Annotated in this window: 59 protein-coding genes and 2 pseudogenes (1 of these 61 cut by a window edge); 22 read left to right on the plus strand and 39 right to left on the minus strand. The window is 40.2% G+C overall.

Translation table 11 applies throughout. The features are described 5' to 3' along the window. The 7 genes from BGP78_RS04525 to BGP78_RS04555 all read left to right on the plus strand — a co-directional run. Positions 1-1,212, plus strand: the 3' portion of a protein-coding gene (locus BGP78_RS04525; RefSeq protein WP_119860293.1) for a HAMP domain-containing sensor histidine kinase. It extends 165 nt beyond the left edge of the window; the window shows 1,212 of its 1,377 coding nt (coding positions 166-1,377); its start codon lies beyond the left edge, outside the window; it ends in the stop codon at positions 1,210-1,212. Positions 1,213-1,358: 146 nt separating this feature from the next. Continuing rightward, on the plus strand, positions 1,359-2,141 hold the full coding sequence (locus BGP78_RS04530) for a sporulation protein (RefSeq protein WP_119860294.1): 783 nt from the start codon (positions 1,359-1,361) through the stop codon (positions 2,139-2,141). Positions 2,142-2,242: 101 nt separating this feature from the next. Continuing rightward, a complete protein-coding gene (locus BGP78_RS04535; protein ID WP_119860295.1) occupies positions 2,243-2,686 on the plus strand; it encodes a hypothetical protein in 444 nt (147 codons plus the stop codon). A gap of 602 nt (positions 2,687-3,288) precedes the next feature. Further along, on the plus strand, positions 3,289-3,516 hold the full coding sequence (locus BGP78_RS04540) for a hypothetical protein (protein ID WP_138594858.1): 228 nt from the start codon (positions 3,289-3,291) through the stop codon (positions 3,514-3,516). A gap of 291 nt (positions 3,517-3,807) precedes the next feature. After that, positions 3,808-4,086, plus strand: a complete 279-nt coding sequence (locus BGP78_RS04545; protein ID WP_119860297.1) for a hypothetical protein — start codon at positions 3,808-3,810, stop codon at positions 4,084-4,086. A gap of 107 nt (positions 4,087-4,193) precedes the next feature. Then, positions 4,194-4,571, plus strand: a complete 378-nt coding sequence (locus BGP78_RS04550) for a hypothetical protein (protein ID WP_119860298.1) — start codon at positions 4,194-4,196, stop codon at positions 4,569-4,571. A gap of 59 nt (positions 4,572-4,630) precedes the next feature. Continuing rightward, positions 4,631-5,128 carry a hypothetical protein gene (locus BGP78_RS04555; protein ID WP_182912220.1) on the plus strand — a complete coding sequence of 166 codons (498 nt, stop codon included), beginning with the start codon at positions 4,631-4,633 and terminating at the stop codon, positions 5,126-5,128. Positions 5,129-5,217: 89 nt separating this feature from the next. Here BGP78_RS04555 and BGP78_RS04560 read toward each other — a convergent pair whose 3' ends face one another. From BGP78_RS04560 to BGP78_RS04595, 8 genes are all read right to left on the minus strand, one after another. Next, the gene (locus tag BGP78_RS04560; protein ID WP_119860300.1) at positions 5,218-6,261 is read right to left on the minus strand and encodes a nitronate monooxygenase family protein; all 1,044 of its coding nucleotides are present in this window, start codon (positions 6,259-6,261) and stop codon (positions 5,218-5,220) included. 233 nt (positions 6,262-6,494) lie between these two features. Further along, positions 6,495-7,193, minus strand: coding sequence for a TorF family putative porin (locus BGP78_RS04565; RefSeq protein WP_119860301.1), 699 nt, complete (start codon positions 7,191-7,193; stop codon positions 6,495-6,497). Positions 7,194-7,205: 12 nt separating this feature from the next. Beyond that, positions 7,206-8,423 (minus strand): BCCT family transporter, encoded by a 1,218-nt coding sequence (locus BGP78_RS04570; RefSeq protein ID WP_119860302.1) that lies wholly within the window; start codon positions 8,421-8,423, stop codon positions 7,206-7,208. A 182-nt stretch (positions 8,424-8,605) separates the two neighbouring features. Then, complete coding sequence (gene betA, locus BGP78_RS04575; RefSeq protein WP_119860303.1) at positions 8,606-10,273, minus strand: choline dehydrogenase; 1,668 nt, start codon at positions 10,271-10,273, stop codon at positions 8,606-8,608. 12 nt (positions 10,274-10,285) lie between these two features. Then, positions 10,286-11,761 carry a betaine-aldehyde dehydrogenase gene (gene betB / locus BGP78_RS04580; protein ID WP_119860304.1) on the minus strand — a complete coding sequence of 492 codons (1,476 nt, stop codon included), beginning with the start codon at positions 11,759-11,761 and terminating at the stop codon, positions 10,286-10,288. 1 nt (position 11,762) lies between these two features. Next, on the minus strand, positions 11,763-12,338 hold the full coding sequence (gene betI / locus BGP78_RS04585) for a transcriptional regulator BetI (protein WP_171041116.1): 576 nt from the start codon (positions 12,336-12,338) through the stop codon (positions 11,763-11,765). Positions 12,339-12,620: 282 nt separating this feature from the next. Further along, positions 12,621-12,800, minus strand: coding sequence for a DUF2256 domain-containing protein (locus tag BGP78_RS04590; RefSeq protein ID WP_119860306.1), 180 nt, complete (start codon positions 12,798-12,800; stop codon positions 12,621-12,623). Between the two features lie 86 nt (positions 12,801-12,886). Then, the gene (locus BGP78_RS04595) at positions 12,887-14,380 is read right to left on the minus strand and encodes a cryptochrome/deoxyribodipyrimidine photo-lyase family protein (RefSeq protein WP_259386158.1); all 1,494 of its coding nucleotides are present in this window, start codon (positions 14,378-14,380) and stop codon (positions 12,887-12,889) included. A 185-nt stretch (positions 14,381-14,565) separates the two neighbouring features. On the opposite strand from BGP78_RS04595, the gene BGP78_RS04600 reads away from it, so the two are divergent. Further along, positions 14,566-15,900 (plus strand): AarF/ABC1/UbiB kinase family protein, encoded by a 1,335-nt coding sequence (locus BGP78_RS04600; protein WP_119860307.1) that lies wholly within the window; start codon positions 14,566-14,568, stop codon positions 15,898-15,900. 26 nt (positions 15,901-15,926) lie between these two features. On the opposite strand, the gene BGP78_RS04605 is transcribed toward BGP78_RS04600, so the two are convergent. From BGP78_RS04605 to BGP78_RS04635, 7 genes are all read right to left on the minus strand, one after another. Next, positions 15,927-16,106, minus strand: coding sequence for a hypothetical protein (locus BGP78_RS04605; RefSeq protein ID WP_119860308.1), 180 nt, complete (start codon positions 16,104-16,106; stop codon positions 15,927-15,929). Positions 16,107-16,541: 435 nt separating this feature from the next. Next, positions 16,542-17,159 carry a LysE family translocator gene (locus BGP78_RS04610; RefSeq protein ID WP_119860309.1) on the minus strand — a complete coding sequence of 206 codons (618 nt, stop codon included), beginning with the start codon at positions 17,157-17,159 and terminating at the stop codon, positions 16,542-16,544. A 58-nt stretch (positions 17,160-17,217) separates the two neighbouring features. After that, a complete protein-coding gene (locus BGP78_RS04615) occupies positions 17,218-17,679 on the minus strand; it encodes an N-acetyltransferase (RefSeq protein ID WP_119860310.1) in 462 nt (153 codons plus the stop codon). Positions 17,680-18,064: 385 nt separating this feature from the next. Further along, positions 18,065-18,697 (minus strand): uracil phosphoribosyltransferase, encoded by a 633-nt coding sequence (upp, locus tag BGP78_RS04620; protein ID WP_119860311.1) that lies wholly within the window; start codon positions 18,695-18,697, stop codon positions 18,065-18,067. A gap of 160 nt (positions 18,698-18,857) precedes the next feature. Next, positions 18,858-19,406 carry an NAD(P)H nitroreductase gene (locus BGP78_RS04625; RefSeq protein ID WP_119860312.1) on the minus strand — a complete coding sequence of 183 codons (549 nt, stop codon included), beginning with the start codon at positions 19,404-19,406 and terminating at the stop codon, positions 18,858-18,860. 95 nt (positions 19,407-19,501) lie between these two features. Then, positions 19,502-20,194: a DoxX family protein gene (locus tag BGP78_RS04630; protein WP_119860313.1), complete on the minus strand. Its 693-nt coding sequence runs from the start codon at positions 20,192-20,194 to the stop codon at positions 19,502-19,504. 103 nt (positions 20,195-20,297) lie between these two features. Continuing rightward, positions 20,298-22,259 carry an FAD-dependent oxidoreductase gene (locus BGP78_RS04635; RefSeq protein WP_119860314.1) on the minus strand — a complete coding sequence of 654 codons (1,962 nt, stop codon included), beginning with the start codon at positions 22,257-22,259 and terminating at the stop codon, positions 20,298-20,300. A 264-nt stretch (positions 22,260-22,523) separates the two neighbouring features. On the opposite strand from BGP78_RS04635, the gene sppA reads away from it, so the two are divergent. Then, on the plus strand, positions 22,524-24,398 hold the full coding sequence (gene sppA, locus BGP78_RS04640; protein WP_119860315.1) for a signal peptide peptidase SppA: 1,875 nt from the start codon (positions 22,524-22,526) through the stop codon (positions 24,396-24,398). Between the two features lie 66 nt (positions 24,399-24,464). After that, complete coding sequence (gene ansA / locus BGP78_RS04645) at positions 24,465-25,475, plus strand: asparaginase (RefSeq protein ID WP_119860316.1); 1,011 nt, start codon at positions 24,465-24,467, stop codon at positions 25,473-25,475. Positions 25,476-25,545: 70 nt separating this feature from the next. On the opposite strand, the gene BGP78_RS04650 is transcribed toward ansA, so the two are convergent. The 3 genes and pseudogenes from BGP78_RS04650 to BGP78_RS04660 form a co-directional block, all read right to left on the minus strand. Next, entirely contained in the window at positions 25,546-25,854 is a 309-nt protein-coding gene (locus tag BGP78_RS04650) for a hypothetical protein (RefSeq protein ID WP_119860317.1), read from the minus strand. Positions 25,855-26,003: 149 nt separating this feature from the next. Next, entirely contained in the window at positions 26,004-26,900 is an 897-nt protein-coding gene (locus BGP78_RS04655; protein ID WP_119860318.1) for a PD40 domain-containing protein, read from the minus strand. A 326-nt stretch (positions 26,901-27,226) separates the two neighbouring features. After that, positions 27,227-27,545 (minus strand): annotated as a pseudogene (locus tag BGP78_RS04660) (GNAT family N-acetyltransferase); the annotation flags it as partial. Positions 27,546-27,673: 128 nt separating this feature from the next. On the opposite strand from BGP78_RS04660, the gene BGP78_RS04665 reads away from it, so the two are divergent. Further along, complete coding sequence (locus BGP78_RS04665; protein ID WP_119860319.1) at positions 27,674-28,072, plus strand: transposase; 399 nt, start codon at positions 27,674-27,676, stop codon at positions 28,070-28,072. Between the two features lie 291 nt (positions 28,073-28,363). Here BGP78_RS04665 and BGP78_RS04670 read toward each other — a convergent pair whose 3' ends face one another. Beyond that, entirely contained in the window at positions 28,364-28,819 is a 456-nt protein-coding gene (locus BGP78_RS04670) for a hypothetical protein (RefSeq protein WP_119860320.1), read from the minus strand. 428 nt (positions 28,820-29,247) lie between these two features. Here BGP78_RS04670 and BGP78_RS04675 point away from each other — a divergent pair, with 428 nt between their 5' ends. Continuing rightward, complete coding sequence (locus BGP78_RS04675) at positions 29,248-29,811, plus strand: DinB family protein (protein WP_119860321.1); 564 nt, start codon at positions 29,248-29,250, stop codon at positions 29,809-29,811. Between the two features lie 91 nt (positions 29,812-29,902). On the opposite strand, the gene BGP78_RS04680 is transcribed toward BGP78_RS04675, so the two are convergent. Beyond that, entirely contained in the window at positions 29,903-30,664 is a 762-nt protein-coding gene (locus BGP78_RS04680; RefSeq protein WP_259386162.1) for an ABC transporter substrate-binding protein, read from the minus strand. 305 nt (positions 30,665-30,969) lie between these two features. On the opposite strand from BGP78_RS04680, the gene BGP78_RS04685 reads away from it, so the two are divergent. Beyond that, complete coding sequence (locus tag BGP78_RS04685; protein ID WP_119860322.1) at positions 30,970-31,575, plus strand: hypothetical protein; 606 nt, start codon at positions 30,970-30,972, stop codon at positions 31,573-31,575. A gap of 96 nt (positions 31,576-31,671) precedes the next feature. Here the strand turns inward: BGP78_RS04685 and BGP78_RS04690 are convergent, their stop codons facing one another. Continuing rightward, entirely contained in the window at positions 31,672-31,887 is a 216-nt protein-coding gene (locus BGP78_RS04690) for a TIGR02450 family Trp-rich protein (RefSeq protein ID WP_119860323.1), read from the minus strand. 150 nt (positions 31,888-32,037) lie between these two features. On the opposite strand from BGP78_RS04690, the gene BGP78_RS04695 reads away from it, so the two are divergent. Continuing rightward, on the plus strand, positions 32,038-32,409 hold the full coding sequence (locus BGP78_RS04695; protein ID WP_119860324.1) for a DoxX-like family protein: 372 nt from the start codon (positions 32,038-32,040) through the stop codon (positions 32,407-32,409). A gap of 41 nt (positions 32,410-32,450) precedes the next feature. Here the strand turns inward: BGP78_RS04695 and BGP78_RS04700 are convergent, their stop codons facing one another. Continuing rightward, positions 32,451-33,626, minus strand: a complete 1,176-nt coding sequence (locus BGP78_RS04700) for a quinone-dependent dihydroorotate dehydrogenase (protein WP_119860325.1) — start codon at positions 33,624-33,626, stop codon at positions 32,451-32,453. Positions 33,627-33,755: 129 nt separating this feature from the next. Between BGP78_RS04700 and BGP78_RS04705 the strand changes: the two genes are divergently transcribed. Both BGP78_RS04705 and BGP78_RS04710 read left to right on the plus strand, forming a co-directional pair. Continuing rightward, on the plus strand, positions 33,756-34,406 hold the full coding sequence (locus tag BGP78_RS04705) for a hypothetical protein (RefSeq protein ID WP_119860326.1): 651 nt from the start codon (positions 33,756-33,758) through the stop codon (positions 34,404-34,406). A gap of 104 nt (positions 34,407-34,510) precedes the next feature. Further along, on the plus strand, positions 34,511-34,903 hold the full coding sequence (locus BGP78_RS04710) for a hypothetical protein (RefSeq protein WP_119860327.1): 393 nt from the start codon (positions 34,511-34,513) through the stop codon (positions 34,901-34,903). Between the two features lie 7 nt (positions 34,904-34,910). On the opposite strand, the gene BGP78_RS04715 is transcribed toward BGP78_RS04710, so the two are convergent. The 11 genes and pseudogenes from BGP78_RS04715 to BGP78_RS04765 form a co-directional block, all read right to left on the minus strand. Next, complete coding sequence (locus BGP78_RS04715; protein WP_119860328.1) at positions 34,911-35,345, minus strand: helix-turn-helix domain-containing protein; 435 nt, start codon at positions 35,343-35,345, stop codon at positions 34,911-34,913. 458 nt (positions 35,346-35,803) lie between these two features. Beyond that, positions 35,804-35,998 (minus strand): hypothetical protein, encoded by a 195-nt coding sequence (locus tag BGP78_RS04720; RefSeq protein ID WP_119860329.1) that lies wholly within the window; start codon positions 35,996-35,998, stop codon positions 35,804-35,806. Positions 35,999-36,699: 701 nt separating this feature from the next. Further along, positions 36,700-36,951 carry a hypothetical protein gene (locus BGP78_RS04725; protein ID WP_119860330.1) on the minus strand — a complete coding sequence of 84 codons (252 nt, stop codon included), beginning with the start codon at positions 36,949-36,951 and terminating at the stop codon, positions 36,700-36,702. Positions 36,952-36,989: 38 nt separating this feature from the next. Next, positions 36,990-37,205 (minus strand): hypothetical protein, encoded by a 216-nt coding sequence (locus tag BGP78_RS04730; RefSeq protein WP_119860331.1) that lies wholly within the window; start codon positions 37,203-37,205, stop codon positions 36,990-36,992. A 514-nt stretch (positions 37,206-37,719) separates the two neighbouring features. Next, positions 37,720-37,818: pseudogene (locus BGP78_RS23040) on the minus strand (transposase); the annotation flags it as partial. A gap of 180 nt (positions 37,819-37,998) precedes the next feature. Further along, positions 37,999-38,538: a hypothetical protein gene (locus tag BGP78_RS04740; protein ID WP_119860332.1), complete on the minus strand. Its 540-nt coding sequence runs from the start codon at positions 38,536-38,538 to the stop codon at positions 37,999-38,001. 561 nt (positions 38,539-39,099) lie between these two features. Beyond that, on the minus strand, positions 39,100-40,074 hold the full coding sequence (locus BGP78_RS04745) for a PD40 domain-containing protein (protein WP_119860333.1): 975 nt from the start codon (positions 40,072-40,074) through the stop codon (positions 39,100-39,102). A gap of 365 nt (positions 40,075-40,439) precedes the next feature. Then, the gene (locus BGP78_RS04750) at positions 40,440-41,060 is read right to left on the minus strand and encodes a LysE family translocator (RefSeq protein ID WP_119860334.1); all 621 of its coding nucleotides are present in this window, start codon (positions 41,058-41,060) and stop codon (positions 40,440-40,442) included. A 214-nt stretch (positions 41,061-41,274) separates the two neighbouring features. Continuing rightward, a protein-coding gene (locus BGP78_RS04755; protein ID WP_404936035.1) for an IS3 family transposase occupies positions 41,275-42,806 on the minus strand; the annotation gives its coding sequence in 2 pieces (ribosomal slippage) (positions 41,275-42,350 and positions 42,350-42,806; 1,533 coding nt in all). A gap of 103 nt (positions 42,807-42,909) precedes the next feature. Further along, on the minus strand, positions 42,910-43,179 hold the full coding sequence (locus BGP78_RS04760; protein ID WP_119860335.1) for a transposase: 270 nt from the start codon (positions 43,177-43,179) through the stop codon (positions 42,910-42,912). A gap of 81 nt (positions 43,180-43,260) precedes the next feature. Continuing rightward, positions 43,261-44,169, minus strand: coding sequence for an IS5 family transposase (locus BGP78_RS04765; RefSeq protein ID WP_119860336.1), 909 nt, complete (start codon positions 44,167-44,169; stop codon positions 43,261-43,263). Between the two features lie 333 nt (positions 44,170-44,502). Here BGP78_RS04765 and BGP78_RS04770 point away from each other — a divergent pair, with 333 nt between their 5' ends. Beyond that, entirely contained in the window at positions 44,503-45,186 is a 684-nt protein-coding gene (locus BGP78_RS04770) for a hypothetical protein (protein ID WP_119860337.1), read from the plus strand. 1,000 nt (positions 45,187-46,186) lie between these two features. On the opposite strand, the gene BGP78_RS04775 is transcribed toward BGP78_RS04770, so the two are convergent. From BGP78_RS04775 to BGP78_RS04785, 3 genes are all read right to left on the minus strand, one after another. Next, a complete protein-coding gene (locus BGP78_RS04775) occupies positions 46,187-46,816 on the minus strand; it encodes a hypothetical protein (RefSeq protein ID WP_119860338.1) in 630 nt (209 codons plus the stop codon). A gap of 518 nt (positions 46,817-47,334) precedes the next feature. Next, entirely contained in the window at positions 47,335-47,652 is a 318-nt protein-coding gene (locus tag BGP78_RS04780) for a hypothetical protein (RefSeq protein WP_119860425.1), read from the minus strand. A 174-nt stretch (positions 47,653-47,826) separates the two neighbouring features. Beyond that, positions 47,827-48,075 carry a hypothetical protein gene (locus BGP78_RS04785; protein ID WP_119860339.1) on the minus strand — a complete coding sequence of 83 codons (249 nt, stop codon included), beginning with the start codon at positions 48,073-48,075 and terminating at the stop codon, positions 47,827-47,829. Positions 48,076-48,628: 553 nt separating this feature from the next. Here BGP78_RS04785 and rsmF point away from each other — a divergent pair. Beyond that, entirely contained in the window at positions 48,629-50,071 is a 1,443-nt protein-coding gene (gene rsmF, locus BGP78_RS04790; protein WP_119860426.1) for a 16S rRNA (cytosine(1407)-C(5))-methyltransferase RsmF, read from the plus strand. Positions 50,072-50,339: 268 nt separating this feature from the next. On the opposite strand, the gene BGP78_RS04795 is transcribed toward rsmF, so the two are convergent. Genes BGP78_RS04795 through BGP78_RS04805 form a run of 3 tightly spaced genes read right to left on the minus strand, consistent with a single transcriptional unit; the run spans position 50,340 to position 53,788 of the window. After that, positions 50,340-51,842, minus strand: coding sequence for an aldehyde dehydrogenase (NADP(+)) (locus tag BGP78_RS04795; protein ID WP_119860340.1), 1,503 nt, complete (start codon positions 51,840-51,842; stop codon positions 50,340-50,342). Between the two features lie 25 nt (positions 51,843-51,867). Beyond that, the gene (locus tag BGP78_RS04800) at positions 51,868-52,869 is read right to left on the minus strand and encodes a 4-hydroxyproline epimerase (protein WP_119860341.1); all 1,002 of its coding nucleotides are present in this window, start codon (positions 52,867-52,869) and stop codon (positions 51,868-51,870) included. A 4-nt stretch (positions 52,870-52,873) separates the two neighbouring features. Beyond that, a complete protein-coding gene (locus BGP78_RS04805; RefSeq protein ID WP_119860342.1) occupies positions 52,874-53,788 on the minus strand; it encodes a dihydrodipicolinate synthase family protein in 915 nt (304 codons plus the stop codon). A gap of 253 nt (positions 53,789-54,041) precedes the next feature. On the opposite strand from BGP78_RS04805, the gene BGP78_RS04810 reads away from it, so the two are divergent. The 4 genes from BGP78_RS04810 to map all read left to right on the plus strand — a co-directional run bounded on the left by BGP78_RS04810 (position 54,042) and on the right by map (position 57,630). Continuing rightward, the gene (locus tag BGP78_RS04810; protein ID WP_119860343.1) at positions 54,042-55,283 is read left to right on the plus strand and encodes an FAD-binding oxidoreductase; all 1,242 of its coding nucleotides are present in this window, start codon (positions 54,042-54,044) and stop codon (positions 55,281-55,283) included. Positions 55,284-55,291: 8 nt separating this feature from the next. Beyond that, positions 55,292-56,512 carry a Xaa-Pro peptidase family protein gene (locus BGP78_RS04815; protein WP_119860344.1) on the plus strand — a complete coding sequence of 407 codons (1,221 nt, stop codon included), beginning with the start codon at positions 55,292-55,294 and terminating at the stop codon, positions 56,510-56,512. 115 nt (positions 56,513-56,627) lie between these two features. Beyond that, entirely contained in the window at positions 56,628-56,831 is a 204-nt protein-coding gene (locus BGP78_RS04820) for a ParD-like family protein (RefSeq protein WP_119860345.1), read from the plus strand. Then, positions 56,824-57,630, plus strand: coding sequence for a type I methionyl aminopeptidase (gene map, locus BGP78_RS04825; RefSeq protein WP_119860346.1), 807 nt, complete (start codon positions 56,824-56,826; stop codon positions 57,628-57,630). The genes BGP78_RS04820 and map overlap by 8 nt, the downstream gene beginning before the upstream one ends. The last annotated feature ends 41 nt before the right edge of the window (positions 57,631-57,671 follow it).

Genomic DNA, 57,671 nt, shown 5'->3' on the forward strand with positions numbered 1-57,671 from the left:
ACGAACCTAGCGTTTGACGGCCAATCACAGCTGACATACCAATCAACGCAAGTTGCTGAACGATGGGGATACGACGCACTGTATAATAACTTAGGGTTTCGCGTTATTGATTTGTCAACACAGCAAGAACTACTCAGATCGTTTGTCAATCCAAGTGTTGCAACTATTATTGATACCTTACCAACCTCTTTACCTGAAGGTTATTCACAAATCGCTGCGCGCAATAATACCCACACAGATTTATTCAGGATCATATTCATCGCTGATGAAAGGCGCCTTGCGCTCGATTTGGCCCGCAATGACTTACTAGGCGAACTAGCAAATGAAGCCGTTATGCCGGTGTTAAGCCAAGTAGCCGCCCTCACCATCGGTGCTGCATTTTTGGTCTTTGTCTGCGTGACTTTTATTTCAATTCGCGCCTTAGTACGCCCCGTTGAAAACGTCACTACACAACTGTTACAAATCAAACCTAATCAATTAGATAGACGACTTTCTACCACAGACGTTCCCGCAGAAATTCTGCCGTTAGTATTAGGCTTAAACGAGGCAATGGAACGCGTAGAGCAAGGGTTTGAAGAACAAAAACGTTTTGTCGCCAATGCCGCACATGAACTGCGAACTCCTCTGGCCATTTTATCTACTCGAGTAGAGCTGACTGAAATTCCGCCAGAGGTAGAGCCTGCGCTAATGGGCGACATTAAATATATGTCTCGGGTAATAGAACAATTACTTGATTTATCCCGCGCACAAAATCAGGTTGGCTTTACCCATAGTTTGGTTGATTTGAAAGACATAGGTAAAGATGTATGTATGCTGCTAGGTCCGCTTTCTGTAACTCATCAAAAAGAGCTGTCACTCGACGTCATTGATCCATCATGTGATGTACTCGGCGATAAGGGTGCATTGATCATTTTAACCAAAAACCTACTAGAAAATGCCTTAAAATATGCCGAGAAGCATGCCCACGTACAGCTTATCATTACTAAAAATGCCCTGAGCATAAAAGACTCGGGCCCCGGGATCAGTGAAGGTGACAGAGTAAAGCTATTTGAGCGATTCTGGCGAAAAGAACAATCCGCCTTGACCGGCAGTGGACTAGGCTTATCCATCGTCAGTGAAATTGCCAATGCCCACAATGCCGACATTGATGTGATATGTAACAATGATTTAGGCGGCGCTACCTTTACCATAACATTTAATGCCACACCATAAAGGACAGGCTAAGTTTTCAGCTTTAACTACGAAACAGTTGAATTATAGAGAATAGTGATTGACTGATAGAATTAGACTTTTATAATCTCGTCAGGACTAAGCCCCTCAGGTATGAAGGGTAATTTTGATAATATATAAGGATGCGTATGTCGTTTTTCAAAAAAGTATTGGGTACTGTGGGCATTGGTGCAGCAAAAGTTGATGCCATTTTAGAGTACAATCAAATAGCGCCAGGCGAAGAAATATCAGGCACAGTTAAAATTGTCGGTGGCAAAGTAGAGCAAGAAATCAACAAAATTGATTTGAATGTTGTTTGTAATTATACCGTTGAAAAAGAAAATGATGACGGTGAATCCGTTACCATCAACAAAAACTATACTCTAGCAAAATACCATATCAACGAAAGCTTCACGATTTCTCCCTCAGAAGAAAAATTGATCCCATTTGTATTTGACTTAGCGTTAGAAGCGCCAATTACCGTTGGCCAATCAAGAACATGGTTAACTACCAACCTAGACATTGATATGGCACTCGACAAATCTGATAAAGACTTTATTCACGTCACGCCAACTGAACTACAGCAAGCAGTGATAGATAGCTTAGAAGAGCTAGGGTTTAAACTGTATGAATCAGATTGTGAAGGCATTGAATCAGCCTCGTTCTCACGCTTACCATTCGTACAAGAATTAGAATTTAAAACCATTTCTGGCGATTTCCACGGTCGTTTTGATGAGGTTGAAGTCGTATTCTTTAACCGAGGTGAACAGCTCGAAGTCATTTTTGAAATTGACCGTAAGGCCAAAGGCTTAATGGGCTTCTTTGCGGAGGCACTTGATTTAGATGAGTCAAACGCACGACTGGTTGTTACTGAAGACGACATTGAAGACTTAGAAGATCAGATCTACACTATTTTGGAAGCTAATAGTTAAATCGGCTATTAGCCTAATACCAACTACATCGATTACAAGGCTGTAATGTAGTTGGTATAAAATACATATTCTATTGGTAATTAATGATTATAAGGAACGTAATGAAAAAACCATCTTTTTTAATATGTATAGCTTCGGCTATCGCCCTCACAGCTTGTGGTTCTGACAACCAGGTTGATACTAACCCACTATGCGACGATGACGACGTAATTGAACTCGTTGATGAAATTGTTAAAGACGAAGCCAAATCACAGCTGTTTGAAGTCATGCTGAAAAAAGCCGGAAAGTCAGGCGAAATAACTTATCAGCAAGCAGTCGACGTTGCAGGTCGTTCAGCTGAGCTTGATGGCGTAATTGCATTGGTCAACGAAACGATTGATCAGCAGCAGCTAATATACTCTAACATCTCTATGTCAGAACAAGACCTAGATCAACATAAAGTGTGGTGCAGTGCAGGTATGGGGGCAGAAGGCAAAAAACCAGCCATTATCAATTATACCGCGCTACACACTACTGAAGACGTTGAAGTTTACGTTACTTTTTAACCATAAACACATAATTAGAAGGTTAACGTAAACCAATAAATTTTATAGCCTAGCTTAATGCTAGGCTATAAATATTAATAAAAGACCTACAACTAGTGCTCACCGCATTAGTAACCCCTCGTAGCACAAAGTAATACCTAAAAAACACCTCACCATAAAATAAAATCGAAATAGGCTAACCACTTATTAAAAGTGACTATAGAGTCTAATAGCGTTATTTAATCGGCTTACTGCCACAGAGAAAAACATTTTAAAACATATAAAAACAGTAGGCCTACTGGTTAAAAAATTAGCATCTAGCAAGGCACTACAACCATAAATCAACAACAATTATTAAATTAAAAAATCCATATAACAATACCCATTTCACTCTAATACATATAATTTATAAATTACTCACTATGAGTTATATAGTCGACATAAATAAAATATATAAACCACATTCGCCTTCTAAAGGTACCAATAAATTAACCTAAAAACTGCATCAGTAAGCATTTAATACTCCCAACTATAAGTTCTGTATGAAAAACATTCAGTTACTATTTGGTAAAAAAAAAGCTAATGTCTTGTTGGCTATAAATACAACTTTAAAGGAAATAATTATGATAATAAAATCAATGCTCGCTGCCATGCTTCTAATTAGCGCACTTCCCACTTCAGCCGCCTCTAGTGTATGGCGCGTATACGAATTACCAATGTGGGTAGGATGTCATGCTGCGGAGTATCACTTCAAAAAAGAATTTCCGAATGCGACCAATTTAACGTGTGTCGTTGTATCTGGTTCGGGTTCTATGGGGAACTATGGGTTTAAAGTGACAGGCACTATCTAGTTCGCGCCACCACTAAAAAATATGACTTAACGCGAATGTCGCTGCTAACCAAGACATACTCAGCGTTAAGTCTTTTTGCACATACGATTTAAATACAAACTTAATATTTTAGAAAAGCCCTCTTACTTTTAGTCCAATTACCTAGTACTCAAACATCAAAAACATCACATAAATTAATTGAACGCTACTGTTACACAAAGAATTGTCGCTTAAGGAAAACCACAGCCTAACTGCCACGCTAATCGCTTTGCTTTATACTACAATTGAGTGTGTCTTTAAGTTCGGGTTTAGGTGTTTAGCGAGACAACATACGATTGTTGGGCATATTATCTCCCTACGGAAGCACCATTAGAGCAAATCAATATCAGTGTTAGCGATGACATAGCCGCATTATTTAAATTACTGTATGACCATGGAATTAATAGCCAACCAGAACAATGGCAACGAGTAATATTTAACATCAAACCAAGCGGGCTGTACAGTATTAACTTTGAAAAGACAACGATGATGACGTTGATGCATAATTTGATGCATATATGGTCAACGTCAGGAATGGTCGATTGTAATTAAGTTAGGTAAAACAGGAACAAACCAAGTTACAACAACAAAAAATAAATGTTAACATAAAGTAAGGCTTGCATCCTGTAAGCCTATCCATAACTTTTAAAGGAAATAAAATGTCAATTCAAATGTTAACAAAAGCGCTTTTAGCAACCTCGCTATTCTCGGCTCTGTCTTTTTCAGCAACTAGTTTAGCTGGCCACAAAGCCACCCATAATGTCATTGTAAATAACACTTCAATTTCAGGTTCATTTGGCAGTGCTAGAAACTCAGCAGACTCAGTACAATACATTGCATCACTCGACCGTGGAACCTATATGGTTGTTATGGCCAAGTCAGCGGCTGGCGTGAGCAAATCTTGTACCACAAAAAACCCAACACATTTTGAACAATTGCGTGCATTAGGATCTGATTCATTCTTATATGTCAGTGTGAGCGGCTCAACATGTACAAACGTTGATATTCAGAATAGCTCAAGCTTTGCACCAAAATAATGCGTCAACTCCCTCTTGTATACATTTCTCTAATAGCGTTGGTTATCTCTCAGGTCATTATGATGCTGTACTTGCCTACCCAAATTGAGAATGCGATAGCTAATAAGCTCAACTCTGAGCAACTATCCACTAACGAACGAAAAGAAAGATTTGAGGAAAATGTTAAAATAATAATTCATGATACACTTAGCAACAGAACGTTAAGCAATGCAGAGTGCGCTAATATAAGGCATGAAGCGCTGCTAGCGCAGTTAAGTAAACTCATTGAAAAAAATAACAAAGTATACACTGAGTATGATGCAACACCAGAAAATGATATAGCACAAGACATTCAAACAAGGTCAACGAACTTGGTATTTGCCCAAGCAAACGATGCGTTAGAGCAAAGTATAGGCTCAGGCATTCTAAACGAAAGTGACGCAACCGCTTTATATGCTTTTTTTGGTCAGTTAACCGATGAAGAAGAGTTTTATATTTACAACAAATACGTACAAGCAATAAATGATGGTACGTTAGTCAGTGAAACGCCTTTGGGTTTAAGGTTGCCAGACCTTTAGATTGAAAGTTCTATATCTCCAGGGAGGCAGTAAACGTCGGTATTATAGATGTTTACTGCTTTTTTTGCTTCAGGAAGTCTAACAACTCCTTATAAACCATACACTAGTTGTTTTGTGATAACGCTTGCAGACGCTTCGCTACAGCCTTGTGTATTTTGTCCACACCATAACGGGATAAAGTCATCACGCCCAAGCTTTTTACTATGACGACGTAGTTGAGACATTTCAATGGCGGTATGGGGAAAGCCTGGCGCTAATTCATTCATCAAACCAACTTCTTTCATTGCGCGATTAATAATGCCTCGCGCTGGCTTTCCAGAAAATATATTGGTAACCGCTGTCTCACTTCTTTCTCTATTTTTTATCGCATCACGATGTAAGTCTGATGTGGTTGCTTCTGTGCACAATAAATACGCCGTACCCACTTGAACAGCACTGGCACCTAATGCCAAAGCCGCTTTCACATCACTGTTATTGGCTATTCCACCCGCAGCAATAACCGGTACGGTAACAGCATCGATAATTTGTGCTAGCAATGTCGTCATTCTCTGCTGCGTAGATAAATCCATCGACAAAAACATCCCTCGATGACCACCGGCCTCTAACCCCTGTGCAATCACTCCGTCAGCGCCATTGGCCTCTAACCAAGCCGCTTCTCCAGCCGTCGTCGCAGATGAAATAACTTTACCGCCCCACCCTTTAATGCGCTGCATAAGATCTTTGCTGGGTAAGCCAAAATGGAAGCTAATAAGCTGGGGTTTAAAAGACTCAATTGCATCGGCAATATCATGGCTAAAAGGCATCCGACTTGCTTGTTTGTCATTGGAGTCAATTTCAGCCCCCAGCTCGGTAAAGTAAGGCTGTAATCGTTTTTGCCATTTGTTCTGGCGAGTAGGATCATAAGGCTCTGGCTTATGGCAAAAAAAGTTCAAGTTAAATGGCTTGTTACTTGCTGAGTCCACCGCTTTAATCTCATGCACAATTTGCTCAATGCTTAACATCCCACAAGGCACGGAGCCTACTCCACCAGCTTCACTCACCGCAATGGCAAGTTTACTATCTTGCACACCAGCCATCGGCGCTTGTATTAAAGGGTATTGCGTTCCAAGTAAGTTGAAGATGTGCTCTTTCATTATTGTATGTCCTTATTCAAACCCTAAATAGAAACCCTAAATACAACTTAATTCGCGTTAGTCGCAACGAAATCATGTGTTATGACATTGCAGCTGTTCTGCGTCATTATACAATGTCATTTAAACGGGTTACATAAAAAAGGCCAAGCATATACTTGGCCTTTTTCAGATATTTATTGCAGCTAAGTCACGCTAACCATATCTGACTTTATCGCAATAGAGCATCCTATTTTTTATAGCGAGAATGTACGCGCCAAAGAGAAAACAATACGTTCATCTGCACTGTCATAATCTAAACTGGTGTTTTCTGCTGCTATTTCTACGTTAAAGCCTTCGATGACCGTTTGATACGCTAAGCGGTAATGATAATAAGATTTATCGCCCACATCCCACATAAACTTATCGCCATCTAATGAATTTGAAACATCAAAACTTGCACGTAAGGTATGCCCTTCAGCTATTTCAACACTGTGCGCAACCATACCGATAACTTGCTTTGCCCCTGTGCCAAAATAATCCCAACTATACCAAACGTTAAATTCAGTGTGCCCTAGCTTGTTAGCAAAGCCAACCTTGGTATACGCTTCAAAGTAATTGCCATCACTTGAATTACTGTCACCATGATAGCTGTAATACGCTAGACCATAGTCCACACTCCAACGGTCATTCAGTGTGACATACTTACCCACATAAAAGTCCCATTCAAGATTCGTGTCATCAGCAAAGTCCACTGTTGAGGCCCAAGAGCCTGCATACACCCCATCATCAAAAGCATAATCTAAGCTGCCTTGCAGCGCAGGGTCGTTTTGCGTTTGACTCACACCATTAAAGGTATAATCTGATGCGCCAGTCACGGTTGTCGACCAATCGGCCATTGCATGGGTAGAAGCCAGCGTAAGCGCAGTAAAAATAATTTTTTTCGTTGTTGTCATAATGATGGTTCCTTAGCTAGCGGTTTCAATTTTACTATAGTCAATTGTGTTATCTTGTGGCGAACTCTCTATTCGTCTCACTGCATTAAACTTACCGTATCCTATGTATAGAGCACAGGATAAGAATAAACCAATGACAAGTGCTCCTACCCACTGGATTTGGATAAATTCAAGCTTAAATAACAGGGTTAATAATGATAAGGCGACAATATTAAAAATCATATAATTACGCATGCCTAAGCGCTTTACGGTCAGGTTTAAGTTGTCGGTATACAGGCGGATCAAAGAATCGAGCGAGTTGATCACAAACACCACGCCAACAAACACCATCGCAAAGTTTTTAATACCAGCAGTTGAAATTCCAGCTTCATGGTAGTGGTAAAGCACACCAAACCACAGTGCAATCGGGATTGATGGGAATATCAACATTGCACCAAGTACTTGATAGGTTTTTAACCCTCCCACAAAACGAGAAGTGAATTGACCAATCATAATACTCCAAGCGAACCACCAAAATAGGTAGAACTCATGATAGTCATTAAGCGGTAAAACAAACTGTTCAATATTGGTAAAATATTCCCCAATCAAACCGAGTTGACCGATAAAGTCAGCGACAGAACTATCATCAAATATGAATACTGCGCTCCACATGAATACAATCAAGGCAATAAACAACCACGTGGTCGCAACGCTTAAAAAGCGCACATACTTCAAACTTGTGCTTGAATATACCGCAAAGCATATCGCTGCAAAAACCAATAAATAAAATGCTGGAATAATCGTACCGCCATCTCCAAGCTCTGGTAAATACCAAGGCAAGTTAGACAATAAGAGGTAAGCAGTAAACGCACATGTGCCAATAATGATCACGTTGTTCAGTAGTTTCACCCAAGGTATTTCAAAAAATTTAACCTTAGGTTCTATTACGCAGAAATAAAAACAGGTAAGGAAGTAAAACCCCCAGATCAGAAAACCCCAATAGCCAAATTCAATGGCCAACGGATTTGCAAAAGCATACTCTGGGCTTGCTTTTATGTCTGCGTAACCCGCAAACTCAGTCAATGGAAACATAATTAACCCGACATCAAGGCCGGACGTAAATAAGATAGCAATAAAGGTAAATGTTTTAACCGGCGTTACACCTATACACTGCAAATTACCCCATTTATACAAAATTGTTACGATTGCTAAAAGGGTGAAAATGATACCTATACTAAGCCATAAGGTCATTGTCACCCTCCCAAAACAAGTAAAAGTAACTCATTGTTTCTCCGTTATTATTGTGCTTGCATTAATACTTTATTGTTGAACTAAATCACTTCAACATAGGTAACCTATTTACCCGTACGCCACTGCAAGTACCGCTTGGCTTATCTCGCCAAGCAGCTGGCAAATTCATTGAATGTTTGTAATTACAGCTCTGGGCTGCGTTGCACCTTCTCCCATTTTCCCCCAATAGTGACATTCGCATTAAGACTTGGTAATAGCGGGTTACCTAAAATATGATCTGCTGCTTTTTCTGCCACCATAATTGTCGGAGCGTTTAAATTACCATTAGGAATAGTCGGAAAGATCGACGAATCAACAACCCGTAAGCCATCAATGCCATGTACTTTTGTATGTGAGTCAACCACCGCCATATCATCTTCACCCATTTTGCATGAACATGAAGGATGATAAGCACTTTCCACAGCCTGGCGAACAAACGTGTCGATTTGTTCATCGGTTTGAATATGTTTACCCGGCTGAATTTCGCCATCACGGTAATCATCAAAAGCACTTTGCTCGATGATTTCTCTTGTCAGGCGCACACACGCTCTAAACCCTTCAATATCAGCTTGGTCTTGCAGGTAATTAAATTGAATCTTAGGTGCAACATCTGGATCACTTGAAGCAATGGTCACAGCCCCACGACTTTTAGGCTTATTGTGCCCAACGTGCACCTGAAAGCCATGTCCAGAAAAGGCACTTTTTCCGTCATAACGTATAGCAGCAGGCAAAAAGTGATATTGAATATCAGGCCATTCAACGCCGGCTTTTGAGCGAATAAACGCACATGATTCAAAGTGGTTCGTTGCACCTAAGCCACTTCTGTTTAGTAGCCACCGGGCACCAATCATGCCTTTTGAGAACAGCCCAAGCTTGCCGTTCAAAGTGATAGGCTGCTTACACTTGTATTGAAAATAAAACTCTAAATGATCCTGCAAATTTTGACCTACTCCCGGTAAGTCATGCTGTATTTCAATACCCGCTTTGCTCAGCACATTTTTATCACCAATGCCTGACAGTTGCAGTAAGTGCGGCGAACCAATTGGCCCAGCACTTAAAATAACCTCTTTTCTTGCAGTGGCAACCTCAAGTTTATTACCAACTTTATATTCAACCCCTGTGGCGCGTTTATTTTCAAGTATAACTCGCTGTGCCTTCGCACCGGTCACTATGGTCAGGTTCTTTCGTGATTTAATCGGATCTAGATACGCACGACTTGCGGAACAACGACGGCCATTTTTTACCGTCATGTGCATTGGGCCAAAGCCTTCTTGTTGTGCGCCATTATAATCATTTGCTTTCGCATAGCCGGCTTGTTGGCCTGCCTCTATAAACACGCGGTATAATGGGTTTTCCATTTTGTTACCGTTGTTTACGCCAAGCGGCCCTTGTACACCACGATGAGAATTTTCGCCCAAGTACCATGATTCCGCCTTTTTGAAGTAAGGCAAACATGCTTGATAATCCCACCCTTGTGCACCATGTTGTTGCCATTCATCAAAATCTTTTGCATGGCCACGCACATACACCATGCCGTTTATTGAAGAAGACCCACCAAGTACTTTTCCGCGTGGGCAGTGCATTTTTCGGTTATCGAGATAAGGCTCTTCTTCAGTATGAAACTGCCAAGCATACTTATCAGAATTCATTGGAATAGATAGCGCAGTGGGCATTTGGATAAAAATGCTCTTATCGCTACCACCTGTCTCAAGCAAGAGCACCTTATTTTGGCTATTCTCACTCAAACGGTTTGCAAGCACACAGCCAGCAGAACCCGCCCCGACAATGATATAATCAAATTGTTGTGTCATATATTGTCTCTCTTAGAATGGGCTATCAATTTTGTCCATACCTACATACACAGATTTAGTCTGAGTGTAATTATCAAGTGTTTCAACCCCATTCTCTCGACCGATCCCAGAGTGCTTATATCCACCTACAGGCATTTCTGCTGGTGAATTTCCATACGCATTGATCCAACAAATACCTGCTTTTAATTGGTGAATAACGCGGTGCGCGCGCTGAATATCTTTAGTAAATACGCCAGCGGCTAAGCCTAAATGGGTGTCATTGGCACGCGCTATTACCTGCGCTTCATCATCAAAGACTAAAATACTCATTACAGGGCCAAAGATCTCTTCTTTGACAATGGTCATCTCGTCAGTGCAATCTACAAACACAGTTGGCGCAACAAAGTAGCCATTCGGTGCAGACTCAGGTGACAAAGCCTCGCCACCAGTTAATAACGTTGCGCCTTGGTTCAATCCAGTTTGAATATAATCGAGTACGAGCTGTTGATGGTTTGCAGAAATGAGTGCCCCCAAATTAACCGTTGGATCTAGCGGATCACCTGCGATAATATTTTGCTCTGTTCGAGATTTTAACTCTTGGGTAAACTGCTCATACACATCACGTTGCACAAAGACTCGAGTACAATTGGTACACACTTCACCTTGGGTATAAAAATTACCTAGCATTGCCGCACTGACAGCTTCAGTGATATCAGCATCGTTAAAAACAAGTAATGGAGATTTGCCACCTAGTTCCATTGTGACGTCTTTGAGTGTACTTGCCGCACTGGCCATCACTTTTTTACCCGTCCCCACTTCACCTGTGAATGACACTTTTTCTATCTCAGGATGTGCCGTTAGCCACTGACCAACTTCAGCCGCACCTTGTACTACATTAAAAACACCTTCAGGTACTCCCGCCTCAATGAATATTTCAGCGAGCTTTAATGCACCTAACGGTGTTTCTTCTGATGGTTTAAACAATAAAGCATTACCCGCAGCAAGTGCTGGTCCTGATTTCCAACAGGCAATTTGTAGGGGGTAATTCCACGCGCCTATTCCAGCACAAACTCCCAAAGGCTCTTTGCGCGTATAGTAAAAATCATTACCAACCATCTGCTGCTGCCCAACTTGCGCTGGGGCAAGCCCTGCGAAATACTCAATTACATCGGCACCTGTTTGTACATCGACACACTCTGCTTCTTGCCATGGTTTGCCTGTATCTAATACTTCGATTTTAGCCAGCTCATCATTGCGCGTTCTAAGGAGTTCAACCGCTTTTAGCAATATACGACTGCGCTCAATGGGCGTCATAGCAGACCATACCGAAAATCCAGATTTTGCACTATTGATTGCAGCTTCTTGCACTGACTCATCAGCAACTTCAACTTGATAAATGACTTCGCCCGTTGCGGGGTTAGTCACGTCAAAACATTCACCAGATTGATTGGCAAGATAACGGCCATGAACAAAGTTTTGATAAATGGGGGGGGTTACAGAGGTGGCCATTTTAAGCTCCATATTGCTGAATGAGTGATTTAACGTATTGTTTTGCGAGTTGCTCGCTATGATTAAACTGATCTTTATTCGATTGACTAAGCACAGCCCGTAACCATAACCCATCGATCATCGCCGCACTCAATTGTGCAGCTTGTGTCGCATGTTCTTTCGGTAACAGTTGCTTAAAAGAGAAGGCTAAATTGCTCGTTAAACGCTTGCTATTTACATTTTGCAAACGGTGCAACTCTGCATCGTGCATCGACTGAGCCCAAAAGCTCAGCCAAGTTCGCGTGGTATCTGCGCGTTGTTGTACCAACGCAAAATTGGCTTCAATAATATACATCAGTCTTTGTTCAGGTAAGGTAGACTCATCAACTTGCGCTAACAAAGACTGCTTTAAGCTCGATAATAAGTGCCGAACTGTTGCTTCAATTAACCCTTGTTTTCCACCAAAATAATGACTAATGATCCCTGAGGACAATCCTGCTTTTTTACTAATACTATTTATCGTTGTTCCTTGTAAACCCAGCTCCCCGACTGACGCAATAGTTGCATCAATAAGTTGCTGACGGCGCACAGGCTCCATTCCAACTTTAGGCATATTTTTATTAATTGAACGTTCAATATAAAATAAATGTTAAACAACGCAGCTAACTTTTTCAAGTTTAACAGCCTATTAAAAGCTCAAAACCGATCAAAACAATACAATAAGCCATTGAGTTACATAAATTAAATACAACTTAAGTATTCTTACATTATTTTTGAACTTACTAGAAATGTACCAATAAATAATTTAATTAGTATGAATATCAAGCTAATTTGACGAATGAAATTTGCGGCTTATTGAAAGTGTATTAAGTGAACTAGGCTATTCTTTGGCAGTTTTTGCTTCATTAAAGCGTTTTTCCCTACGGCATCGAACAGAGCAATACCGTACCTCAGACCAGACGTTTTCCCACTTTTTTCTCCAACTAAAACTTAACCCACATGTCACGCAGATCTTACTCGGTAAATCTGCTTTTTTGACTCGCTTATTTCCACGTTGCATTGGGTGTCCTGTGTTAATATTACTTATGCATTTTATACAGCCTACGGTGCCTGACTCTCACATAAGACTCACACTTAGACTGCGCGTTATCTCGATTTAACTTGTACATGACGTGCCAGTATCCTCGCACCTTCTTTTCTAACTGCTCCACTTTTTTGCCACCGCCACAAAACATCACGCGCCACCCTACCGGTCTCAACAATATCAACAATCGGCTTTGGGTAATCCACGCCTAATTGCACTTGGTACATTGCTTGTTCCATCGGTGTTAATAACCAAGGGGTGTGTATCAATTCATTTGGTAACTCAGCAAGTTCAGGAACGTACTGACGAATAAAAATACCGTCTGGGTCTTTTTCTTGCGATTGTTTGACGGGGTTGTAAATTCGCAATGTATTAATGCCAGTCATACCCGCTTGCATTTGGAATTGCGCGTAATGGATCCCCGGTTCAAAATCTAGAAACAGCCTTGCTAAATGAGGCGCTCCCCAGCGCCAATCAAGTTGTAAATGATGGCACAGAAAACTCACTAACATCGCACGCATTCTAAAATTCACATACCCGGTTCTATGAAGTGCCCGCATACATGCATCGACTATAGGGTAGCCGGTATACCCTGTTTGCCACGCTTCAAAATGCTGCAATGCGATGTCATCATTTTTGTAAGTAAACGAACCATAAGCGCGATTCAGAGGCTGGTGTTCAATAGAGCATTCTGACTCGAACTTTTGTATAAAGTGACAATGCCAATGGAGCCTTGATGAGAGCGCTATAAGTGATTTTCGCCACCCTTTTTGATCCCAATGTGCCAAAAGCATTTGGTAAAACTCACGTAAACTGATGTTACCCCAAGCAAGGTAAGCAGACATCCTTGAGCACGCTAAACGGCTTAAGTCAGGGCTTGATAGGTGAAACGCATAAGACTGCCCTCGTTCTTGAAAGAAGCTGTTTAATACCCGCCATGCGTGCGCTGTACCACCGCTTTGAAAATGCGTGTCTGTTGCTCGCCACGCGAGCGGCGCATGAAATACAGGAAGCGGCTCTAATTCATCGGGTTGAGGTCTTAACCAAGGGATCCGCAACGTATCAATGGCAGAAATAGTGGCTCGCATGGTTTTTTGCCAGCTTTTGTCCCAGTCAAGTCGATTGGTTATACCACGACGTACCGCGCCTGTTTCAAACTCACACCAGGTAACCTGATTTTCTGTGCACCACTGCTTTATGAGCAAATCCCTGTCAAAAGTCGCCCTTAAACCCACTTCTTGATGACTCCAAATTGTAGTAACTTGCCAGCATTGGCTTAATTGTTCAAAACACTCCAATGCAGAACCGACCAACACCGTGACAGTTACATCCTCTAATTGGCTGTTCATGTCCTCAAGTGACTGATAAACAAAACGCCAGTGCCTGATGTCATAATGAGGGTCAGCTAACAGTTCAGGTTCGACAATATAAAGTAGTAAAACGGGTAAACTAGAGCACATTGCCTGCTGTAACGGGGCATGATCAGTCAGCCGTAGATCGCGCTTTAACCACACCACATTAATACTTTGCTTTTTTAATGGACTCGTATCATTCACGTGTAATACTCCCTACTTTTATCGCCATAGGGCATTTGCGATAAAACCTTCTATAAAGCGGACAATACGTTTTGCTATAAAATTTAGATTAGTTTTTATAGAGATAAACTAATGCAGACAGTGCGCTTTTTGATACATAATGTCGTATAACGAGTCAGATAAATAACACAAATAGAGTACCCATCATGCACAGTGACAAAGGAAAAAAAGTACCTGCCACTAAACTCGCTCGACTTTCAAAGTTAGGGCAACTAGTCACACAGGTCACCGGTAATGTTGCATTAGAGGGTATGAAGCAATTGTCACAGGGTGAAAAGCCAAAACTCTCCAACCTCATAATGCACCCAAATAACATCAAAAATGTAGCCGATAAACTCGCTCAAATGCGTGGTGCAGCCATGAAATTGGGACAACTCATTTCAATGGATGCAGGTGACTTAATACCCAAAGAGTTAAGCGCCCTACTGAGTCAACTACGCTCTAATGCTCGCCCTATGCCCAATAAGCAACTACTGCAAACATTAAAAGAAAATTGGGGAGACAATTGGTTAGATAACTTTAGTCATTTTGAACTAAGCCCATTTGCATCAGCATCAATTGGCCAAGTTCATCTCGCGTATGATGAACGAGGGACTAAGTTAGCTATAAAAATTCAGTACCCAGGTGTACGTCAATCAATTGATGCCGATGTAGATAACGTGGCCAAAGTGATAAAGCTTTCAGGGTTACTACCAAAGCATATCGAGTTGGATAGCCTGCTCCAAGATGTTAAAACCCAGCTAAAAATAGAGTCTGATTATCTTCAGGAGTCCAAGTATCTAAGCAGATACGCAGAACTATTAAAGGACGATGGAAACTTCATTATTCCTACTCTTTACCCTGAGCACATCACGCAAAATGTTTTACCCATGACCTTTGTTGGTGGCGTTGAAATAGACAAAGCACTCGCTGAGCCACAAGAGGCCAGAAATCGTATGGTTCGGTTGTTAATTGAGTTGTTTTTCAAGGAGCTTTTTAGCTTCAAACTGATGCAAACTGATCCTAACTTTGCTAACTATTTATACCAATCTAACGGTCAAAAAGTCGTTTTACTCGACTTTGGCGCTACCCGCGAAATATCATGTGATATAAGTGAAGGTTATTTAGCATTAATAAACGCTGCCTGTGAGAAAAACACGGATAAAATAAGACGAGCCGCGATGAAAATTGGTTTCTTTAAACAAGATATTGAAGAAGACTACTTTGACCAAATCGCCACTATTTTTTCACTTGCGACGGAGCCCCTCCAATATGACGGCGTATATGATTTTTCAACCTCGAGCCTAGCTCAGCGAATTCAGCATGCAGGGCAGTCGATTAATAATAGAAAAGATCAATGGCATACACCGCCGGTCGATGCACTCTTCATTCATCGTAAATTAGCAGGATTATATTTATTAGCCGCTAAACTTGAAGCCAAGGTCAATGTTGCTGCGCTATTTAAACCTTACCTATCAACAAATGAAGATAACAGTATCTAAGTTAAGTAAAGAAGTGATGAAGGGGTTTAACGAGATGCCTTTTTAGCGGTAAGCCATGCCGCTATTTTTTTTTCAAATTTAGGAATAGTCGATACGGCCACACTCAAGCATAACAACCCAATGATAATGAAAACGACATGCTGGTCTTGTATACCTAACACCAAAAATATTGTACCAATAATTAAATTTGACCACTTACCAAACATAAAAATATGCCTTTCAACTCATTATTATCACCACTTAAAAATGCTAAACGCTCAACACATTTCCAAATAACTCCCAAACTACCCAGCTCTAATTTCCCATTTAGAACATTGTGTTAAATGCTAGGGCTCAGTTTTGTGCCGAAAAATAACACATATGTACAAATAGCAATAGTGTGCATAATAGAAACAAGTGGTAAAATTGTGATTAAATGTAAATGAGATAGGATAATAAACATTTTATAACTATAAAAAGTTAACAATTATCAATGAGTAACAGCAGAATTGTGACACGTGGTATGAGTGACTAAGGTGTTTTGAAGTCACGTGTTCAGAGGTATAGTGCGTTATTTTTGTTAGAGCTTACCTTCGTCTTAGAATACTCAAGCTGACTTTCTCATGTCAGGAAAAAATCTCTTTGCCATAGTAATAGATGCATTACCCAGATGTAAGCTGCGTCATAATGTCTAAACACACAGGGACAACAGACAGCAATAATAAGCCTGCCATCGTATAATTAAAGTATCGCTGTCGAACTGAACTGCTCAAGTACTTTTTTAGCACCACACCGAATACCAACCAGACACCTACACACGGTAGTCCCACAGCTAAAAATACAGCAGCCACCAGCATATTTTCATAAACATAGTCTGCTCCGCTATTAGTAAAAGCCACAATCGCGCCCATTGCGACTACCCAAGCCTTTGCATTTACCCATTGAAATAGTGCACCATGTAAAAAAGTTAGCGGCCGTTGTTGCACGTCACTTTGCAACTCACTATGCGAGCAAGCAATCAACAAACTTAAATATATTAAGTACACTGTACCTAGGCATTTTATCCATAATTGCAAAGCTGGAAATACCTCAAATAGCTCACCAAACCCAAACCCTACGATAATAAGCATAACTGCAAAGCCAAAACATATGCCTACGAGCAATGGAATACTTTTGCGCCATCCAAAATTTACCCCAGACGTCATAACCATAATATTGTTTGGCCCAGGTGTAATAGAAGAAGAAATCGCAAATAATAATACAGCCAGTAAGGCTTCCATGGTATTTCCTTTAAATTCGATGGTTACGATGTCGCACTTATTATATGAATTCGGGGGTCTATTCTGGCTTAAGCATATAGAGGCAATTATCGTATGGGATGGTGCCCGGGTAGGCAGAAAACCGAAAACCGGCTTTTTCATATGCTCTAATAGCACTAAAATTATGAGTGACGACAAAGAGCGATGCGCTTTTTGTATGTGTCAACTCTAAGCCACGTGTTATTAGGCTGTCAATTAAAATACTGGCAACACCAGTACCTCTGTTCTCAGGTGATACGGCAAGGCGGCCCAAATGGCAACGTCCAACCCGTTCACATACTTGGCCAAAAGCAACACATTCCTCATCTTCATTAATGAGTACGTATGAAGCAATTTTATCCAGACTCAAGCTGTCTTTAAATGATGTTCTATCATAAGGGTAAGGAAATTGAGGCCCAGCCCACTCTTTGGTAGATTGCGCATCATCAAACCAATTCATTATTGTCGCTAAATGTGCCTCACTTGCTGCAACTAAGTTCATCCTGACCTCTAAAGTGTATAAGCTAATTACCCAAAACTTATTCTGATAAATAATCTACACACAATAAAGAGAATTATATTCATGATTGTGAATGTTGAGTAGGCATAATATAGCGCACTACTATGCCTACCCAAATTGAGTGAAACACAGCGTTGATGTAATTATTACTATTAGTGAGGTTGAAATGTGTTATGGCTGAATTGGAGGCTGAATTTCACGTCATATAAGTCTATGGTAAAATAGACAACAGGACGAACCTAAATTAAACATACCGTGTAAATATACCGGCTTTACTAAGTAGCGACTTTCAATATATTCGATTGCCAAAGCTGAGCCATACTTAAACTACCTTAAATTGAAACTTGTTCAATTTAAGGTAGTTGTACTAACCTACGGTGCCAAATATTTTGTCACCAGCATCTCCAAGGCCAGGTACGATATACCCATGCTCATTGAGATGGCTGTCTAACGACGCAGTATAAATTTCAACGCCAGGGTGAGCGTTTAAGGTTGCTTCAACCCCTTCAGGGGCCGCCACTAAAATAACGGCTTTTATCTGTTTGCACCCTGCTTCTTTTAACATATCAATGGTCGCTATCAAAGATCCACCTGTAGCAAGCATTGGATCAATAACCAAACTCAAGCGCTCATCAATTTTACCCACCAGCTTTTCAAAGTATGGAACCGGCTCAAGTGTTTGTTCATTTCGCTGCAAGCCAACCACACTCACCTTAGCCGCCGGGATCAACTCCATGACACCATCCATCATACCTAAACCAGCTCTGAGTATTGGCACCACCGTAATTTTTTTACCTTGTAGCTTAGATACCTGAATATCACTCCCCTCCCAGCCTTTTATGGTCTGAGTTTCTAGCGGGAGGCTTTTAGTCGCTTCATATGTTAGTAAAGTGCCAACTTCAGATACTAACTCTCGAAAACTCTTAGTACTGATCCCTTGCTCACGCAATAACGCAAGTTTATGTTGCACAAGTGGGTGGTCAATGATGTGTAATGCCATGGAGACAGTCCATTTTATAATTTATGACATTATTATAAGGTATTTCTATAAGATATTTCAGCAAAGGAGTGTTTAAGACAATTAAAAATTATACGGACAATGTGACATATGAACACTGTAATGGGCAAAGTGTACTCAACCCATTACAGACGTTAAGCCTTTACAATGACTCAAAAAACTCATCAGGCGTATGCCTAATTGGTTTAGTACATGCCACAGTAGGTGTACCCAAGTACAAATAACCCACAATTTCGTCACGTTCATCTAAGCCGAGCAATGATTTAACCTTAGGGCTTTGAGCAAAGTATCCAGTGCGCCATACACCCGACAATCGTTGCGCAAATGCAGCTTGTTGCATCGCAAATACACTACATGCGGCACTTTCAATTTGTTCAATACGGGGGACTTTCGGGTGTTCTTGATATGGACTAATAGCAATGACCAGCATGGGCGCTCTTTGTGGCAACGCTTTTGCTCGATCCACAACGCGTTCTTCTTGCCCTTCGGCAACCGCAGCTTGGTAATATATTTCACCTAATTTATCTCTGCCTTCCTCCTCAACCACGATAAACCGAAATGGTTTTAGCCCACCATGATCAGGGACTTTTAACGCCGCTTTTTTTATTACTTCAAGCTGTTCAGCTGAAGGACCAGGAAACGATAAGTTACTATCTGATTGCCTTGTAGTTAGAAGTTCGATGGCATCCATTAAAACCAACCTTTATTAGAAATGATTGTTGTTTAGGATACCACCATATAGTTTATTGGGCTACGATATCGCGCTATAAGTCATTAATTTATTGACTATTGAGGCTCTTTAATTAGTAACTTTTTTAACCAATAGTCGATACTAAAGTACCGTCCACCACCTACAAAAATTAAGCTCAATAGCATGGCAAAATACAATGCCGCAAACTCAATTCCGTTATTGAGTACTGCAATCGACCCTTTTTCATACAAGTAATCAGGGAAGCCATGTTCTTGCACAATCCCTTTTATTTTATCAAGCCGCTCTCCTACTTCTAAACTGTTATCTAAGCTCGCTTGCGCACCTGGAATACTTAGCCACTCTAATACTTGAGCTGCACTGGTATCTGGATTAGTTGGGGCAATCGCAAACCACCCGTTGTGCCAATGCACAGTCGTAGCGGCAATAAACATGGTAAACATAAGCGGAATGGCTGCAAATCTGGTCAATAAACCAATAAGTATTAACCATCCACCTAAAAACTCAGACCAGCCAGCGAGAAAAGCCAATAAATCAGGAAATGGTAAGCCAAGCCCCCAATCACTATTACCAAACCAGTTAACAACACTAGGGTCAGCCAATAAGGTGTTAGGAAAAGTCATTTGCGCATTCGATAAATTGAGTTTGTTAAAGCCTGCAATGATCATAACGGGTGCCAGGATCAATCTAAAAAGGAGCGGAGGGATCCCATCTAATATTTCAAGCTTTTTTAAGGTAAGTTGATAAAGGGCGTGAATTTTTAACAGCATGTGCGGCCTTTTGATAGTGAGTATTAAAACTTAGTTATCAGTGTAGACCGCATTTTGAAAACTTTTATTGCATCAGAACAAAGAAAAAAGTATGAGTTTACTCCTATATCTTTCTCGCGACTTGCAATGCTTCATATATCGCACGCTTTGCATCAATAGCACTGGCAAGCTTTGCACCACCAATGACATGCTGATTATCTGGTAACGTTTCTTTATTGAATAACCTATCATTAGAGACTTGGCCAATACATGCAATCACAGTGTCAACATCTAGCCATTTGTCTTCACCATTCACCCTTACCAGCAAACCTTCATTTGAAAAGGCAACGTATTCACACCCTGAAATTTGTTCAACACCATGATGTTTTGCCACCTGGCGGTGGATCCAGCCCGTTGTTTTACCGAGTTCACTACCAAACCTACCGGCGCTGCGCTTTAACATATACAGTTTTCTTGGGTCTTTTTCACAGGCTGGCTCGCACTCTATGCCCCACTGAGATTTAAAGCCATCTATTGATTGGTCTGACGTTTCTGTTAAAAATGCAACCATATCAAACCCTATGCCGCCCGCGCCCAAAATTGCGATCCGTTCACCCAGCTCAACTTCACCGCGAATGACTTGATCGTAAGCAAAAACCTGTTTTTCATCCGAGCACTTGATGGGAGATAACCGAGGGGTGACCCCTGTGGCAAACACAATGTCATCGTATTGAGTAAGCATCTTTTCCTCAAACGACGTGTCTAACTCTACAGCAACGTTCAATCTCTTTATCTCAGAAAGATAAAAAGCTAAGGTTTTTTTAAAGTCTTCTTTACCGGGGATCTGCATGGCCAAATTAAATTGCCCACCGGCATGACTATTTTTATCAATAAGCGTGACTGTGTGACCTTTTTTAGCTAAATAATAGCTCGCTGCAAGCCCCGCAGGACCCGCTCCCACAACCAGTACCTTTTTAGCGTTTGTGGTTAATGCTAACGGGTAATCTAATTCAAAACCAGCTTGCGGATTAACCAAGCATGTCGCGCGCTTTCCTTTGAATACGTGGTCTAAACACCCTTGATTACAGCCAATGCAAATATTAATTTGCTCACTGCTGCCATTTTTGTACTTATTAAAAAACTCTGGATCTGCAAGAAGCGGCCGTGCCATTGATATTAAGTCTGCATTTTCATCTTCTAAAATGCCATTGGCGATATCTGGTGTGTTGATCCGGTTAACAGCAATAACAGGAATGCTTACCACATCCTTAAGTCGCTTCGACGCTTCTTTGAATGCACCTGGTGGTACCATACTCGCAATAGTCGGAACTCTGGCCTCATGCCAACCAATACCTGTATTTAGTATGTCAACACCTGCAGCTTCTAACGCCAAGGCTTGCTCTGTCACTTCTTCTGGCGTTGAGCCATTAGGAACTAAATCCATGACTGACAATCTGAAAATAATTAAAAATTTATCCGAAACTTGCGCTCTAACCGCCCTGACTATTTCAACAGCAAGGCGCATTCTATTTTGAAGATTGCCACCATACTCATCGCTGCGTTTATTGGTATGATTAGCCATAAACTCATTTATTAAGTACCCTTCTGAGCCCATCACTTCAACACCATCGTAGCCTGCTTGTTCAGCAAGCTTTGCTGAGCGCGCAAAATCCTTAATGGTACTTTTTATCATACCCACCGACATGTTTTTTGGTTTATAGGGATTGATTGGTGCTTTAATCGCACTGGGAGCCACATTAAATGGGTGGTACGCATAGCGCCCTGCGTGCAGTAATTGTAAACATATTTTGGCATCATGTTTGTGCGCGGCGTGAGTGTACGCTCGATGCTTAACTACATCATAATAACTATTAAAAGACGAGGCTATTGGCGTTAACTTACCCCTGATATTTGGGCTATAACCACCCGTTATAATAAGACCAGTGCCACCTTTCGCACGAGCTTCATAAAATGCGCTTAACCTTTTTCGATTATGCCATCCTTCTTCTAACCCTGTATGCATTGACCCCATGACTAAACGATTACGTAGTTGAGTGTGCTTCAATTCTAATTTTTTTTCTAACATTTCCTGCCCCGGCTAACTGGTCTAACCTGTGCAACATTATCAATTTTCTATGAATTAGCAAGTGTATTAACAAAGTAAATTATTTGTAGAGCCCCCTTTTTGTCACTTTTTAGACAGTTTCCCCACGAGGCCGTGAATTTAATACGCGATAGTGCGCCTTTAATACTTCGTTACGTTTTAATGATTACACCTTTATATGAACTAGGGTATTATCAATAATAGAGAATATTTTAGGTACTCCAGTACATTGATTGAGGGCTAATTTTGAATTTAATTGGTAAACTTTTTAAAGGGCTATGGCACGGCCTTAACTTTTCTCGCCGCCTTATCTTGAATCTATTATTTCTAGGTATCATCGTTGCTTTAATTGTTGGCATATCTAGTGATAGTGAAGAAATTATTGTGGATGAAAATAGTGTCTTACGATTGAACCTAAAAGGTTCTTTGGTTGAAGAGTTGACCTACATTGACCCTTTTGATGCGGCACTGAACGACGCTACGAGCGCGAATGATCAACCAAAGGAGATCTTATTAGACGATGTAATTCGTGTTATCAAACAAGCTAAAGATGACGAACGTATTCAGGTTTTGCTGCTCGATTTAAAACATTTACGCGGCGGCCACTTAGATAAGCTTCGCACAATTGCCGACACCATTGACGAATTTAAAGAATCAGGGAAAAAAGTTTTAGCACATGGTGCATACTACTCCCAAGGTCAATACTATTTAGCATCAAAAGCTGACACTATTTCCCTTCATCCTTATGGTGGTATTGAGATACGCGGATATGCTTCATACCCGCTTTATTTTAAAGAGGCACTAGAGAAGCTAAAAGTAACACAACATATATTCCGCGTAGGGACTTTCAAATCAGCGGTAGAACCTTTTATTCGTAATGATATGTCAGACTCAGCTAAAGAAGCGAATAAATTGTGGTTAAACGAACTTTGGGCACAATACAAACAAGACATCAGCGTCGCAAGGCAATTTGACTCATCTAATTTTGATGAAACAACTGAAAATTACCTGTCAAAAATGGAACAGGTAAAGGGTGATTATGCCCAGTATGCGTTAGAAAATGGCTGGGTTGATGCGTTAAAAACAGATCAAGAATTACAACAAGAACTCGTTGAACTCGTAGGTAAAAACAAGTCAGGTAAAAGCTTTAAACAAATTAGCTTTGCTAAATACCTCAGTTACATTACTCCCCCAGTTGATTTTGTCAATCCAGTAACCGAAAAAGTCGCTGTAATTATCGCTCGAGGGAATATTGTTGACGGAAAACAAAAAGCCGGCACGATTGGCGGAGAGTCAACCGCAGCTTTATTAAAAAGAGCACGTCTTGATGATAAAGTAAAAGCAGTTGTGTTACGTATTGACTCAGGTGGCGGTAGCATGTTCGCTTCAGAAATAATCCGTAACGAAGTACTCGCAATTAAAGATGCAGGTAAACCGGTTGTCGCCTCTATGGGCTCTGTTGCAGCGTCTGGTGGTTACTGGATAGCAGCATCAGCAAATGAAATATGGGCATCGCCAAGCACAATTACAGGGTCAATTGGTGTATTTGGCTTGTTTATGACGTTTGAAAATGCATTAAACGACCTGGGGATATATTCAGATGGCGTTGCAACAACGGAACTTAATGACATATCGCTATCTCGCGGCGTAAATCCACAATTAGCTCAAGTCTTCCAACTGGGTGTTGAAAACGCTTACGACAAATTTATCGGGGTTGTTGCCGACTCTCGGGGATTAGAAAAAGCGGCAGTCGATAAAGTAGCCCAAGGTCGTGTATGGACTGCTACACAAGCAAAAGAATTTGGCTTAGTTGATAACTTAGGGAATAAACAAGACGCAATTAGTGCCGCAGCAAAACTTGCTAACTTAGATTTTTACGATGTCATCACGATAGAGCAAACTTTATCTGAAAAAGAGATGTTGCTGCGTGAAATTTTTGGCAACGCAATGGTGAAAGAAACACTCAGTGCTCTAGCGCCACAATCAAACTTACTAAAATTAGTAGAGCGAAACCTAGGGCAAGTAAGTACTGATTTAGAGCGTCATTTATCAACGCTTTCAAACATGAACGACCCCAATGGTATTTATACTCAATGTGTAACTTGCCAGATAACCTATTGAACAGCCGCTGCAATCAGCAGTGACTATTGATATACTAAGCCCAGAATAGATTCTGGGCTTTTTTACATGAAAAGAAAAAAAATATACATCGCCTATACCGGCGGTACAATTGGTATGAAACAATCAAGCCGTGGTTACATTCCTGCGGAAGGCTACCTGACTGAAACGGTAAAAAACAACGCAGAGTTTACCCGTGAAGAAATGCCGTTATTTGATATTCATGAATACAGCCCATTAATCGACTCTTCAGACATGTCGCCTTATCATTGGCAGATCATTGCTGATGATATTAAAGCAAAATACGATCAATATGATGGTTTTGTGGTACTTCATGGCACAGACACCATGGCTTACACAGCATCAGCCTTGTCATTTATGTTTGAGAATTTGACCAAACCCGTTATCGTAACAGGATCTCAAATCCCCCTTTCTCAGTTGCGCTCTGACGGACAAGTCAATTTACTCAATGCCATGTATTTAGCAGCAAATTACCCGATAGCCGAAGTTAGCCTATTTTTTAATAACAAGCTGTTTAGGGGCAACCGGGCAACGAAAGCACATGCAGACGGTTTTGATGCGTTCTCATCGCCTAACTTACAACCACTGGCACAATCTGGGATCAGTATTAAGTTAAAAGAAGGTAAGTTAAGCCCTTATGTCGAGCAGGCTTTACAAGTCACCCCCATAACGCCACAACCAATTGGGGTACTTTACCTCTACCCTGGTATTAATATAGACATCATCAACAATATTCTTGGCGGCGATATTCGAGCACTGATCTTGCTGAGCTTTGGTGTAGGTAACGCACCTCAGCAGCAGCTATTTTTAGATGCACTCAAAGCAGCTTATGATAGAGGCGTGGTGTTGATAAACTTAACCCAGTGTATACAAGGTCAAGTGAATATGGGTGGTTATGCAACAGGGAATGCATTAATAAACTGCGGTGTTATTAGTGGCTACGATATGACCCTAGAAGCCTGTATTGCTAAGCTACATTACTTATTTAGCCAAGAGTTAGAACTCGAAACCGTTAGGCACTTGATGCAAGATAGCCTAAGGGGCGAAATTACACGCTAGACTTTTCAAGGCACAAACGAATAAAGAGCCAAAAACGGCTCTTTATTAAGTTACACTTTAACACATCAAATTAGTCTTCGGGGCCTTCAAGGGTAAACACCAGATGCAAACGCATATTCTTTAGCACGACCCCCTTTTTCATCATTGCTGCGCTTAACAATTTTTGCCACTTTAAAAGATCTGGTTTAGCACTTAGTAACATTTCTTCGCTGTCGAATTGAAACCTTAGCAACAATGAGCTTGGAAACAAGTGATATTCCATACTAAACCAGCATTGCAACATACCCGGGATCTCTGCGCGAGCTTGCTCTTCTAATTTGTCAGCAACTTCTAATACAACCGCTTGTTGCTTCTTTTGCACAGCAGACAACTTCTTCATAAAAACATTCCAAATATGAATATATAAATTAACTAAGCTCGGATGATAGCAAACCTAACTGAAAACCCACACACTAAAGGCGATTAAACACGACTCAGTTTAAAAACACTCAAAATAAACTCCCTTGTCGCTCATAATATGTATGTTCTCTATTCTGGTGTTAATGATTTTTCCTTAAGTTGGTCAATAATCTGTGCATTTACCCAATAGATATCACCTTCCGGATCTTCACCCTCTGTATCTACTAATGGGCTTCTATTAAAAAATAGATATTTACCATCGGGTGAAACATAAGCACTTGCCTCCATTGATTTGGTATTTATTGTTTTCCCTAAATTAACCGCATTCCCCCATGAACCATCACTGTGGCGAAAGCTAATATAGAGATCTTTATCTCCAAAACCATCCGCCTTTTCACTGTCCCATATCAAATATGATCCATCTGCTGCGATAAAAGGATGAGCAGTCCACTTGCCTGAATTAATATGTGAGGGTAATAGCTTAGGCGATTGACGTTGGCCGTTTTTCATCTCAGATATTCGCAATACGTCGTGGTTTTTATAATCGTCAAATATATAAGTCCCTTGTATTGATGAAGATAAACGCATGATCCCCCAATCATCGCGATCAAACAACTTCCCCAAACTTTTAACAGTTGACCAACCACTTGATGTACGCGTCATATATTGGCTCCCCAAATGCATCGTATTGCCGTCAGGTGCCAGTGTTGGCCTACCCACCCTAGGACTTACAACTGACTCTTGCCATAAATTATTTTCTAATTTAAAACGTACTAGCCACCATTTACCCGTATCAACATTTCGTCGGGAAAAGTAAAACTCTGTCATATCTGGCGTGAACGAGCCACTATAGTCACGATGTCGTGTCGCAACATAGCCTGGTGCAAATATTTGGGGTATGAGACTCGGTGGTTCTTGTCCTAAATAAGGCCCTTCTAACGCCGGTAAATTACCCTGATTGTTATTGTCATCAGTTACAACACACGCAGAAAGTAGCAATAGAACTGGCGTAAAGATCACTTTCATATTTATTTCCTTACTTACAGAATTAGCAAAGCTGTAAGGCCACTTATATACAGCTTGAGAGTCATTCAATATATGCAAGGTAAGGTGACAAGTCCTGACGTGAGTCTGATTTTTAGATGGCTTTTAGATGATGTTTACACAAAAGCCTTTCACCGAGTTTTAGGGGAAGGCCACATATACTGTTTCGTAAGTGCAGCTGCCCTTATAAACATAGACTAAAAAAGCTTTAAAATTCAATATTTTGAAACATAATTGACACTGGAAGTAGTAGATTTACAATCATGAAAGCTTTTTAAATAGGTTACTTAATTTAAACTTTAAATAGCTCAATCACTGTAAATATTTGGTTGCCAAATTTGCATCAGCATTTCAGGGTTTTCTATCGATTTAAAGCCATATTGGGAATACAGCCCATGCGCATCTTTCGTGGCAAGCACCATTCGCCTAAGCCCCTGTAATTCAGGATGCTTAACGATTATTTCTACGAGCCATTTACTTAAGCCCATTCCTCGATGCGACTCCAGAATAAACACATCGGCTAAATAAGCAAACGTCGCTTTGTCCGTAATTAGTCGCGCAAACCCAACTTGCTTTTCGTAGCGTCGTCCTTGGGATCCCTTTCGCCCAGTAACTTTGAGAAAGAAACTGATAAAAAGATTATCGATTACCCCCTAATAGCTAACCAGAATAAAGAATGGCGTTATTTCCTAAATAATTGAACTTCTTTGGTTTGGTGCGATCAGATCATTAAATGCCTTAACTCATGATACTAAATGAAGAATAAAATTAGGAATTGGTCACAGTACAATCGTGCTTTGGTTCAACGCGGTAACATCAATATTTGGCTAAGTGAGAGTGCTATCTCAAAGTGGCGGAATACCGAAAAATACGGTGCCCGCGGTCGTTCAAATCACTATTCTGATTTAGCAATTGAAACGTGTTTAACCTTAAGGGCCTTATTCCAGCTACCATTCAGGGCTTTAGAAGGATTTGTAAATTCCTTGCTCACAATGATGGATACCTCGCTGCAATCACCGGGTTATAGCTGTTTATGCAAACGCAGTAAAACACTTGATGTGCAATATAGAAAGAGCGCAGGCAAAGGCTTTATAGATATTGTGGTCGATAGCACTGGCCTTAAAGTGTATGGAAATAGTGCAAACGTAAATTAAGCAACTAAAAAGGGGATATTCTGACTGTGACTGCTATAAAAACCAAGGGGTTCATGAGGGATTTAAGTTAAAGTTGGGCATTAAGACAATAGACTTCCGCATGCTTATCCATGAATGTTGGTCAGCATTAGAGAGTATTAAATGTGTTTTTGCGCTAAAGAGCAAAAATGAGAGTACCACTAGGCGCTGGGGCTATGGTGCTCTTCCCTACTGGTCGACTTGTTACTTATTTCTAATTACAGTACAGGCGGTGGCTTTATTAGTCTCCGCCATAAAAGTAATCAACTCACCTCAGTCGAGTTTTACAACCGTCACGCTATGTGGCTGCTCTAACAATGTCGTGAGATGAGGAAGCTCTTGATCGCTGATTTCAACGTACAGTGCGAGCAAACTTTCGCTATCTTGCGTTGCATCTTGGCATTGCAAGTAATGTTGTAGCAACTCAAACCCCGCTAAACCAGACACCCAAATAGAGAAAAGCAACGAGACCATGACTAACAGTAACCACACGCCCGCTGTTAAGTTAAAAAATAGCGCAGCAGATGACACCACGAACAGCGCACAAATAAATGCAAAAAGCTCAACCTTCACGATAGCCAATACATTCTTTGTCAGCCACGTATGCAGTGGGTGTGGTTTCTTCCCGCACAACGCTGATACATCTTCTGTTTTTGCAAATTCCTCAACCTGGTGTTGAATATTGATAAAAGCTGGATAGTTTTGACTGGTTACAAGATAATGAAGCATCTTTTACATCTCATGATTACGTGTAAACATTACTACGTCATTCAAACCGTTTTGGGTCACATAGAGTGGTTAAATTTCAAACTCAAAAAACTTGAAAATTAAAGCCATTATATTTCATAGGTATAATAAAAACGGTCAATAGAACTGTAAAAAGCCGAAGTGTTGATTTGTGACAACAGCCATATTACCTGAACTCGGGTCTTTCTAAAGAGTAAACAAATTGCTACATAAAGCGCATAAAATAAGTGCAATAATCAGAATAAAATTTTTGCAAAATAACATAGTAGTTTGTTGAACTTCCAAAAGATATGCATAAAAATTGACTCTGGCCATGTTACTGTAAATTAATAATATTACAGCTGAAAAAACCTGATGTTAACTAGATAAAGTCAGGTCGCTAATACTCGCTGACATACAATAGGCTAGTTATGAATGTAAAAAATCACTTTATATTAATGTCATATCACAATACAAGAATGAATAAACAGATTTATAGTGTTGCTCAAAATCTAAGTAAAGAGGCGCTCAATGAAAACCGTGGCGCGTTTTTCAAATCAATTATTGGCACGCTAAATCACATCCTCACCGGCGACCTTGTTTGGTTAACTCGGTTTTCACAGTTCTCTGAAAGGTATACAACCTTACACCGTTTATCTAACTTCCCCTACCCTAAGCGTTTAGATGATATTTTATATTCAGACTTTCACTCATTACAGGCCACACGCAAAGAGGTGGATTCATTAATCGAGTTATGGCTTAAAAATGACACAGAAGAAGGTGATTTCGATAACCAGTTACAATATACAAACTCACAAGGTGTTATAAGTAGGCGTGATTTTGGCGAACTCATCAGTCATCTATTTAACCATCAAACTCACCATAGAGGTCAATTAACCACCCTATTTAGTCAAATGCAGTATGATGTTGGCCCAACTGACTTTTTACTTGAAATACCTGATACTCATACTTACATATATACAAAATCGGAATGACCTTGAGATTGACTTACACCATTGAAATAAAAACGAAAGCGGCTCTAACGGGGCCTTGTACCACACGCGTTAATATGCATGTTAAACAGCATCAATTAATAAGATAACTCATTACAATGGCATCAATATCGTTTTGAAGATCTTTAATAGCCAGGTTAATAGCCGATATCTCAGTGTGAGTGAAAGCAGTGTGGCTCAATAGCAAATGAACCGGATTATCATGTACGACATAAGGCCACACTTTTAAGCTCGCGTGATCAAGTTTCGTTTTATAATAATGGGCACTAATTAAATCATCGATAATAAAATCGACTCGACCTTTTACTAACATGGCGATTCTACTGTTCGCGCTCGCAAGACCTACAAACTGGTCTGATAGTCGAGTATCAGACATCAGTTGTCTGATCTCTACTCCATAATACGAGCCAATACTCAAACCTATGGTGTTATCACTGTTTAAAACTGTTCTTAAATTAGTAATGCTTGAGGGCTGTTTTAAAGAGATCAAACGCATCTTTTCTTGACGATAGCTCACAGAGAACGTGCCAAACCTCTCTCGCGATATGGTATAGCTGGTCATTGTTGCAACATCTATGGTGCCTTTTTGCATTTCTTCGAATGTTCGTGCACTTGAGGGCAGCCTAACAAATTTGTAGCACACTTTTGCACGCTCAAATATATGTTGCACAATTTCAACATCTAAACCCGTTGCTCCTTCCTCATCAAATACGGTTAACGGTGGCCAACTTGCCACGATACCAATTTTCTTACATTGCTCGGGTAACATCGCACCTTGCACCGGTGTAATAAGACACATCAGACAACCGCATACAATGAGTTTTACAACAGTCATAAATGGTGACTTTTAAGGATCACATAACTTAATTATAGACGCTTTCGTAAACTCAGAGAGTGTTACCAATATTGATCACAGGCGTATGTCGCACTGCGATGTTTAATTTGGCGATCAACTCAATCAGTAATGCTTTTATCAATACACGTAAATATTATGTATTAGCTCAAACAACTAAACATATAAGACACTTAAACAGTGATGCTAAAACACATATTTTGATGTAAATTGGTAAAAAAAGAGAAATCACGATAGGATTAACGTGCATATCCGTGGGCTCAATGAAAAGGAAAACAAGCACTGCTATGTTTTATACAATAATAACTATACTTCTGATTTTTATAAGCTTTATTATTTTTTTACCTAAGTTTAAAAGTGCGACTGAGCAATATAGCCTTGGTATTAATTTTATTCTGACGCTCATCGCAACATTAGTTGGCGTCCTACTGGCTATTTCAATCACCAATTACGAAAGCGATAGAAAAGAAAAACAAGATGTTATTAAACTACTAAACTCTGCCATAACCGCAGTTGACACATGCCAAGATTACAGCGAAGAACTCATAGAGTATTTTAATAACTTGCCTGACAGTGACAAACTCAAGCAAGAGTTTTATGTTAGAAACCCACTTCCTTACCCCACGTATTTAGATACGCTGCTTATGCAAAGCATCGTCAGTAAAAATTTATCGGGTGCTGCGTTAAGCGAGTTAAATGAATTACTGATCAATTTAAAACGAAGCCGCCAAAATAATTCATCGTTATATCTCATAGCCTTAAGCCAAGCGATTAAAGTGCTATCACTAGAAATTGCGTTCCAAAACCATGAAATAACAGAACATCAGTTAAACGCACAATTAGATAATATTGGTACAATAGCTGACTCAATCGACAACGATAAAAATAAGTAACGTGTCATAGATAGCAGCTTACATCGTATTTAAGGTGCTATCTAATATACCAAGTCGCTTTGTCAGTTTCCTTTAAACAAGACAACTCTGTTTATGCTACCTCCATCCAAATGCCCACTCTTGCTCATCTTTTAAGTCAAACCATTGGATTTCGACTGCGCGCTTTGTTATCACAGCTTCAATTATGCAGTGCAGCACTTGGCCTTCTTCATCAAACTCAACATCCGTGACCATAAAGTGCTTTTCTTTATGCTTAGGTGACACCGCTGTCCATTTACTATTGAGCAGTTTTTTGGGATTAATTTTATGCATTTTTTACTTTTCTTATTAAAATCGATATAGACTCATATGTACGTATTGCCGTCAAAAATAGATCGTAAAACGTAAATAGTTTGATAGGCTTAGATAGCTTTTAAGGTTAAGATCAGGCCTGATTTAAAAAATAAAAAGAACAACAATAATATGCCAACATACATGATAGCTAGAGTGATGATCAGCTTTAGCTGGATATACCATGGTTTATTTCCAAAGTTATTTCATATTGCCCCGCTAGAAAAAGCCATGACTGCAAGCATCGGTTTGTCGGAAGTCGCCTCATTGTGGATAACGAGATCAGCGGGTGTAGGTGAAATAGTATTTGGCTGTTGCTTGTTTGTTTTTTACACAAAGCGTTGGCTGATTTATTTAAACATCGTCGCACTCTTTGCCCTGCTTTTATTTGTTACAATTCTCTACCCTGTTGTTTTAATTGAAGCATTTAACCCTGTAACAACCAACTTATCAGTGATCGCGTTGAGCTTTGTGTTATTAAATGAGGTGAAAGGCAAAAAATAAGGCTGATCTCTCAGCCTTGAATTGGTGGAACGAAGAAATTGTTACGCCGCGTTTTGAGAAGTATGCTGTGACTGACTTGATTTTAGTTTTGGCAATGGGTTTCTTGACCCCACTGCTTCTTCAATTGATGAGAAACCATCGGCTTTTAATAATTTAACAAGCCCTCTGTTAATCTCATTAATATTTTGCGGGCCATCAAAGATAAGGGTTGAGATCATATGCAACAAGCTCGCACCTGAAGTTATTTTTTCATACGCATCTTTCGCAGTAAACACACCACCAACACCAATTATGGTTAGTTTACCGCGAGAGCGGCGATAAACATGTCTTATCACATTGGTAGAAATACGCTGTAATGGCAAACCACTCATCGCGCCTTTATGATAGGGTAACTCTGACTCAATATACTCTTTATTGTGTGCAGGTTTGGCTAAATTAGTTAAAACCACGCCTTCCATTTGATGCTCAATACAGGCATCAACAATAATATTAATTTCATCAATGGAGATATCCGCAGCCAATTTTACATAAATTGGTCGCCCTTCTACCCGGTGGGCGTTCACCGCCGTTAATAATGCGTCCAAATTCTCTTTAATTACAAACGGCTCGCCGTCCTGCGTGTTTGGACAACTGATATTTATCGTATAGTAGTCACCGATGTCTTTGAACAACGACATTGTTTTAGTGTAATCATCAATAGAGTCTTGCAAATCAAATTCAGGGGTCAAGTTGGACTTCGCGGCGTTGATCCCTACTTTGAGTTTGCCAAAATTCACCCCTTTCAGCCGTTTCGAGATAACTTCTGCACCTTGGTTATTCAAACCATACCACACTAAAATCGACTTTGATTTAACCATCCTAAAGAGTCTTTTACCCGGATTACCTGGGCACACCTCTCCCGTAAATGACCCTAACTCAGCCAGGCCAAAGCCGATAGAAGGGTATATTTTGGTTAATTCGCCGTCTTTATCAAATCCAGCCGATAAACCGAGCGGGTTTCTATATTCAATGCCATCTACTGATGTTTTAAGGCTTTTATGCCCGTAATTAAATAACAAGGACGTCAAAAATCGAGTCAAGAAATTTGACCCTAAGAACACCCCTACGCGTTTAAACATATAGTGCGCTTCTTCAGGATCCATTAAAAAGATTAACGGACGAGATAGTTTATATAGGGCCTTGAAAAACAAATTCCTTAGCCCGACGATAAAGCTCATTTTAGCCTCCAGTTTAGTGTGGTTGATATATGATGCTAATTTGAATGATTTACACCTTACACCGACCAAACCTTAATAGCAATCCTTCTCATTTTCATTTATGTTATCAACTAAAACCAAAGAGTCATTATGAAGAATCTAATTAATACGTGGTTGAACAAAACGGCGTATGAAAATAAAAACATCATTACCGTTAGCGATAACTGCCTAACAAATAATTCTATATGGCAAGATACTGGCAAGGTTTATTACGTACTTGAAACACTAAAAATCAGCTATTTAAGTAATTTCGGACACACGACATTTGAAAGCTTGTCGCCCAATACCGCACTCTCACTCATAGAAGATATCTATCACCCCGGCAATTTAAATCTCGCTCCAAAAGTTACCGCTGGTATTACATCACCCGTTCATATCAGTGTGTGTGGAATTACTTGGCAAAAAAATAGCACTCAGCTAAGGATAAAAGCCATTCCAGAAGCCGCAACACTGCGCACGCAAGAAGCAAATTTTGCAAATAGCCAAGCGCTATTTCAACATGGCTCACGCACAGTTGATGTCGCAATTTCGTCGCTCTCTGAGCACCCGACGTGTACAGATTCCTTTAGGTACAACAACATAAACTTAAAACAATTTATAAAACAACTAGAGCACGTCAACAGTTTTTTACCCGCATCATTACAACGAAAGGCGCCAATATGCAGAAACAATTTTAAAAAAATATATAGCGATCATGAAAATACCGTTTTATCAGGGCTAACTGCCATTGATGGCCTTTAGGCTATTCAATAAAATTATTTGTGAACAATGCGGTCATTGACCTGTATTACCTGTTCAGAATTTGCTAAACCTATAATAGAAGAGTGCCTTTGTAACTGAATGCTATGACTGACAGGACCGACCATACCACACAGCCATTTACCTACAATATCAATAGCGCCTGCCCTAGCGATATTATTGCTGTAACCGTAAAAGGGTGCGGCCAGCCAAAAGAAGTGATCGATATGTATCAAAAAATCCAAAGCTTTGCACGGTTACATCATAAAGATAAGCTGCTTCTTAATGTCGTCGATTTAAAGTTACACTATAGTGGTAGTGACATATTGAAAGTGACTAAAGTTATCGAACAGATCCTACCGCATTTTTGTGTTGCGCGTGTTGTTAGCCTAGCAGACTTTAAAAGTGACTTAATTGATTTATTTTCTCATAATACTTCTTTAAAGCTCAAAAGCTTTCACGATGAACACCATGCAATTGAGTGGTTAACATCCGCGTAGTTTACGCTTATCTTGTTCTTCTGAATTGCATCATTGACGTCCCATACTGTACTTTGAACTGTTTATTTAAAGCGTTTGCATCTTGATATCCTACATGCGTACTAATAATATCGAAATTATCGGTTGTCGAGCGCAGTAAAAATTTAGTTTTTTCTAAACGAGCAAGTCTGACATATGCAGACGGTGACAAACCCATATGTTTATGAAAGCGACGGATCAAGGTTCTTTCACTAACGTATAACCTGCGTGCTAAAACGGCGACAGTGAGAGACTCATTGAGCGCATCTTTTATATAATGTTGTAACTCAAGTAACTTAATATCAGAGTGTTGTTCAAAAGCATTGCATACCATAAATGGTGACTGAGAAGTATACGAAGTTGGCATAGCCAGCCAAGCTGTTAATTGTTCACACAGTAGTTGACGATAAAGCCCTCCTTGCATAACCGTTTTCGTAGCTCGCTGCAGCCCAAGCTATTTCTGCTTTGCTCGAAAATGGCCTTGGCTCTTTGATACATATGTAAATGCTCTGCTGTTAGGCTAAGCGGCTGACGTTCATCACTTACTCACTGGAAGTACCGAAGATAGCTTCTTAACGGTTTTAAGCGTTACTTGGTTTCCTTGAGCAAGAGGGCACTGGTGAATTCAATAGGTCAGAGCAACGCTTTATTGCAAATCGGTCAAACGTCAAACAGTGGCAGCGACGAAATGAAAAAACGAGGTAGTTTATTCTACCCCGCCAGAGTTATTTTGTTTAACACACTGGGAGTGTCCATATATGTCAGTTTAAATTCGAATTCGGGAAACGATGCGTACTTAATTACGACCACCTTGGCTTTTACAGAGCGCTTTATAGCGCCCTTTCATTGCAAGTTTCGCTCTAGATGAAAATTAGAAGAATACTATCGATTATTATAATATGCTCTTAGGCAGGGTTGTGAAGAAACAGTAGCACCAACGGTCAAAATTACAGCTCCTAGTGAAATACAAACCATACTGGAAACACCTCCGCCCACCTGCGGCGTCACATTCATTGGTAGTGCATTATTGTCTAATGATAAATCTTTGAGGCTTTTCTTTTTTACTTTTAATCTCATTTCTAATTCCTTTATTTAAATTTACAAACTAAACAATAAAATTAACCTAAAAATTACCCAACTGCAACCTCGGCAGTCTTTTTAATTACATATGTAAAATTTAGGGTGAATTAAGAATAAAGATTTTAGATTATCAGACGCCTGAGGAAGTCTTTTCACTTGATAGTTTATAGTGGTGCACTTGCATGTTGAATTTGGGGGCTACGCATCAATCTATAAGGTGAGTGAATAGCCATTAAGCTTTAACCTGATCATATGCCTAACGACATAAGCTACTTAGCTTGATTAGACGCCCATTACGCGTACATTAATACAAAAAGCAAAGTCGCTTACACCTGGCTAGAGCCTGAAACTAACTGGGGCACTATTATGAAACCAGCCGACTTGAGCCTGTAATTTAAATAGTGCCTTGATTAGGTTACCCGATGAATGTCGCGGCTCTGGCACCCTACTGTGCTCTACTACCTAAATCCTTTTAGGCATATATCCCTGCAACCCCTTAAGGAAATGGAAAAACGTAGGCAGCGATGAGATCGCAATAAAAGAGCCTCACTATGTGTTTGCCGTAAGTAACTCGCTTAACAGCCACATCGACAGACGAAATAAACGGATTTGTTTATTGATTTAGAGTTGGCCATCAATGTATAAAAACGGCCAAAAAGAACATTAGTCCCTATAGACAGAGTTAAGGCTCATATGTGTTAGGCTTCTGTGCTAGAAATAAATGCTGCTTTAGCTTCTTTTGAATACATCTCAATAGGTTCATTCTCTACGGATTTCGATAATAGAATGACCAAAGGATCTAAACTTTTATGAGATGCTCTTATCTGTCCTCTAAGCTCTCTGATTTCCTTAACTAAAGGTACACGCTCTTGGGCGTCTACAAAGCGTTCAATATTATCAATTAAAAACCGGTGAACAAGTTTGTTTCGCGCTTTAAGTGCTGTAGCCAATTTTTGCTCAACAGCACTATCAACATCAACGTGCTTTTTTAATAATCCAATGAGTTGTCCTGCTGTTTTTTTTCATCATCATCAAGTATTGCAGCTGTCTTTTTAAGAGTTAAACCTTCAACTCCTAACTTAGCAAAAAGATAAAGTAGATATGCTATCTGATATTCAAATGATTGACTGTCTAAAAGACCTGCACCAGCTTCAAATAGAACAGGATTTAAGTGCTCTTTTTTCTTTTTTTCAAACTCATCCATTAAATTGATTTCCCTTGAAGCCTAACTATTTAGTATTTATGCAGCACGTTGTTTGTGCTGCATAATCGCTTGTTGGACTGAGCCGCTACCTGCTCGGTGTGTCAGAGTTGGTGTGTTATTTATGCTATGGAAATTTACTTTTAGTTAGTGGCGTAACTTGTCTTATGCCAATTTTATCGGCTTGTCTTTCGTGATTAAGCCGTCCCTGCATTACTCAGTACGTTTATCCTGCCATTAGAGCTAATTTTCGCTGATTTCTCAATGATATTTCCACCACGCACGCTCTTTTTTAGCCCGAACACTTAAGCAGTGTTAACGCGTTGATTCAATTCAGCAAGCTCTGCTGCTAACTCGTTCGTGCTGTTTTTATTATCTCTTCACTAGAATTAACTGTTTCGTTAAATCGTAAGACCCCGATTTTGCATACTTCACAAGACCAGTGCAGGGGTGGAGACGCTGCATCTGCCTTTTTCTGTTTCACTTTACATAGCTTGGGCCCTTGCACCTTTATCAACGCCAACTTTCTCTTGTAACATGCATTGGCTAAAAAACCATAGTGGCGAATTCGCATAAGTCCTTTGGGTAGCACATGCTGTAAATAACGCCGTAAAAACTATCTACAGCTCAGCAATCAATTAACGTTGGGTTTCCTTTAAGTCACACTTATCTAAATCACACTTACTAATTAATTTTCTCTCTTATTGCATATAGATGGTCGAGTAATGTTTCTAATTCATTAAGTAAATCATTTAGAGATTTTTGTGGATTATCGCTGTTTAATGGTGGCATATTTTCAATATGTAACTTCTTTGTTACAAGCGGTCTGTTGCTTTAATTGTGCCGCAAAGACCTGAATTCCAAAAATACTACCTGAAATTCTAGCTATCAGATCAATGCTTTCACCTTGTAAATACTTATATAAGTTATGTTCAAATAGCGACTCATAACGTACTTCGATACGAGCAGCAACTTCAACCAATGCTATTGGTGGTCTATTATTTTCAATACAATGTTTAACGTACCCAACTTTAGCTTTTAGATCTTTTACAATAACAATTGCATGATGAGTTGACTGGACAGTTTCAACTCTGTGTTCATTAGTTTCCAATATGCGGTTATTAATTATCAGCCGGTTAGCAACATTTACAACTAGAAGAGTAGTTAAAGGGGGCAATAAATATTTAGCACCTTCGAATAGATAGTTGAAATCTTTATTATAAAGGCAATAAATAATCCTGAAGAGAACAAGACAGCAGTAGGTTATTAATAACCAAGTAAGCCACTTAATGTCACGAACAATAGTTTCATACTTTTTTACTAAATCTAAAATCATCAAACTACCTAGCAGCCCTGATTATTTAATATTTATGCAACACGTTGTTTGTGCTGCATAATCGCTTATTGGACTGAGCCGCTGCCTGCTCGGTGTGTCAGAGTTGGTGTTATTTATGCTACGGGAATTTGCTATTTACTTTTAGTGGTATAACTTGTCTTACGCCTATTTTATCGGCTTGTCTTTCGCGCTTAAGCCATCCCTGCATTACTCAGTACGTTTTATCCTGCCATTAGAGCTAATTTCCGCTGATCTATCAATGATATTTTCACCACGCACGCTCTTTTCTATCCCGAACACTTAAGCAGGTTAACGCGTTGATTTAATTCAGCAAGCTCTGCTGCTAACTCGTTCGCGTCAATTTCATTGTCTCTTCACTAGAATTAACCACTTCATTAAATCGTAAGACCCCGATTTTGCATACTTCACAAAGCCAGTGTGGAGGTGGTGACGCTGTTTCAAACTTTTTTAGTAATAAGTGACATCTATTCAAAAGTTAATGCTGGTCATCGATTTACGTTGGGTGTCTTCTAAATTTTCCTTATCAGCTTGACTAGCAGATTAAATTTTATTGCGAAGGTATTGATTTAGTTCGGTTATATCAACACTATAAATATTCATAAGGCCATTATGAATACTTTCTTGCCTCTGTAGCAATTCATCATAATTGTTAACAGCTTTCACCTCAGGGTTTTTATCACTTGAGAAAAACAAGGTATTACCATCCGCTGATAGAATAGGGTCTGAATCCATCCTACGTGAATTGATTTTATCGCCTAGGTTTATCGGCTTTCCCCACTTACCATCTTTTTGTTTAACTGATACATGTAAATCATAGTGGCCTAAACCACCAGGCCTCATGGACGTGAAAAACAATAATTTTCCGTCTGGTGACACCTCGGGATCTGCATCACTGGCCGTGGAATTGAGCTCTGTAATCTCAGTTGGTGCTTGATATCCATCTGGGTGAAACTTAGAAATAAAGAGATCAACACCACCCGTCGTTCCTTTTATCACCGATGAAAAGTAGATATCTTTATTGGTGTGTACAGTCGGGTAGACCACATTGTGATCTCCGTTAATTTTTCCTGGCACTAATTCGGGCTTACCAAATTTATCGCCATCATAGCTTACTTGCCACATTTTAAAGATATCTTTTGCCGCACCTTCTACCGGCCTTCTGGAGGTAAAATAAAATGTGTTACTGTCTTTGGAAAAATACGGGTTAGTATCGTGAAATTCGCCACTAAACGGCAGCAACGTTGGGGTTTGCCAAGTATCCCCCTGCTTGTTAGAAATAACTAGAGCGCTGTGTGCGAATTGGGCTAAAGCTCTAACAAACGCAAACTTTTTGCCATCTGGTGACAAACTAGCACCATACTCAAATTGATTAGTGGATACTGTGTTTGGTGCAAACAAACTCGGTTCTAGATTGTTTAAAGTCATCGCCAATTTTTCATCGGCTTGTACAAGCCATTGAGCAGAGATTGCTGAAATTAATAACCCTATTTTAGCGACTTTTTTATGCTTTATCATTTAAATACCCTTCTTGTTTAAGCTCACTTTATTTTATTTTTAATAATTGTGTGTGTTGAATAAAAATGCTTGGAAAACAGCCCTATTCTAAACATTATATTATCAAAGCACTTTTACTGATAAATTGTTATCCCCTTGAGTTTTTATAACCTACGAACATCTGAAATACTCCAGTAATTTCTTTACTCATCACACTTAAACCGTTTACTATGTTTTTGACGGCTTACTAAACCTGTATATAGCTCCTTCTCACGACTCATCACAGGAAGCTTCAGTCGAAAAATTACTACTGGATCATCTTCTTCGTAAATTGAAAACACATACACGTAAATTCTATAGTAAGTTTTGAATCAATAATGTTAGCTTTAAACTTTGCGTTCAATGAGCAAGCTGATGCCAATCGAACCGATAAAAAAAGCACAAAATCGATTAAAAAGTTGTTTCATATTAGGTTTTGAAAACCAATTGCGAAGGTAAACGCCGAAAATGGCATATACAGAAATAGCAAGGAATTCTAAGAGTAAGAAAGTCGCACCTAAAATGAAAAACTGAGACCCTGAACTTTGATTAGCATCAATAAATTGCGGTAAAAATGCTGTAAATATTAAAATAGCCTTTGGATTACCTGCTGCTAATAAGAACTCCTGTTTGGCAAGCAGGTATATACTATTGTTATGCTCTTTTTGCTCTTCAACTTCTGAAGTTTTCGAATTCCATAATTTAAAAGCAACCCAAAATAAATAAACAGCACCTATGATTTTTATTGTTAAGAAAATAGTTTCTGAAGCGTAAAGCACAGTTGCTAACCCTGTAGCCGCTAAAAAAATCATTACAACAAATGCAAAAATTCGTCCTATCCCTGCTCCAACAGCATACTTGAAGCCATAACGTTGCGCATTAGCCATAGAAAGTAAATTGTTAGGTCCTGGTATCATGTTTAAAGCAAAGCATGCAGGTATAAATAAAACCAATATTAAGAAATCCACGTGCAGAATGATCCTTTAAAACTAACGAGCCTGTCGAATTACTCGTTTTAATTTATTTTTATTTATTGATGCCTAACCTTAGCTGAGTTCCTATTTTGATTCAATTGTTTACTGTTTTTTCACTCTTATTTTCACTCTTATTTTCATTAGCTTAATAATTGATGAGTTTAATAGTTGATACCGGCGTTTTTCAAGGTAGTTGTCGCCTGAGCTGTTAAGCTGCTTCTTTTTTGTTCTCTGGATTTAACTCCACATCACTGATCTCATCCCAATTCCTGGTGTGCTTTGACCAGCGGTTAGCATTCTTTTCTTTCGCTTTTTTATATAACTCACGGCGCTTTGCCAATATCGCTCTATCTTCCCCATTATGACGTTGCCCGGGTGTCACGAACTTGATACGACTATGCCTATGTACGTTGTTGTACCAATTCGTGAAGCCTTTCACCCAGGTTCTTGCATCTTCAAGGTGCTTAAAACCTTCACTTGGCCAACGGTGGCTATATTTAACCGTGCGAAACAGAGATTCCGAATATGGATTATCATTGCTGACGCCTGGACGGCTTCGAAAGCCTATTATCCCCATTTCAAGCATCTTCGCCTGCATCGTCAGGCACTTCATCGGACTGCCGTTATCTGAGTGCAATACGACATTTTGTTTAACGCATTTCTCAGCCCAGAGTGTACGTTCAAGTAATTCCGCAGCATATTCTCCTGATTCACTATCATGAACTTCCCAACCCACAATTTTACGGCTGAAGATGTCGATTATCATGTAGAGATAGAAGAAGCGACCAATTACTGTTGAAGGGCAGTAGCTGATATCCCAAGTCCAAACTTGGTTTGGCCCTGTCGCCGTATATCCCCTAGGCTTAGCTCGGCTATTCTTAGGCTTTGCTTTACCTCGATGAGTCAATTGGTCATTGGCTTTCAACACACGATAAAAGCTTGATTCAGATGCGAGATACTGCCCGTTATCTGCCAGCATTGGCACTATCTGGCTCGGCCCTAAATTGGCGTATTCCTCTTGGTTGCTGATATCTAATATTGCTTGCTGCTCTTCCTCTGTAAGCTTGTTTTTCGGCTCTGGCCTTTTCGCTGTTGGTCTTTTATCAGCGATGATTTCACCCTGTTCTTGCCAACGCTGTAACGTCCGTATAGGCAAACCTATTTCTTCACAAGCTTTCTCTTTTCTTGCACCTGAGTTCACGGCATCATCAATCAAAGATGCGTAATGCAGCCTATCTGAGTGTGAAGTTAACTGTCCTCGTCTTCCCCCCAGTAGGTATTTAACTTTTTTCTTAGCACCAATAATGCCGCGGTTTCAGCAAGGGCTGCATCTTTACGTTTAAGCTCTTTTTCTAGCTCTTTGATCCGCTTACGATCGGCTTTTCGCTCTTGGGTTAATTGCTTACGCTGCTGGGCTTGTGTCTGATTACCTTCAATACAGCTTTGCCTCCATTCTTTAACTTGCTCAGGGTAAAGTCCTTTTTCACGGCAATACTCACTTAACTCAATTTCGCTCAATGCTGCCGTTTCTAAAACAATTGAGAACTTCTGCTCTGGTGACCAACCATCTAAACTATTACTCTGTGTCAAACTAGACCCTACTTTTAAATACTTATCTCGCCATGAATACAAAGTCGATAAGTTGATACTTTCCTGCTTTGCGAATTGACCTAATGATAAGCCACTTTCAACCAGCTTTCTAATAACTGCTTGTTTATGATCTTCTGGATAATGCTTCACTCATAACTAACTTACCGCTCCCTGTTTTATTTTATGAAAAACTGAGGCGACAACTATCCTGACACAGGGGGATACCCATTTGAAATTATCATTTTTGCATGTGTCAGGAAGGTGATTGCAATGAGGCATCCATCATAGTAAGCAAGGAATTTACAAACCCCTCTAAAGCCCTGAGTGGCAAATGGAATACGGCCCTTGAGGTTAAACAGGTTTCAATTGCTAAATCAGAATAGTAATTTGAACGACCACGGCCCCCGTGTTTTTCGGTATTTTGCCACTTTGGGATGGCACTCTCACTTAGCCAAATATTGATGTTACTGCGTTGAACTAAAGCACGATTGTACTGTGACCAATTCCTAATTTTCTTCTTCATTTCGCATCATGGGTTAAGACATTTAATGATCTGATCGGGCCTTGTTGATCAAATAGCTAACTCCTAATCAACTTCTCAGTTTTAACTCTGTTGCTGATATTTGGGCATACCTAGCCCAGTCATTTTATTTATTGCCTTCACTTTAATCATCGTTTCTGTATGCTGACTATTGAATTGACGACTTTTTAGCTTATCACCCATTAATTGTTTAAAACGATACATCGCTGTCTCAGCAAGTGAACGAAGATGGTACCCTGAATTCACTTTCCACTGCGATAACCCAATTTGGTGTATCATAAATACAGCATTGTTTCTGGGGTGTCCTTCTTCCCAGTATTGGGCATTGTCTCTTGGCGGTACCCGCATAATCGCACCTTTTGCTGCGACCTCCTCATAGCAACTTCGTGTGTCATATGCTCCATCACCTGTGACTCTGTCTATATTCCTACGCAGTGGCCTGATTAAATCGGCAAGGGCTTCTCCGTCTGACACATTGACCATCGACAGCTCAGCACCCACAATATCGTGACTTGTCGCATCTACGGCCAAGTGCAGTTTTCGCCAAGTTCGGCGCTTAGACGCTCGATGTTTTCGCGTATGCCATTCACCATTTCCATACACTTTAAGGCCTGTGCTATCGACTACGATATCTATAAAGCCTTTGCTTGCGCTCTTTCTATATTGCACATCAAGTGTTTTACTGCGTTTGCATAAACAGCTATAACCCGGTGATTGCAATGAGGCATCCATCATAGTGAGCAAGGAATTTACAAACCCCTCTAAAGCTCTAAGTGGCAAATGGAATACGGCCCTTAAGGTTAAACAGGTTTCAATTGCTAAATCAGAATAGTAATTTGAACGGCCACGGCCCCCATGTTTTTCGGTATTTTGCCACTTTGAGATGGCACTCTCACTTAGCCAAATATTGATGTTACCGCGTTGAACTAAAGCACGGTTGTACTGTGACCAATTCCTAATTTTCTTCTTCATTTCGCATCATGGTTTAAGGCATTTAATGATCTGATCACACCAAATCAAAGAAGTTCAACTATTTAGGAAACAACGCCATCTGATCGCACCAAACCAAAGAAGTTCAATTATTTAGGAAACAACGCCCTGCAATAGCTACCGATGAGTATTTTAGTTATTTTATCATTATCAAACCCTTCTTATTTATAAATACTTAAAGTTATTAAGCATCTTGACGATAATAAATCTAAAGGAACAAATCCAATGAACTATTTCATATTAGATTCAAAATTGAAAACGACTGGATTTATATTAAATTACTAATATTAAGATGTAATAATCAAGGATAAATTTATGGATATAAAATCTTCATTGCAAAAGTCACAACATGACTTAGTCAATAATAATGCAGCTTTAGCAAAAGCAAAATCCACTACCATCGAGGCGCAACCCCCAGTTGAAAAGCTCAACGCAGCCCCCGCATCGATTGAACATACGCCAGTCGCAAGCGACGAAGAAATAAAAAGATTTCAACAAGAGGCGTATGAATATAATGTTAAAAACTTTGACGTACAGGATAAAACACAAGCTGCTTTTGCCACAACTCTAAACGAGTTTGAAAAATTTAAAGGTGCACAGTCGACTTTACACCCCAATATAGATTTAAACTCTCTCGATCTTGCTCAAAAAGAGGATGGCACGCTGCAATTGGTCGGTGGAAACATAACTGACGCACTTCGTGCTGGTCTGGAAACGCAAATAAATGCAAATGACGAGCTGAAAAGCGCTTATAAACAAGTGCATGAAGGTATGGCTGATATCATTCGTTACTTTGATGTCAACAGTAATCCCGAAGCTAAAGACTTTTACGGTAAATTTAGGTTAAATGAACTAAGTAACAGCTTTGAGAAACAATTTCACGACGACGGTTTTGGCCAAGATTATAATACGTTAGAAGAAAAGGTATTAAGCAACTCTTTACTATTCTCTTATAAAATGGCTGATGCAATAAACCCAAGAATAAATATATCAGTATAAAATTGCGCGGAACAAATAGCTAACTACCAATCGATCTCTCAGTTTTAACTCTGTTGAGAGTTGGTGTGATTTATGCTGCGGGAGCTTTCTATTTGCTTTTAGTGGCGTAAATTGTCGCAAGCCTATTTTATCGGCTTATCTTTCGCGCTTAAGCCACCCCTGTATTACTCAGTACGTTTTATCCTGCCATTAGATCTAATTTTCGCTGATTTATCAATGATATTTTCACTACGCATTCACTTTGCTAGCCCGAACACTTAAGCAGGTTAACGCGTTGATTAAATTCAGCAAGCTCTGCTGCTAACTCGTTCATGCTAATTTCATTGTCTCTTCACTTGAATTAACTATTTCGTTAAATCGTAAGATCCCTGTTTTGCATACTTCACAAGACCACTGGGGGGATGGTGACGCTGCCTCTGCCTTTTCGTTTTAGTAATAAGTGACATCTATTCAAAAGTGAAGGCTGGAAGTCGTGTCACAATCGATTTACGTTGGGTGTCTTCTAAATTGTCTTCTTGGACTGAGCCGCTACCTGCTCGGTGTGTCAGAGTTGGTGTGTTATTTATGCTATGGGAATTTACTTTTAGTGGCGTAACTTGTCTTATGTCAATTTTATCGGCTTGTCTTTCGTGATTAAGCCGTCCCTGCATTACTCAGTACGTTTTATCCTGCCATTAGAGCTAATTTTCGCTGATTTCTCAATGATATTTCCACCACGCACGCTCTTTTTTAGCCCGAACACTTAAGCAGTGTTAACGCGTTGATTTAATATTGAAACGTGAATGCAGGGTTGTCATGTCACAATCAATTTACACTGGGTGTCTTCTAAATTGCTTCTTTCAGCGCTATGGATAAGTATCATTTCTAACTTTTCTTAAGTTTTGACAAATAATCAATTTATGTTGGGTGTCTTTGTAAATTTTTATTTTTATCTAGTTTTTATACCTGGTGCACTTAAAACTTGAATTCGGGTGATTAAATAATGCTCTCAAACTTTAATTTAGCAATCAAATTTACTGAAAAATAATCGTAACTCTTCGACACTAAATAAAACAGGCTCACCACTTGCCTTATCTTGCACTTTAAATCCTTTATTGTGTTGCTTAACTAATGATTCCCATAAGTACAAGTCCTTACTATTTTTTTGTTTCTCTAGTCGATACACTAGATAATATACTTGCCTATAACAACGATATGCCGCTTGATAAACGTAATCCTCCTTAATTTCGTTACTATCTTTAAAAATAGAGTTACCAAAAAATTCAATGACAGGGCTATTAAATTTAAGCTCCAAAGCTCCACGAACAAATCCTTCGAAGTTTTCATGTTTTGGAGTCCTCATAAACTCTATACAATTGTTAACATCATACTCTTGCATTTTAGTTAATGCTTCTATTTTGCAATCCTTTTCTACATTAATGGTAATTGAGTCGACCCCCTCATCAGCTGAAAGCGCGCTCACTTTCACCAGTAAAAATAACAATATAATCATAAGTCTCATAAAACTCTCATATCTCTGCGGCGTAAACTTCAAAAACTGGCCATTTCCTTTATGCGTATAAGAGGCATCTGATTGCAAATAAATAATATTAGTCGGCGCATATACGGTTACTTTTAATTCATTAGACATCAATTGTGCAAAAAGACTAGAGCCGAGTGCCCCTGTATAGCATGCGTATAATTTAATTGGGGTGCCTGGCTGCCACCCGTTTTCTTCTAGTCTGAGTTGTAGAGCATAACTCGAATCAATTTACGTTGGGTGTCTTCGAAAATTTACTTCGAATCGCCTATATATCCCACATAGTACTTATATTTTTATAACTACCTCATTCGCGCCAGTTTCATTGTCTCTTCACTTGAATTAACTATTCCGTTAAATCGTAAGATCCCTGTTTTGCATACTTCACAAGACCAGTGTGGGGATGGTGACGCTGCATCTGCCTTTTTCTTTTTATTAATAAGTGACATCTATTCAAAAGTGAATGCAGGAAGTCGTGTCACAATCGATTTACGTTGGGTGTCTTCTAAATTGTAACATCGACAGACGAAGTAAACGAATTTGTCTATTGATTTAGAATTAACCGTCACTGTATAAAAATGGGCAAAAAGAACACTAATGCCTATTAACAGAGTTAAGGCTCATATGTATTAGTTTTCAAAGTTCTCATACGTCCCAAGCCAATTTTTGTGCTCAGGATATTTTTGCATATAAGCCTTTAAGTCCGCCTTTGGGGCATACTTAAAATACAAACCGAAATAGTCGACTAAGTAATCTTCACCTTTACCCATTCGCCAAAACATATCTGTTGGGTGGTAATCAGGAAATTTAATCCATGGTGGTTCAGGTGGATTAATTTTTAATTCATTCTCGTAACGTTCTTTGAGCATATTTTCCCACGAGGCTTTATGCTCAAGATACTTGTGCCATTGCTCATCAGTTAAGTCGTTTGGTTTATCATTTGCCATTGTGACCATTGATACAAAAATCAAATTGAAAAATAATGCTCGAATCATACTCATAGAAAACTAACGCCGCAAATAAACGGCAAAAATTAGTTGGCCTATAATTTGTGAGGGACGAACAAAGCCAACTGTTTTTTGTCCGCACTTTTTAATTTGCCTTGTTATACTGCAGTAAACTTACTCAAGCTGACTGACTTTTTCATTTGCACCACCTCCTGGTGAAGATGGCGGTAACTTGGTGTCATTGTCGGTAAAGATGAAAATTAAAATACCGATTGATGCTATAAACGGTATTACCCAAATAATAACAATTTGAGCAATCTTTTGTGCTTTCTCAAAGGATAAAGATTTGGCGACTAAAAACGTTACAATGACATTTAAAACAACTGCAACGATCAGAGCTATTTCTAAGTAATTATCTTCCACAAATCACTCCAATATCAGGGCCAGTATAACTATTTAGTATTTATGCCACACGTTGTTTGTGCTGCATAATCGCTTGTTGGACTGAGCCGCTGCCTGCTCGGTGTGTCAGAGTTGGTGTTATTTATGCTACGGGAGCTTGCTATTTGCTTTTAGTGGCGCGACTTGTCTCGAGCCTATTTTATCGGCTTGTCTTTCGCGCTTAAGCTATCCCTGCATTACTCAGTACGTTTTATCTTGTCATTAGAGCTAATTTTCGCTGCTTTATCAATCATATTTTCACCACACACGTTCTTTTCTAGCCCAAATACTTAAGCAGGTTACCGCGTTAAACCAAAGTACGATTTTACTGTGACCAATTCCTCATTTTCTTCTTCATTTCAAGACGTGGGTTAATACACTTAATGATCTGCTTGCAAACAAAATAAAGAAGTTCGATGAATTAGTAGCAACGCCCAACCAGTATGGCAATTTGAACTTTGAAAACCCTTTAAGCCATTATCATGCGGTGTTAAAATTGGCGCACTTTAATCAAACCTGTAATACAGAGCGCCACTTGGACAGTAAAACGTATATTCCTGAAGCATTTATCGACGACGTAAAAACGTACCTTCCTACTCACCTAACACTCGACGATTTTTTGCAAGCCTGCAAAAGCCCGCTCAGGCGTTCGGTCAGAGTGAATACGTTAAAAATGTCTGTCAGTGATTTTAAAAGCTACTGCGCTGTGCATGATTGGTCCATTGAGCCTGTGCCTTGGTGCGACAGCGGCTTCTGGCTTACTCGCTCTGAAACAGAAGAACAAAACCTCCCTATCGGTAATACCGAGCTGCACTTGAGTGGATGTATTTATGTACAAGAGGCCAGTTCGATGCTGCCACCTGTTGCGCTAAAACACGCCCTTGAAGACAGTGACACTGTGTTAGATATGGCCTCAGCACCGGGCTCTAAAACGTCACAGTTAAGCGCCATGATGGATAACAAAGGCGTACTCATTGCCAATGAACTGTCTTCATCACGCCTTAAAGTACTGGCTGCTAACATGAAGCGCATGGGAATAGCCAATTGTGCGCTCTCCCATTTCGATGCAGCGATATTCGGCGATTACATGTATGAATGCTTCGATAGTATTTTACTTGACGCCCCTTGCTCTGGTGAAGGTACTGTTCGAAAAGATGCAGACGCACTCAAAAACTGGTCTATCGAGTCTAATATTGATATTGCAGATGTTCAAAAAAAGCTTATCCGTAGCGCATTTATGGCACTGAAACCGGGAGGTACATTAGTATATTCAACTTGCACACTCACGCCGCTAGAAAACCAGCAAGTGTGTGACGAGTTGTTAAACGCATTCCCTGACGCCATAAAAACAGATGATTTATCCTCTCTTTTTCCTGATGCTGCTAGAGCAACTACCGCAGAAGGCTACTTACACGTTTGGCCACAAATTTACGACAGTGAAGGCTTTTTCATTGCGCGCTTTATTAAAACCGCGTCAGTAGAAAATACAGCACAAAAAACTAAAAAAGGCAGTTTTCCGTTCACCGTAAGTGAGAAAAAACTACAGCAGCAATTTTTTGACCTCGCAAAAAAACAATTTGGCATAGAGCAAACCATCTCAGGGCAACTTATGAGCCGCGATAAAGAGCTGTGGCTTTTCCCTGACGGATTTCACAACGTCGAAAATAAAATTAAGTATTCCCGCATGGGGATTCAAGTTGGCACAACCCATAAAAACGGCATTCGATTAGAGCATGAATTTGCAACAGCGCTAGGCCAATTAGCAAGTAAAAATAGCTATGCTATGTCTCAAAATGAAGCCAAAGATTATTTCAACGGTAAGGATATTCGCCTTAATTCACCGGTAAATGTAACTGGCGAGGTGATCTTAACCTTGTGTGGCGCGCCTGTTGGTCTTGGCAAATGGCAAAAGCAAAAAATTAAGAATAGCCTACCACGAGATCTTGTTAGTGATAGCCAGTTGATAACTTGGGTATAACTTGAATATATCTTTTCTGCTTTTTTAGAATATTTATTTATATATAATATAAGCAATTGTAATAAATAAACTTTAAATATATTGCGGTTGTTTGTAAGTTTTATGAAAAGTTAACTACACTTAAGTTACTTTCTACTTCTCCCTTACAGTTGAAAGGTGTTTTTAAGTAACGCTTTGGCTCCATTGGAGCTATCCCCTAAGCCCAGAGCAAGCGAGTGCACTGGGCCTTTTTTTGTGTAAAAACTAAAAAATAATTACGTTTGTTACATTAATTTGCTTTCTGTCGGCAAATTGGTCGTAAAAAGCGCAGCATTGCATTTAAACCAACAGAGGTACTCCTCACATCAGTTGATGAAGGATAAGGTCCACCATGATTCATTGAGGGGCACACTTCGACACCCGTTGGCATTTGATTTTCAATAATGCGCCCTACTTTATATTCGAGTGCTTCAATTAACACCTCGGCTTTACGCAGGTCGGCTGAAGTACCATGCACCGATGCGGTGAGTTGTCCATCAAGGGACTCGACCAATGCCAGTAGTTGAGCGGGCTTATCATAGGTGACAATCATGGCCATTGGACCAAATACTTCTTTATGCAGTGCTTTATTGTGCAAGAATGTGTCTATATCTGTGGTAAACAAATGTGCATTAGCATGATGCGGCTCACTGAGTGCACCTTCAGCCAACAACGTCACCTCATCTGACTGTTTTAGTTCTGCAATGCTCTGCTTAAAACTCGATAAGATATTTGGCGACAGCAAGGTATCAGACTGGCTCGCTTTAATATGCTCTGCGGCCTGCGCTATAAACGCCGAACTTGCCGCCGGTACTAGCCATAAGCCCGGGCTGGTACAAAACTGTCCGTTACCCATTAACAATGCTTGGCAAAGCTGACTTGCCAAAGAGTCACTGGTGTGTGCTATTTGCTCTTTAAATAAAAATTGCGGGTTAATACTGCCAAGCTCTCCGTAGAAAGGGATCCGCTCTTGACGCGTGCCTATGGTCTCTAATAATTTTTGAGCCACCGAGAACGAGCCTGTAAAACCGATTGCTTTGACCTGTGGTGCAGCAACCAATTGATGAGCTATGTCATATCGCTTTGCCTGGATCATAGAAAACACCCCTTGTGGCATATCACACTTCTCAATGGCTAGGCTAATGGCACGTGCCATTAGCTCGCTTGTTAGCGGGTGTGCAGTATGGCTTTTTGTTATAACGCTGCAACCAGCTGCTAACGCGGCAGCGGTGTCTCCACCAAGTGTGGAAAACGCATATGGAAAATTTGATGCGCCAAACACCCCAACCACACCCAGGGGGATGTAATCAAGTTCAGTATGCGGCTTAGGCAGTGGTGAACGCTCAGGTTCTGGAGTATCTGTACAGCCAAAATTGGCAATGCTCTTTTGGCTACCCTCTAAAGCTTGAGCAAACGCCCGTAATTGCGCCATTGTTCGAGCTCGCTCACCTTCAAGCCGTGCCACTGGCAAATTTGTTTCTTGATGTGTTGTATCTATTAATAGGCTACCAAGCGCTTCTATTTCATCTGCAATTGCATGTAAAAACTCAGCCCTTTGCTGGTAACTGGTTTTTCGATATACCTTAAATGCCCTGTCAGCCTCTGCAATCGCATGCTCCAGCATATCTGAACTCGCCTCATATACCGGCGTTTCTAAAGGCAAATTCAGCTTTGGTGAAAAGCCATAAAATGTTTCTGCCTGTTCTGCTATTTGCCATGAACCGGCAATAAGACTTGCTCCAGTAACTTGCATGTTACCTCCACTCAATTTAGTTGATTTATAAAACTTGAAAGCCGAATGCGTATGGGTCATCATCGTCAACACAAATGTTGCTTGTGCCTGTCATTTTTGACCAACCGCGTATACTGGGTTGAATCGCAGCATTGCCTGCCACTTCGGTTACCCCTTCTATGCGCCCAACGAATTGACTGCCAATAAAGCTTTCGTGAACAAAATCATCGTTGACTTGCAACTGCCCTTTAGCAAACAACTGCGCCATTCTGGCGCTGGTACCTGTGCCACAAGGCGAACGATCAATTGCCTTATCACCATAAAACACCGCGTTGGCAGCATGAGAATTGGGGTGCGTTGGTTTACCCGTCCAAAGTACATGAGATGCACCATGAACTGTGGCGTTTTCTGGGTGTACGCAGTCTACTGTTTGATTAACTGCATCACGTACTTGAGGGCTAAACAATAAAATATCACTGGCATTCCACTGTTCTATTCCGGGGAAGTTCTGCTGCGGCTCTACAATAATGTAAAAATTGCCTCCATAGGCAATATCAACGCGTAAACCACCAATGCCAGGTACTTCAATATCGATATTCTCATATGCCAAAAACGCGGGAACATTAAATAACTTAACCCATTCAACTCGGTTTCCCTGCTTTGCATAGTGAGCATTGACTCGACCTGCGGGAGTATCTACTTTGATCCGCCCTTCTTGCTCGGGATGCAATAAACCCGCTTGTAATGCAAACGTCAACGTACCAATTAAACCATGGCCACACATGGGTAGGCACCCTGATGTTTCAACAAATAACACACTTAGATCCCCATCAACTGTCGTTGGCGGGTAAATAAATGCCCCAGACATCATGTCGTGACCACGCGGTTCAAACATTAAAGCTTGACGGATCCAATCAAAGTTAGCCATAAAATGTTGACGCTTCTCACTCATCGTGGACCCCTTTAAAACAGGGTGTCCACTGGTGATCAAGCGCACAGGGTTGCCACATGTGTGGCCATCAATACATGAAAACGTCCCTCTGCGCATGGTATTAATCCAAATTGAACTTTGATAGGTCAATACGACTCGTCATTGCATCATCATAGAGTGCACGGACCATGGCTTTTTCACTCTCTGGTAACGCTAATCTAGGCGAGCGCGTTACTTCAGAGCCACGGCCAGCCAATGATTCAGCATATTTAATACATTGAACAAGTGTTGGGATTGTGTCTAAACGCAATAGTGGTAAAAACCAGCGCCAGATCTCTTTTGCTTCTTCATAACGGCCTTGACGTGCAAGCTCATAAATAGCGACCGACTCTTTTGGAAACACATTAGTTAAACCCGAGATCCACCCTGTCGCTCCCAACATCAAGCTTTCAAGTGCAATATCATCAACGCCACCAAATATAATGAACCGATCACCAAAGGCGCTTTGCAGCTCAGTAATACGACGCGTATCTTCCGTGGCTTCTTTTACAGCAACAATATTGCTTTCTTGCGCCAGTACCTTCATACCTTCTATCGAAACATCAACACCATACGTGATCGGATTATTGTAAATCATCACAGGCAATGACATAGAGCGAGCGATTTGTTGATAATGATGAATGGCTTCACGCTCTGTAGAACGGTATACCATACCAGGGAGTACCATTAAGCCATCAATGCCTAATTGCTCTGCATCTTGACAAAACTCAATCGCAAACTGGGTGGTTGTTTCGGCAACGCCTGTTAGTAACGGTACTCTGCCCGCTACACGCTCTTTAGCTGCCTTTAACACCGCACGTTTTTCTTGTTGACTCAAAGAGCAATTTTCTCCAACCGTGCCCAAAACAATAACACCGTGAACACCTTCATTGATCAAAGCGTCAATCATATTAAGCGTGGTATCAAAATTAATGCTGTTGTCATCGTTAAATTGTGTCGTGACTGCTGGGTAAACCCCTTGCCAAAGTGTGGTCATGATCTTTCCTCTGTTGGTTTTTATGTTTACCATCTTAAGTATATTGTATACAATAATCAATATCCAAATTAGATAAATCATATCCTAAAAAAATAAGAGCCATAAAAACACCTGAAAGAATACAATTAAGATGCTGATATAACTCTTATTTTTTATAACTCAACAATTTGAAAAAACGTATGCAATGTGTCGTTTAGCAAGATGCAATCAGCTAAAAGCAGTGTGTTATTACAGTAATAGATAGGAAAATTGCATGTCCAATCAAGTAAACATCGCAGTCATTGGGGCCGGTATTGTGGGCCTATGTACCGCCAAAAAATTGCAAGATCAGGGATATTCCGTCACCATATTTGACCAACAAGGTATTGCACAAAAATGCTCAAAAGGTAACGCGGGGCATTTCGCTACCGAGCAAGTCTTTCCTTTAGCGCAAGCCAGTTTACTGACTAAAATCCCCAGTATGCTATTTAGTCAAAATGGGCCATTAAAAATAGATTGGCGTTACTTACACTGTGCTTTACCTTGGTTTTGGAAGTTTATTACCAATATGCGTTCAGCCAAGCTCATAGCAAATACCAAAGCCCTCAAGGCGTTAAATTTTTCGGCCCTATTAGCTTATCAATCACTACTGGGGAGAAAAGATTTTGCGAAATTAATTACGCTTAATGGGAGTTTACTCACCTTTGAAGATACCACGCGCAGTGATATCAATAAGCTCTACCAAAAATACAAACGCCAAGGCGTTGCGGTAAAATGGCTTTCGGGCAATGAAATATTTTCATTAGAACCCAGTCTAAATAGACAAATAAAAAATGCGCTTTTATTTACCGATGTCGGCCACAGCGTAGATCCTTATGCATTGTGCCAACATATTTATAAACGCTTTAGTGCTGCAGGCGGAAAATTTCAACAAAGTGAGGTGTGTGAAGTTACCACAAGCGATGATACTGTAACGCTAACATGCACTGATCAAAGCGGCGCGCAGTTCGACAAAGTCATCGTGTGCACTGGCGCATGGAGTAAGCAACTATCCCATCAGCTCGGCTTTGATGTGCCGCTAGATACCGAGCGAGGGTATCATGCTATGATCAAACAGCAGACTTCTCTGTCGCGCCCAGTTGCATCTGCTGAACGTCAGTTTATTATAACGCCTATGTCCAGCGGCTTGCGCGTGGCAGGTACGGTAGAATTTGCAGGCCTAGATGCGCCAGAAAACCATCAGCGTACCGATGTATTAATGGAGCATGCTGCGGCACTCTTACCAAGTATTGACAATACCCCTGCAAGTGAAACTTGGATGGGCTGTAGACCTTCTTTACCTGACTCACTGCCGGTGATAGGCCGAAGCCCACATCACCGCAATGTTTATTTTGGTTTTGGCCACCAGCATCTAGGATTAACGCAAGCCGCTATCACCGCTGAATTATTAGCACAACTGTGTAATAGTGAAGTACCAAGTTTAGATTTAACCCCCTATCGAATTGATAGATTTTAGGAGATGTTATGACAACAATCGGTGTCGGCATACAAAGCCAACAACAAGCGCTAGATGCGCTTACCAATATGACCGAAAATGTGCAAGCTATTAGTTATGATGAATACTTGCAGCGTATTGAGCATGCGCAAACTTATATGAAACAACACAACATTGCCGCAATCTATCTTAATGCGGGAACGAATCTTACCTATTTTACAGGCATGAAGTGGTATGCAAGCGAGCGAATGGTTGGTGCAATTTTACCTGCCGAAGGCGTAGTACAGTTTATTGCCCCTACCTTTGAAGTAGGTACATTACTTGATTATCAGGTGGTCAAAGGTCCTATCCACACATGGCAAGAACATGAAAGTCCATATAAATTATTTGCCACAGTATTAGTAGAGCTTGGCATTACTGACAAATCAGTCATTGGAATAGATGAAAGCACTGCTTTTTTCATTTTTGATGGTATTCGTCAAGCAGCCCCACAGCATACATGGGTAAATGCGGATCAAGTCACCGCTTATTGTCGTATGCACAAATCGGTGCATGAACTGAGCTTAATTCAGTGCGCAATGGACATGACTTTAGCGGTACATCAAGCTACGGCCAGCATGTTGCATGAGGGAATAACCACGACCGAAGTAGAAGCCTTTATCAATGCCGCTCATAAAAAAGTTGGCGCCACTGGTAACTACTTTTGCATCGTATTATTTGGTGAAGCCTCTTCTTTTCCCCATGGTGTTAAAGAGCCGCAAACCCTTAAACAAGGGGACGTAGTATTAGTTGATACAGGGTGCAAAGTTGAGGGCTATTTATCAGATATCACGCGAACCTATGTATTTGGTACCCCCTCACAGCGACAACGCACCATGTGGCAACATGAAAAAAATGCCCAAGTTGCCGCTTTCAACGCCGCTCAAATCGGTAAACCGTGTGGTGCAGTAGATGATGCCGCTCGTAACTACCTAACTTCTGTCGGCCTTGGCCCTGACTATAATGTACCTGGATGCCCTCATAGAACAGGCCATGGTATTGGCCTTGATATTCATGAGTGGCCTTATTTAGTGCGCAATAACCCTCAACCACTGCAAGCTGGTATGTGCTTCAGCAATGAACCTATGCTGGTTATCCCTGATGAATTTGGCATCCGCTTAGAAGATCATTTTTATATGACAGAAGCCGGCCCACGCTGGTTTACACAGCCCAGCTACTCTATTGATGACCCATTTGGCCTCAACACTTAGCCCATACATCTAATTCACATCTTTACATTCTAAAAGCGCTGACAAAATTAGCGCTTTCTTTTTCCATCACAAAAATATACGATACATATATAAACCATATATGGAGTATATACACATGGGTATTGTTAAAATATCAGATGAACTTCACGAAGAATTAAGAAACACCTCGCAGGTCATGTCACGGTCTATTAATGCCCAAGCCGAGTTTTGGATAAAAATTGGCAAGTTGGCAGAGCATAACCCAAACAAAAATTTCGCTGAATTGATCCAAGCAGAATTACAAAAACAAGTACACAGTGAGACCGATGTAAATGACTGACGTTTCAATTAAAAACGCGCAACAAATTGCATTAATGCGCGCCTCTGGTAAGTTACTCGCACAAGTTTTTGTTATGCTTGATAACTATGTCCAGCCTGGTCTCTCTACCATGGAGATAAACGACACAGTTGAGCGCTTTATTGTTGATGAGTTAAATGCCCGACCAGCCTCCAAAGGTCAATATGGGTATCAATATGTATTAAATTGTTCCATTAATGACGTGGTATGTCATGGCGTACCGAGTAAAAGTCAAATCATCAAATCCAGTGATATTATTAACCTTGATATTACGCTTGAAAAAAATGGATACATTACCGACTCTAGCAAAATGTATGTAATGCCTGACGCAAGTTTAGAAGCAAGAAAGCTCGTCAATGACACAACTGAAGCCATGTATAGTGCCATTAAATTGGTAAAGCCAGGCATACGATTAGGTGATATTGGGCATGCTATTCAGAGTTTTGCGCATAAAAAAGGCTACAGTGTAGTGCGTGAATACTGCGGCCATGGCATTGGTACTGAGATGCATGAAGCACCCAATGTACTTCACTATGGAAAACCTAATACTGGCATGCAACTAAAGCAAGGTATGACCTTCACCATTGAGCCTATGATCAATCAAGGCAGTGCGAAAATAAAGACCAAAAAAGATGGCTGGACCGTTGTAACCAAAGACAAAAAACTATCAGCTCAAGCTGAGCATACTATTTTAGTCACTGAAACAGGGTTTGAAGTGCTCACATTACGCCCAGAAGAAATACGTACTTTTCAGAACGAATTATCAACCTCTTCTCGATGACTTGACAGTGAATGCATTAGAGCGGATATAAGTCCATTATA

This window comes from Pseudoalteromonas sp. MSK9-3 (assembly GCF_003590335.1).
GTDB lineage: Bacteria > Pseudomonadota > Gammaproteobacteria > Enterobacterales > Alteromonadaceae > Pseudoalteromonas.

Excerpts from the sequence above, each read along its gene's own strand:
- BGP78_RS04530 (WP_119860294.1), top strand. The coding sequence starts at position 1,359 with ATGTCGTTTTTCAAAAAAGTATTGGGTACTGTGGGCATTGGTGCAGCA.
- BGP78_RS04535 (WP_119860295.1), top strand. The coding sequence starts at position 2,243 with ATGAAAAAACCATCTTTTTTAATATGTATAGCTTCGGCTATCGCCCTC.
- BGP78_RS04540 (WP_138594858.1), top strand. The coding sequence starts at position 3,289 with ATGATAATAAAATCAATGCTCGCTGCCATGCTTCTAATTAGCGCACTT.
- BGP78_RS04550 (WP_119860298.1), top strand. The coding sequence starts at position 4,194 with ATGTCAATTCAAATGTTAACAAAAGCGCTTTTAGCAACCTCGCTATTC.
- BGP78_RS04555 (WP_182912220.1), top strand. The coding sequence starts at position 4,631 with ATGATGCTGTACTTGCCTACCCAAATTGAGAATGCGATAGCTAATAAG.
- BGP78_RS04560 (WP_119860300.1), bottom strand. The coding sequence starts at position 6,261 with ATGAAAGAGCACATCTTCAACTTACTTGGAACGCAATACCCTTTAATA.
- BGP78_RS04565 (WP_119860301.1), bottom strand. The coding sequence starts at position 7,193 with ATGACAACAACGAAAAAAATTATTTTTACTGCGCTTACGCTGGCTTCT.
- BGP78_RS04570 (WP_119860302.1), bottom strand. The coding sequence starts at position 8,423 with ATGACCTTATGGCTTAGTATAGGTATCATTTTCACCCTTTTAGCAATC.
- betA (WP_119860303.1), bottom strand. The coding sequence starts at position 10,273 with ATGACACAACAATTTGATTATATCATTGTCGGGGCGGGTTCTGCTGGC.
- betB (WP_119860304.1), bottom strand. The coding sequence starts at position 11,761 with ATGGCCACCTCTGTAACCCCCCCCATTTATCAAAACTTTGTTCATGGC.
- betI (WP_171041116.1), bottom strand. The coding sequence starts at position 12,338 with ATGGAGCCTGTGCGCCGTCAGCAACTTATTGATGCAACTATTGCGTCA.
- BGP78_RS04590 (WP_119860306.1), bottom strand. The coding sequence starts at position 12,800 with ATGCAACGTGGAAATAAGCGAGTCAAAAAAGCAGATTTACCGAGTAAG.
- BGP78_RS04600 (WP_119860307.1), top strand. The coding sequence starts at position 14,566 with ATGCACAGTGACAAAGGAAAAAAAGTACCTGCCACTAAACTCGCTCGA.
- BGP78_RS04605 (WP_119860308.1), bottom strand. The coding sequence starts at position 16,106 with ATGTTTGGTAAGTGGTCAAATTTAATTATTGGTACAATATTTTTGGTG.
- BGP78_RS04610 (WP_119860309.1), bottom strand. The coding sequence starts at position 17,159 with ATGGAAGCCTTACTGGCTGTATTATTATTTGCGATTTCTTCTTCTATT.
- BGP78_RS04615 (WP_119860310.1), bottom strand. The coding sequence starts at position 17,679 with ATGAACTTAGTTGCAGCAAGTGAGGCACATTTAGCGACAATAATGAAT.
- upp (WP_119860311.1), bottom strand. The coding sequence starts at position 18,697 with ATGGCATTACACATCATTGACCACCCACTTGTGCAACATAAACTTGCG.
- BGP78_RS04625 (WP_119860312.1), bottom strand. The coding sequence starts at position 19,406 with ATGGATGCCATCGAACTTCTAACTACAAGGCAATCAGATAGTAACTTA.
- BGP78_RS04630 (WP_119860313.1), bottom strand. The coding sequence starts at position 20,194 with ATGCTGTTAAAAATTCACGCCCTTTATCAACTTACCTTAAAAAAGCTT.
- BGP78_RS04635 (WP_119860314.1), bottom strand. The coding sequence starts at position 22,259 with ATGTTAGAAAAAAAATTAGAATTGAAGCACACTCAACTACGTAATCGT.
- ansA (WP_119860316.1), top strand. The coding sequence starts at position 24,465 with ATGAAAAGAAAAAAAATATACATCGCCTATACCGGCGGTACAATTGGT.
- BGP78_RS04650 (WP_119860317.1), bottom strand. The coding sequence starts at position 25,854 with ATGAAGAAGTTGTCTGCTGTGCAAAAGAAGCAACAAGCGGTTGTATTA.
- BGP78_RS04655 (WP_119860318.1), bottom strand. The coding sequence starts at position 26,900 with ATGAAAGTGATCTTTACGCCAGTTCTATTGCTACTTTCTGCGTGTGTT.
- BGP78_RS04665 (WP_119860319.1), top strand. The coding sequence starts at position 27,674 with ATGAAGAATAAAATTAGGAATTGGTCACAGTACAATCGTGCTTTGGTT.
- BGP78_RS04670 (WP_119860320.1), bottom strand. The coding sequence starts at position 28,819 with ATGCTTCATTATCTTGTAACCAGTCAAAACTATCCAGCTTTTATCAAT.
- BGP78_RS04675 (WP_119860321.1), top strand. The coding sequence starts at position 29,248 with ATGAATGTAAAAAATCACTTTATATTAATGTCATATCACAATACAAGA.
- BGP78_RS04680 (WP_259386162.1), bottom strand. The coding sequence starts at position 30,664 with ATGACTGTTGTAAAACTCATTGTATGCGGTTGTCTGATGTGTCTTATT.
- BGP78_RS04685 (WP_119860322.1), top strand. The coding sequence starts at position 30,970 with ATGTTTTATACAATAATAACTATACTTCTGATTTTTATAAGCTTTATT.
- BGP78_RS04690 (WP_119860323.1), bottom strand. The coding sequence starts at position 31,887 with ATGCATAAAATTAATCCCAAAAAACTGCTCAATAGTAAATGGACAGCG.
- BGP78_RS04695 (WP_119860324.1), top strand. The coding sequence starts at position 32,038 with ATGCCAACATACATGATAGCTAGAGTGATGATCAGCTTTAGCTGGATA.
- BGP78_RS04700 (WP_119860325.1), bottom strand. The coding sequence starts at position 33,626 with ATGAGCTTTATCGTCGGGCTAAGGAATTTGTTTTTCAAGGCCCTATAT.
- BGP78_RS04705 (WP_119860326.1), top strand. The coding sequence starts at position 33,756 with ATGAAGAATCTAATTAATACGTGGTTGAACAAAACGGCGTATGAAAAT.
- BGP78_RS04710 (WP_119860327.1), top strand. The coding sequence starts at position 34,511 with ATGACTGACAGGACCGACCATACCACACAGCCATTTACCTACAATATC.
- BGP78_RS04715 (WP_119860328.1), bottom strand. The coding sequence starts at position 35,345 with ATGCAAGGAGGGCTTTATCGTCAACTACTGTGTGAACAATTAACAGCT.
- BGP78_RS04720 (WP_119860329.1), bottom strand. The coding sequence starts at position 35,998 with ATGAGATTAAAAGTAAAAAAGAAAAGCCTCAAAGATTTATCATTAGAC.
- BGP78_RS04730 (WP_119860331.1), bottom strand. The coding sequence starts at position 37,205 with ATGGATGAGTTTGAAAAAAAGAAAAAAGAGCACTTAAATCCTGTTCTA.
- BGP78_RS04740 (WP_119860332.1), bottom strand. The coding sequence starts at position 38,538 with ATGATTTTAGATTTAGTAAAAAAGTATGAAACTATTGTTCGTGACATT.
- BGP78_RS04745 (WP_119860333.1), bottom strand. The coding sequence starts at position 40,074 with ATGATAAAGCATAAAAAAGTCGCTAAAATAGGGTTATTAATTTCAGCA.
- BGP78_RS04760 (WP_119860335.1), bottom strand. The coding sequence starts at position 43,179 with ATGAAGAAGAAAATTAGGAATTGGTCACAGTACAATCGTGCTTTAGTT.
- BGP78_RS04765 (WP_119860336.1), bottom strand. The coding sequence starts at position 44,169 with ATGAAGAAGAAAATTAGGAATTGGTCACAGTACAACCGTGCTTTAGTT.
- BGP78_RS04770 (WP_119860337.1), top strand. The coding sequence starts at position 44,503 with ATGGATATAAAATCTTCATTGCAAAAGTCACAACATGACTTAGTCAAT.
- BGP78_RS04775 (WP_119860338.1), bottom strand. The coding sequence starts at position 46,816 with ATGTCTAATGAATTAAAAGTAACCGTATATGCGCCGACTAATATTATT.
- BGP78_RS04780 (WP_119860425.1), bottom strand. The coding sequence starts at position 47,652 with ATGGCAAATGATAAACCAAACGACTTAACTGATGAGCAATGGCACAAG.
- BGP78_RS04795 (WP_119860340.1), bottom strand. The coding sequence starts at position 51,842 with ATGCAAGTTACTGGAGCAAGTCTTATTGCCGGTTCATGGCAAATAGCA.
- BGP78_RS04800 (WP_119860341.1), bottom strand. The coding sequence starts at position 52,869 with ATGCGCAGAGGGACGTTTTCATGTATTGATGGCCACACATGTGGCAAC.
- BGP78_RS04805 (WP_119860342.1), bottom strand. The coding sequence starts at position 53,788 with ATGACCACACTTTGGCAAGGGGTTTACCCAGCAGTCACGACACAATTT.
- BGP78_RS04810 (WP_119860343.1), top strand. The coding sequence starts at position 54,042 with ATGTCCAATCAAGTAAACATCGCAGTCATTGGGGCCGGTATTGTGGGC.
- BGP78_RS04815 (WP_119860344.1), top strand. The coding sequence starts at position 55,292 with ATGACAACAATCGGTGTCGGCATACAAAGCCAACAACAAGCGCTAGAT.
- BGP78_RS04820 (WP_119860345.1), top strand. The coding sequence starts at position 56,628 with ATGGGTATTGTTAAAATATCAGATGAACTTCACGAAGAATTAAGAAAC.
- map (WP_119860346.1), top strand. The coding sequence starts at position 56,824 with ATGACTGACGTTTCAATTAAAAACGCGCAACAAATTGCATTAATGCGC.